Source organism: Exiguobacterium sp. SL-10 (assembly GCF_004337025.1).
Classification (GTDB): Bacteria; Bacillota; Bacilli; order Exiguobacteriales; family Exiguobacteriaceae; genus Exiguobacterium.
The window spans coordinates 1-44,017 of the sequence record NZ_SJUP01000017.1 but is presented as its reverse complement, the minus strand read 5'-3'; the positions used below and the strand labels follow the sequence as shown (position 1 = coordinate 44,017).

Sequence of the window (44,017 nt, the reverse complement as noted above, 5' to 3'; positions counted from 1 at the left end):
CCATCAACGTCCCCCCGAAGGGTTCAGATGATTTCCTGCGCTCGACTTGCATGTATTAGGCACGCCGCCAGCGTTCGTCCTGAGCCAGGATCAAACTCTCCAAAGAATTTGATATAGCTCTTTAAAAATGACGAAGCTTGCGCTTCATTCAAAAATTGTAAAACATTTTTTGCCTCATCGTTCAGTTTTCAAAGTTCGTCTGTCGCTCATTGGCGACTCTTAAAATAATACAAGTCATCGACACAGTTGTCAACCACTTTTTTTATTCTTTTCCGCTGCCATCAGCGGCAACGTTTATTACTTTACCGCATCCTTAAATAGAACGCAAGACTTTTTGCAAAAGTTTTTCTAAAAAAGTTTTTAGTATCTTTAAACCGGCAACTAATCCCCATAGAAAAACCTCTCGCCCGTAAGAGCGAGAGGTTAAAACGATTCTTTACTGTTGGTGTCGCATCGTTGGGAACAATAGGACATCGCGAATCGATGGTGCATTCGTCAACAACATGACGAGGCGATCGATTCCGATTCCAAGACCGCCTGTTGGCGGCATTCCGTATTCGAGTGCTTCAAGGAAATCGTTGTCCAATTCATGGGCTTCATCATTACCGGCTTCTTTCTCAAGAAGTTGGGCCTCGAAGCGCTCACGCTGATCAATCGGGTCATTCAATTCCGTGAAGGCGTTGGCATGTTCACGACGAACGATGAACAATTCAAACCGATCCGTGAAGCGTGGATCTGTATCGTTCTTTTTCGCCAATGGTGATACTTCGACAGGGTGTCCTGTAACGAACGTTGGTTGCAACAATGTTTCTTCAATTTTCTGCTCAAAGAATTCATTGACGATATGACCGAACGTCATGTGGTCTTGAATTTCGACACCGTGCTCTTTCGCAAGCGCGCGTGCCTCTTCATCAGACATCTGTTTCCAGAAATCGACGCCTGTTTCTTCTTTCACCAAGTCGACCATATGCGCACGTTTCCAACCGACGGCCAAATGAATCGTATCTTCTCCATATTGAACGTCCGTCGTGCCGAGTACTTCTTGTGCTACGTGTGCCACAAGCTCTTCCGTCAAATCCATGATGTCATTATAATCTGCGTACGCTTCATATAGTTCAATCATCGTAAACTCTGGGTTATGACGCGTTGAGATCCCTTCATTACGGAAGACGCGGCCAATCTCATACACGCGCTCGAGACCACCAACAATCAAACGCTTCAAGTGAAGCTCGATGGCGATTCGCATATACAATTCCATATCAAGTGCGTTATGGTGCGTCAAGAATGGACGGGCAGCAGCTCCACCGGCGATGGTGTGCAGCATCGGCGTCTCGACTTCCAAGTAACCGCGATGGTTCAAGAAGTTCCGAATTTCCGAGATGATTCGGCTACGCAAAATAAACGTTTGGCGTGAATCGTTGTTCGTAATCAAATCCAAGTAACGTTGGCGATAGCGTTGCTCGACATCTTTCAAGCCGTGATATTTATCAGGAAGCGGACGAAGTGCTTTCGTCAACAGTTCGAACTCTTCGACGTGGATCGATAATTCGCCGACGTTCGTCTTGAACAACTTCCCTTTCACCCCGACAATATCGCCAAGGTCAGATGATTTAAATAAATCGAACGGTTCGTCACCTACGTCATTTTTGCGCACGTAGATTTGGATTTGTCCTGTAACGTCTTGAATGTGGGCAAAGAAGACTTTCCCTTTTCCACGTTTCGTCATGATTCGTCCGGCAAGCGTCACTTCGACGTCTTGTTCAGCCAAGGCTTCTTTTTCAATTGCCTCATATTGTTCATGTAATTCACCGGCGTGGGCCGAACGTTCAAATCGACGTCCGAACGGGTCAAGCCCTTGTTCACGCATCTCGGTCATTTTTTCAAATCGAACCTGCATTTGGTCATTCATTTCCAACTCGTGACTCACTACTCCATTCACTCCTCTATACGTATTGGGGGATCTTCCTAATAAAAAACTGTCAGCCTCACGGCCAACAGCACAGCCTAAACCGTTTGCTTGTGTGGTTCACTTTTTCGCCAAACAAGCTTACCACAAATCAATTTTTTTCACTAGTTCACACTTCTTGCATTTGTCGCTCGAGTTGCTCCACAAAATGATATAACACAATGCCGAAAGCATCTCGCGATTCTGTTTCATTGATTTGCTTCCGAACCGGGCCGCTGCCTTTCAACCCTTTCAAGTACCACGCCGCATGTTGACGCATCTCGCGAACGGCTGTCACTTCTCCTTTGATGGCAATCAAACGATCAAGATGCAACATACAAATGTCGATCTTTTCACGCGCCGCTGGTTCTGGCGGAAGTTCTCCTGTCTCTAAGTATTGGACGGTTTGATACAACATCCACGGATTTCCTAGCGCCGCCCGTCCAATCATGACGGCATCGACACCAAAATGGTCAATCGCATGCTTCGCTTCTTGAGGTGTCGAGATATCGCCGTTCCCGATAATCGGAACCGTCGCAATTTTCTTGGCTTCGCCGATCCAGTCCCAATTTGCGGTCCCTTCATATTGTTGGGACCTTGTGCGACCGTGAATGGCAATCGCTGCGGCACCACCCGATTGGGCGGCACGAACGTTATCAAGAATATAAATGTGATCCTCATCCCAACCAAGACGCATTTTGACCGTGATCGGTTTATCGACCGCTTGTGACACGGCGTTCACCATCTCATAAACTTTGTCCGGGTCAAGCAACCATTTAGCGCCCGCCTCACACTTCGTGACTTTCGGGACCGGGCACCCCATATTGATATCGATGATGTCCGCGTTCGTATTTTGATCCACATACTGTGCCGCTCGAACGAGTGTATCTTTCGAACCTCCAAAAATTTGAAGGCTGAGCGGTTTTTCCCGCTCATCGACGTACAGCATGCGAAGCGTTCTCGCATTCTCTAATAAAATCCCTTTATCGCTGACCATTTCGGCACAGACGAGTCCCGCACCGAATTCTTTCGCGATCAAACGAAATGCAGGGTTTGTCACTCCGGCCATCGGGGCAAGGACGGCGCGGTTCTTTATATCGATGTTACCAATTTTGAACCCTGACACTTCTCCACTTCCTTTGCTAACATTAAACCGAGTTGACCAATGATTGTAACGGTCCGAGCCGGACGACATCTTGTCGTTCTGACGCAGGGAGGGCTTCAAGTAACGCCCGCACCGTCATTCCCTTTACCTCGATCGCCGGAGCGATCTCCGCGAACGGGGCAAGGACAAAAGCACGTTCCTGCATCCGCGGATGCGGAACAGTTAACTGCTTCGATTGTATATCTTCGCTGTTATAGACCAAGATGTCAAGGTCGATTGTACGTGGTCCATTTTTGAACAGCCGTTCTCTCCCTAAGGCCTGTTCAATCTGTTGGAGCTGAAGCAAGGACGCCTCTGCAGGCATGGTCGAATCGACTTCAACGACCATATTATAGAAGGAGGGCTGATCCGTGTATCCAACCGGTGCCGTCTCGTATACGGACGACTCCTTCGTCACACGAAGGCCGCTTGTCGCCAACGCTTGAATCGCTTCTGCCAGATAGTTGGCACGCTCACCAATATTCGAGCCCAGCGCCACGTACATCATACGTTTCGCCTCCGCGTCATCTCGATTGCGACCGAGTCGTAGTGGCCTGGGATGGGCGGGTCCGGCTTGATGACTTTAACGGTGACGCTTTGAATCTTGTCGCTGTGGGCTAAGACAGCCGTCGTGATACGCTCGCCCAGCGCTTCGAGCAGATTGACCGATTCCCCAGTGACGATGTCTTCCGTCAACTGATAGAGACCGGCATAGCTGACTCCCTCTGATAAATCATCCGTTTGCCCGGACGGCGCCAAGTCCAACTCACACATCAAATCGATGTTGAACCGTTGACCGAGTCGATTCTCCTCCTCAAACACACCGTGATAGCCATAGAAACGCATCCCATTCACAAACATCTTATCCAATTTGTCCGCCTCCCAGCATTGCGTCCATCATAAGTGACGCTCGTTTATTCTCTCTTACGTCATGAACCCGGATCCACGCACAGCCTTTCATGATGCCTAAACACGTCGTCGCCAATGTCCCTTCCAATCGTTCTTCGGTCGGTAAATCAAGTGCTTGGCCGATAAATGATTTCCGCGACGTCCCGAGTAACACCGGATAACCGAGGTTCGTGATCACGTCGAGTCGATTCATCAACTCCATATTTTGCGCATAGTCTTTCGCAAAACCGATTCCCGGGTCTAGCCAAATCATCTCATCCGGCACACCTGCCGCTTGAGCGATTTCAATCGATTCATGCAAGTCCCCGACGACCTCCTCGATGAAATGACCATAATTACGATTGTCACGATTGTGCATCAAGATAATGGGAACGTTATGCGCCCGTGCCACTTGTGCCATCGACTGATCTCCCCACTTCGAACCCCAGACATCATTGATGATATCGGCCCCGGCTTCTAATGCCGCCTTTGCCACCAACGGTTTGTACGTATCGATCGAGATGAGCACGTCAAGTTCTTGCTTCAGTTGACGAATGACAGGAACGACTCGCTCGATTTCTTCTTCCGCGGAGACGAACCGAGCTCCCGGCCGTGTCGATTCCCCGCCGATATCAATCGCGTCCGCTCCGTCTCGAACGAGTTGCTTGGCGTGAGCAATCGCCTGATCAAGCGCCTCATATTGTCCCCCGTCCGAAAACGAGTCTGGCGTTACATTCAAAATGCCCATGATTTTTGTCATCGCGTTTCTTCCCTTTCAATCGCATGCAACAGTTTAGACCAACATGCTTTAAATTTCACTCCGTCCTTGCCCGGGTACGTCCTCCCGGCATAGTCTGTGACCGGAGCGATCTGTTGAACCGAATTGGTCAACCAAATTTCGTCCGCTCGAGCAAGTTCCGCAAACGTCACATCACGTTCCTTCACATCAAACGTATCCATCACCCAACGTCGCGTGACCCCAGCCAGAGGTCCCGTCGCGAGCGGCGTCGTCCAAAGTTGGTCAGCTTCGACCCAGAAGATATTCGAGACAAGCCCTTCCACCACATGTCCTGATTCATCGGCGAACAGACCTTCCGCCTCCCGATCGACGAGCATCCGTTTGCCTAATATATTGTTCATATAATGATGGGACTTTAAGCGGAATGCTGCTTCGGGCCGACTTCTTGGAAACGGGATGGCTTCCAACCGTTTTTCTGTGGGCTGGAACGATTCCGATAACGGTTTGACGATCAGCGTCACGTTCGGACGAGTGTAGCGTCCGTCATAGAGCCCGAGTGGCGCCACCCCTGCTGACACGTTCAAGCGCACATACAGGTTCGAGGTTCCGTTTTGCCGAACGACGTCTTGGATCGCCTGCTCCATCTCTTGTTTCGTATACGGTAAATCAATCCACAGTTCCGCCAAACTCCTCTCAAGCCGTTCCCAGTGGAGATCAAACAAGAACGGAATCCCGTCGAACGTTCGAAACGTCTCGAATAGGCCCATCCCATATAAAAATCCGTGATCCTCCACCGGGATCATCACTTCAGAACTGCCTCGCAGTTCGCCGTTATGCCAAAGCCACATGACGATACACCTCGATGAAGTTGCGAATCATGTCTTTGCCGTGTTCTGTCAAAATCGCTTCTGGATGAAACTGCACTCCTTCAATCGGCAACGTTTCATGCCGTAGTGCCATCACCTCTCCTAGGCTCGTTTCGGCCGTGACATGCAAGCATGACGGTAGCGAATCTCGTTCGACCGCGAGCGAATGATACCGTGTCACAATCGTCTGTTGTGGGACCCCGGCAAACAGCGTCTGGCCGTCATGTCGAATCGCTGACGTCTTTCCATGCATGAGTCGTTCAGCATGGACGACTTTCCCGCCGAATGCTTGGGCAATCGCTTGATGGCCGAGACAGACTCCGAGAATCGGGATGCGACCGGCAAACGCTTGAATCGCGTCGATACTGATTCCGGCCTCGTTCGGTGTGCACGGTCCTGGTGAAATGACGAGATAACTCGGGGCGAGCGCCTCAATTTCTTCAAGCGTGATGTCATCGTTGCGACGGACGACGAGCTGTTCACCGAGTTCCCCAAAATATTGCACTAAATTGTATGTGAACGAATCATAGTTATCGATGAGTAAAATCATACCGTCGCCTCCGTCATTTCTTTCGCTGCCCATAGCGCTTTCGCCTTCGAAAGCGATTCGGCATATTCCGCCTCAGGATCCGAATCGATTACAATCCCGGCACCCGCCTGAACATGAGCCATCCCGTCCTTGACGACCATCGTCCGAATCGTGATGTTGAACACAAGATCGTCATCCCAACTGAGCCAGCCGTATGAACCGGTGTAAATCCCACGTCGGACCGGTTCGAGTTCCTCGATGATTTCCATCGTCCGAATCTTCGGTGCCCCGGTGATGGTGCCTCCCGGGAACATCGCACCGAGTGCTTCAGCACCCGATACGCCATCCCGCATCAGACCGCGTACGTTTGAGACGATGTGTTGGACATGCGAGTACTTCTCGATGACCATCAACTCATCGACATGCACCGTTCCGTACACCGCGACTTTGCCCAAATCGTTTCGTTCAAGGTCGACGAGCATGACGTGTTCAGCTCTTTCTTTTTCATTGTCGAGCAACGTCCGCGCCAGTTCTAAATCCTCTGCCTCGTCTCGGCCTCTCGGTCTTGTCCCAGCGATTGGACGGGTCGAGATGGCAGCGCCATGTTTTTCGAGCAACAGTTCCGGTGAAGCCGACACCATCGTGAGCGAATCGTCAGCGAAATAACCCATATACGGTGAAGGGTTCACTTTCCGAAGCGTGTCGTAGATGTGACGCGGGTGTGCGAGGAGCGGTTCCGATTGCCGGACGCTCAAATTCACCTGAAACACATCGCCCTCGACGATATAGTCTTGAATCTTTTGCACCGCCGTCACAAACTTCTCTTGTGACAGCGAACGCGAACGTTCGACCGTTCCACTCGCGACCGGCGGGAATGTATAATGCGTCTCCGTCCGCCAGAGGGCAGCAAAGCGATCGAGTTTCACCTCTAGCTGATCCTCTGCAGTAACGAGCATATATAAGAGCGACTCTTTTTCATCGAAGACCGCCACTTCATCGAATAATAAGAACGAGACGTCAGGGGTCGCCAAATCGTCTTCCGCTTGCCGTGGTAAACGTTCAAGCGTACGGGCTACGTCATAGCTCACGTAACCGATCATCCCACCGAAAAACGGGGGCGCACCTTCTGGTCGCTCGGTAGCGTAACGGGCTCGAACCATTTCGACGATATCGAGCGGCTCACCATGTATCGTTTCCGTCATCTCTGACGTGACGAACGTCCCGACACCATCTTTCACGTGAAGCGTAGCGAACGGCTCGAATCCGGCCATCGTATAGCGGCCGACTCGTCCACTCTCTAACCACGCATAGTTCTTCTTCCCTTCAGTCAATGTCATATACGTGTCGTACATTTTCTCTTTTGTCATGCTCATGGTTTTGAACGCTGTTCGTCTCAAGCCACATTCCCCCGTTCCACTGATTCATGCCTTTAATTGTACACAAGAAAAGGCAGTTACCGAAAGAAGTTGTCTCCCGGTAACTGCCGTTTGTTTACGAACGTACGCTATCTGATTCTTCATCGAATTGGTAGAGCGGTGTGCTGAGGTAGCGCTCTCCGTTTGACGGGATGATCGCCAGCACGTTTTTCCCTTTGCCGAGACGTTTCGCCGTATCGACAGCCGCAGCAATCGCTGCACCTGACGAGATGCCTCCGAGCACGCCGTTCGTTTTAGCGGCATGACGTGCATATTCAAACGCCTGATCGGTCGTGATTTGAAGGACACCTTCATAAATCTCTGTATCGAGAATCGACGGGATGAATCCGGCCCCGATGCCTTGGATTTTATGCGGGCCTGGTTTGCCACCCGACAACACCGGTGAATCGACCGGTTCGACCGCTAGGATTTGAACGTTCGGGTAGTGGGCTTTCAACACTTTACCCGCTCCCGTGATTGTTCCACCTGTCCCGACGCCAGCGATGAACGCATCGACTTGAAGACCTGACGCATCGAACGCGTCGACGATTTCAGGCCCGGTCGTCATCTCGTGCACGTTCGGGTTGGCTTCATTGTTAAACTGCTGCGGGAGGAAATAACCATTTTGTTCAGCCTCTTCCGTCGCACGGCGAATCGCTCCGCCCATCCCTTCAGGACCCGGCGTCAAAATGAGCTCGGCACCGTAGCCACGAAGCAGATTGCGACGTTCCATGCTCATCGTTTCCGGCATGACCAAAATCGCTTTATAGCCTTTGGCCGCACTGACCATGGCAAGACCGATTCCCGTGTTTCCACTGGTCGGTTCGATAATCGTATCTCCTGGTTTCAAGACCCCTTCACGTTCCGCCGCTTCAATCATGGCGAGTGCAATCCGGTCTTTTACGCTAGAACCCGGGTTCATATACTCTAATTTCAAGTAAACCGTGGCATCTTCAGCGCCAGTTAATCCATTTAACTTCACAATCGGTGTCTTTCCAATCAAATCTGTTACTGAATCTACGATACGCATTTCATTTCCTCCTCCATAATTCCGACTATTCCGATATTGTAATCATACCCTATCGGATTCAAAATATGCAATTTGGAGCCAAGCGGTCAGCGTGCTTGTTGTTTCATCGCCTCTAACTGTTCCGCCGAGAAGTGGTATTTCTCGCCGCAGAAATGGCAGACCGCCTCAGCGCCGCCGTCTTCTTCAATCATTTGACGAATCTCTTCGGTACCGAGACCGATGATTGCACTTTCCATGCGGTCACGGCCACATGTGCAGTTGAATTGAACCGGCTTTTGGTCCAACACTTCGAGGCTGTCGCCAAGGAGCATATGGAGCATCTCTTCCGGCGTCTTCTCTTCACCGATCAATACAGATACTGGAGGGAACGTCTTCAAAGCGTTCTCAAGTGCTTGAATCGTTTCTTCTGACGCATCCGGCATCAATTGAACGATGATACCGCCGGCCGCAAGAATCGATTCATCTTCTGGAAGCACGAGAACACCGGCACCGACGACTGATGGCACTTGTTCTGACGTCGCGAAGTAGTATGTGAAGTCTTCGCTAATTTCGCCCGTTTGAATCTCAGACGAGCCTCCGACGTAGTCTTTCAAACCGAGGTCTTTAATGACCGAGATTGTCCCACGTCCGACCGCTTCGCCAACCTTCAATTTCGTCAAGCCGTGATCGTTCACGAACGTCCCGCCTTCGACGCGAGGGTGTGACACGTAACCACGTACGTCTCCAGCCGTATCAGCGTCGACGATGATTTTCCCGATCGGCCCATCGCCTTCGACTTTAAGCGTCACGCGAGCGGCACCTTTTTGCATCGCACCAATCATCGCACCGACCGTCATTGTCCGACCGAGCGCTGCTGAAGCGACCGGTGTCGTCTGATGACGGAGTTGCGTTTCAAAAATTGTTTTCGTTGTCCGAACGGCAAACGCACGGACTTCACCGTTAAATCCGAGGGCCCGGACGAGGTAATCAGCTTTCATTTGGTCAAGTAATGCTTGTTGTTCTGGTTGAATCATATCGAGTAACTCCTTTAAGTTTATTTCTGGTTTCGTTCATAGATGAGACGAAGTCCATCAAGTGTCAAAAATGAATCGACGGTGTCAATCGTCTCGGCATGCTCGCTAATCAAACGCGCGAGACCACCTGTGGCGATCACAGTCGCTTCTCCGACTTCACGTTTCATGCGGCCGACAATCCCGTCGACTTGCGCGACATAGCCGTAATACGTACCCGACTGCATCGCTTGAATTGTATTTTTTCCAACGACCGTAGGTGGTGTCGCGAGCTCAATCCGCGGCAACTTCGCCGCCCGTTGATAGAGCGCCTCAACCGAGATCATGATACCCGGCGAGATGATTCCTCCGTGATAGCGGCGGTTCTCATCGATATAGCAGTATGTCGTCGCCGTACCGAAATCGACGATGATGAGCGGTCCATCATACTTAGCGATTCCTGCGACCGCATTGACGATGCGGTCCGCACCGACTTCCCGTGGATTGTCCACATGAATGTCGAGACCCGTTTTCACACCAGGACCGACGACAATCGGTCGGACGTTGAAATAGCGCTGCGACATCTGTTCGAGCGGAAAGATGACCGGTGGGACGACCGAAGACAGAATCACGCCGTCAATCTGATCGAACGAGACGTTCGAGTGATCAAACAGCGATTTTACGAGCATGCCGTATTCATCAGTCGTTTTCGTGCGGTCTGTCGAGATGCGCCAATGATGGACGAGTGTCTCGTCATCATACATCCCAAGGACAATATTTGTATTCCCAACATCAATCACTAAAATCATGATAGCGTTCCTCACTTTGTTGTCAATTACAGTTCGCTCGAATTATAACACGAAAAAAGACGAATGCCTTGTTTAGGGCATTCGTCTCTTTCACTTAGCGTGATTCGTTGTTCGGGCGTTCCGTCGGTGTCGCTTCAGGCTTATCGCCTTCAGGGACAACATCCGGTTTCGCTTCTTGGACGACTCCAGGTTGATCGATGACTTGTCCGTGCTTGACGGCCGCCTCATCTTTCTTCGCTTCGTCGTTCGCATCGTCGTTCGATGGTTCAGACGGCTCTTCCGGTTCGTGCGGAAGATATTCGCGCGTCTTGATCAAGTGACGAATTTGTTTCGAATCAAGCGTCTCGACTTCGAGCAACGTCTTCGCGACGAGCTCGAGATCGTCTTTACGATCCGTCAAGATTTGTTTCGCTTTCGCGTAACAACGGTTGATGATATCGCGAATCTCGAGGTCGATATCTTGCGCAATCGCATCCGAGTAGTTCTGTTCCGTTTGGAAGTCACGGCCGAGGAAGACTTGTCCACCATGGTTCGATCCAAGTTGGAGCGGTCCGAGCTTGTCGCTCATGCCGTAATCCATGACCATCTTCCGAGCGATACCAGTCGCGCGTTGGAAGTCATTGCTCGCTCCTGTTGACACTTCACCGAAGATGACGTCTTCCGCCACGCGGCCCCCGAGGAGACCAACGATTTTATCTTCAAGCTCAGGTTTCGTCATAAAGTAGCGATCTTCTTTCGGAAGCATGACGACATATCCACCCGCGTTGCCGCGAGGAACAATCGTCACTTTATGCACTTCGTCTGCGTTCTCGAGTTCAATCCCGATAATCGTATGACCCGCCTCATGATAGGCGACGATTTGGCGTTCTTTCTCCGAGATGACACGGCTCTTCTTAGAAGGACCGGCGATGACACGGTCGATCGCTTCCTCGACATCCACGACCGAGACCGCTGAACGGTTAGACCGGGCTGCGACGAGCGCTGCTTCATTCAACAAGTTTTCAAGGTCAGCACCTGAGAATCCAGGCGTACGCTGCGCGATTGACTTCAAGTCGACTGTCGAATCGAGCGGTTTGTTGCGGGCATGGACTTTAAGGACTGCTTCACGGCCCTTCACATCTGGACGGTCAACCGTGATTTGACGGTCAAATCGACCTGGACGAAGAAGGGCTGGGTCAAGAATGTCCGGACGGTTCGTCGCGGCAATCATGATAATCCCTTCATTGTCGCTAAATCCATCCATCTCAACGAGAAGTTGGTTAAGCGTTTGTTCACGTTCGTCATGTCCGCCACCGAGACCGGCACCACGTTGACGTCCGACTGCATCGATTTCATCGATAAAGATGATACACGGTGCGTTCTTTTTCGCATTCTCGAATAAGTCACGAACACGTGACGCCCCGACACCGACGAACATTTCGACGAAGTCAGAACCTGAGATTGAGAAGAACGGTACACCGGCTTCTCCCGCAGCTGCACGAGCGAGTAACGTTTTACCTGTTCCTGGAGGACCAACGAGCAAGACGCCTTTCGGAATCCGTGCTCCAAGTTTCGAGAACTTGCGAGGGTCTTTCAAGAATTCGACGACTTCGATGAGTTCTTGTTTCTCCTCATCGGCCCCGGCAACATCTTCGAACGTGACGCGACGTTTTTCTTGATCGTAAAGTTTCGCCTTCGATTTCCCGAAGTTCATCACACGACCACCGCCACCGCCACCTTGGGCTTGGTTAAGCAAGAAGAAGAACAAGATGAAGATGATGATGAACGGTAAGATCGCGAATACGATGCTAAACCAGCTACCACTCGATTCTGCTTCTTCTACTTGAATGTCGGTATCCGCCCGAAGCAACGAGAGTACTTCGGCGTATTCGGCCTCGTTGGCCGGGATGTTCGTTTCAAAACGCTGATCTTCGTCTCCTGTAAGGTCACCTGTAATTGAAATAGCTCCCGGGATTTCCTGTACGGTTGCCGTTTCAATTCGATCATCCTCCACATATTCCAAGAACTTCGAATAAGAGAGCGTTTCGCTCTGGCTATTCGGGTTTTGTAAATATTGAAGGAACAAGATCAAGGCCAGGAAAATCACACCGAACACTAAGGTGTTTTTCACTGCACGATTCATTCTCTGCCTCCTATTCCGAGAAACGATGTTCTCGCCCATTCAGTATATGTGTATACTTTGGGTATTTCTTTTATCTTAACACGTCACATTTTCAAAAGAAAAACGTTAGCCCCCGTAAACACTCGGCTTGAGCACACCGACGTACGGAAGGTTACGATATTTCTCTTCGTAATCAAGACCGTAGCCGACGACAAATTCGTGTGGAATCACGAAACCACTATAATCAGCCGACAATCCGTTCTTGCGGCCCGTCGGTTTGTCAAGAAGCGTCACGATTTTAACCGATTTAGCTTTGCGGTACTTGAGAAGATCAACGAGATAGCCGAGTGTAAGTCCACTATCAATGATATCTTCTACAATCAAGATGTCGCGTCCTTCTACAGATGTATTTAAATCTTTCTCAATTTTGACTTCACCAGTCGATGATGTTCCGCCGTGGTACGTCGACACGTCCATGAAATCCATTTCTAAATGAATGTCCATCTCTTTGACGAGGTCCGACATGAATGGCATCGCACCTTTTAACACACAGACGAGGAGTGGGAACTCTTCTTTATATTCTTCGCTAAGGGTTGCAGCGAGTTCTTTCACTTTACCTTGAATCTCTTCATTTGAAATCAGTACTTTTTCCATATCGTTCATTAATGACATCTTAAAATCCTCCTCTTTCTTATCCGACACAATCATCATTTTACCATTAATCGTGGGCACATCGCACCCGACTTATCCGGAAAATCGGAAACTCTTACTCCTACTATAGCGATAACCTGTCCGGTTGCGTCAACTATCAACGGGACAAAAGGTCGTTTTTCTCGCGGAATCTTCGCGTCAATGAAGATACGAGAAACTTTTTTCGTCCCGATGGACAGTTTCATCACATCTCCAGCCTCGACAGAACGAATCACTAATGGTAACTCGACCGCCTCGAGCGGGATGCCCTGCGCCTCTTCAACGACCTCGAGTGAAAACCGACTTGTACCGAACGCCACATGCGCGGGGAACGCCGTCACCACTCGTTCATCCGGGGATGGCATCGGCCGACCGGTCGCCTGTAACGATAAGACTCCGTCGTGTTTCCGCAGTCGCCACGGACCTTCTAAATCGACATGCACTGAACCTCGCGAGCTCGCAAAAAGTCGTTCCATCGCTTCTCCTACTTCTACCCCATATCGAGTACAGAGTAATCGCCCTACGACGTATCGCTCGAGCCGATCCAAACTGATTATGTCCTCTAGTTTCACATGAAACGCTTTCATCTCAAAATGAACCGAGGTCTCCATCCACACCTCCATGCGCTGGTAACGTTCACTCCACAGGTCGCGCTGACGTCGGGCCGTTTCGCTCACGACGTGAACAAGATCCGGTTGTGCCATGAGGAGTTGCGGGACGAACTGATGGCGCAACTTGTTTCGTAAGTAATCCACTTCGGCATTGCTCGCATCTTCTCGCCATTCGAGTCGATGTCGGGTGGCATAAGCAATCAGTTCTCGCTTCGGTTCCGATAAGAGTGGGCGGACGAGTTCTCCTCCGGCAAACGGGCGGCGCTCCGGAATTCCTGTCACTTCGACGACGTTACGTTGAAGTTGGATGAGAACCGTCTCGAGTTGATCGTCTGCATGATGGGCCGTCATCAGTTGTGTATAACCGAATTCCTGCATAACTTGTTCAAAGAACGCATATCGTGCCGTCCGGTAACTCGCCTGTGACCCACCATCCGGAAAAGTGAGTCGCTTACCATGAAACGGGACGCCGTAAGAAGCAGCCAGACGCTGCACGAAACCATACTCTTCATCCGACTCGAGACGCAATCCGTGATGGACGTGGGCCACCCCGATCTCAAGACCGCTTTGAACAGCACGGTCTAACAAGACGACCGAATCGACTCCACCTGACACCGCAATCAATACTTTCGCCATCCGTCGCCCTCCTTGATATAACAAAAGAAGCCATCTCAAGTGAGATGGCTTCTTTTCGCTTAGGTAAGTGACCCGTACGGGATTCGAACCCGTGTTACCGCCGTGAAAGGGCGGTGTCTTAACCGCTTGACCAACGGGCCTAAATAAAATGGTAGCGGCGGAGGGAGTCGAACCCACGACCTCACGGGTATGAACCGTACGCTCTAGCCAGCTGAGCTACACCGCCATGTTATTGTTGTGTCCTAAGCACATTTTCTATAATAACCAGTACTCACGTCAGTGTCAATTCTTTTTTAAAAGTTTTTTTAGAAAAAAATCGTGTACAGTGGCTTCTTATCCACTATACACGATTTTCAGTTCGTTGTGCATCAAGCTTCTGACGTCGTCAGCCGATATTTTTTCTTCCAAGCGATGTGGAAATATCCCCATAACAAGAAGAAACAAGCGGCCGATACGAACGACAGATACAAAATGGCTTGTTGCAAGTAACTCCAGCCATCCGCTGACAAAATCTCTTTATAACCTGCAACTGTATACGTCATCGGTAACCAGGCGTTGAACGGCTGCAACGCACTTGGAATGAGTTCGAGCGGGAATGTCCCGGCCGAAGTCGTCAGTTGCAGAATCAATAAGACAATGGCGACGAAACGACCTGGATTTCCGAGCGTCGTGACAAGCAGTTGCACGATCAACAAGAAAGTGATGCTCACGAGCCAACTGAATCCAAAGAACTGAAGGGGTGCCTCGACTTCAAGTCCGAGCAGCATGACCATCGCCACATCCAAGACGAGCGCTTGAATCAAGCCGACCACGAGCAACACACCTGATTTCGAGACGAGCCACGACAGGCTGCGCTTCGGTTTACCAGCTGGATCGTATAACGGGTAAACGATCGATAACAAGAGCGCCCCGACGAATAGACCGAGCGACATGAAGTATGGTGCAAAGCCGGTTCCATAGTTTGGAACAGGGTGGATGGAATCATTCACAATCGTGACCGGCCCCGCCATCATGTCGACGTTGTCTTCTCGAATGTCAATCGACGCGGCTGCGGCGCCTTCTGCAAGCGCGTCCCGTAACTCACTGTTGCCAGATTCTAAATCTGACAGTCCATTCGCGAGTTGAGTGCTTCCGGATTGTAGGTCTTTGCCCCCATCCGCCAAGCGTGAGGCTCCGTCCGCAAGCGTACTCGTTCCGTCGCCCGCGCTTTTCGCGCCGTCTGCGAGTTTTGAACTTCCTTCAGATAAAGCCCCCGTCGCTTCCGTCAGACGGTTACTACCCGTCGCAAGTTCTGACGTCCCGACTTTCAACTCACCAACGCCCGCACTTATCTGACTGCTTGCAGTAGCCAACTCTTTCGAGCTCGTAGCGGCCGTTTGAGCCCCTTGATCTACTTGGGTCGATCCTTCAGCCAACGCTTGTGCTCCGTTTGCCAATTCGATTTGTCCTTCCTGCAACGTCGCGAGTCCCGAGGCGAGCTCGCTCGCACCTGCCTCGGCTTGTGTCAACCCGTCACCGAGTGCGACTTGTCCTTCTTTCACGCGTGTTGCTCCCGCTGCCAGTTCATCGAATCCGGCTGCGGTTGCCGTTTGACCTTCCGTCAATTGCGCCACGATTGCTTGTAGCATTTCCGGTGGCGCCGATTGCCCAGACTCGGCGAGTGCCGATAGCTGCGTGATCAACTCGTCTTGGCTGGTCAACATCTTTGTTTTCATTTGACCGATTCCATTCACGAGTTGCGTCTCACCTGCAACCAGGCCGGCGTTGCCTTCTTTCGCCGACGTCATCGCCGCCGCTAATTCGTTCGAACCCGCGCTTAATTGAGCACTGCCATCCTTTGAACGAACAATTCCGGCTGCGAGCTCTTGTGCCCCTTGATTGAGGGATGCAGTACCACTCTGCAATTCTTCCAACTTCGACGCGAACGTGCTCGTCCCTTCGACAAGCTGACTCGTCCCATCTTGGAGCGCAGAGGCCCCGTCATTCACTTGACGTGCCCCATCCGCCAAGGCGGCACTGCCGTCATATACTTGCTGGCTCCCATTCGCCAACTCAGCCGTCCCAGACTCAAGTTGTGCGACACCTTCGTTTAACTGACTAGCCCCGTCAGCCAATTCACGTTGCTTCGAAGCGAGTAACGCCGTCCCATCGGCCAGTTCGGTCGCCCCGTTCTCAGCCGTCTTCGAGCCGTCCGCGAGCTTCGCGGCCCCGGCTGCGGCGTCATCGAGCCCCGAGGCGGCGTCTTGAATCCCGTCACGCATTGCACTGACGTACTGTTTGGCGACTTCGGTTGATAGTTCGCTTTTCACTTGTTCCATCGCCGAACCACCGATTTGAGCTGCTAAAAAGTTATATGATTCGTTAGCGATATACTTCAGTTCGAGCTTCTCCGGCTTGTCATCGAGTGCAGTCGTCGCTTTTTCCGAGAAATCCGCCGGAATCTCAATCGCCATGTAATAGTCATGGTCGTCTAATCCGGACGTCGCCTCTTGTTTTGTCGTCTCGACAAATTCGAACGCATCAGATGTCTTTAATTTCTCCACGAGCTCGTCACCGACAGCAAGCTGCTCCCCGTCGAACGTCGCCCCACGGTCCTCGTTCACGATTGCCACCGGCAAGTCTTCCATTTGTCCATACGGATCCCAAAACGCCCATAAAAACATCCCCGCATACATAAGCGGCACGAGCGCGACCGCAAGAATCGGAATCCACACGCGTGGATCTTTCCCGATACTTCGCCATTCTGCTGTCCACAGTTTCCATCCATTCATTTTAACTCTCACCTTTCACTTATAAAACATAACTATTTTTTCATGTTCCTTATTTTGCTCGCTTCCTTTCAAAAATGCAACCCTTTTTAGTTATTTTTTATAACAAAAAAATAAACGACAAAAAAAACCACAGACTTTGAAAGTCTGTGGTTCGTCGTCTTCCTGATGAAGAACGTCTATCGTACGAGTAGAAGCTGATGGTTTACGAAGGGTTACCCGCGCTTGGCTCCACGTCCACCGCGTTTTGAGTCAGTTTGACGTTTTAACGTCGTCAAGCGCTCGTCGCTGTCTTTCAAGAACTTGCTCATCAACGTGTCGAACGTTTCTGGTTCACGGCGTACTTCACGACGTCCGCCGCCGCCACCACGTGGGCCGCCACCGCGTGGGCCACCACCGCGTGGGCCACCTTGTCCTGGACCACCTGGGCGTGGGCCGCCTTGACCCGGTCCGCCCGGGCGTGGGCCACGAGAGAAACGCTCGCCGGCTGGGCGCTCTGGACGTTCACTGACAGGACGATCGACGGCCTTTTTGATAGACAACCCGATTTTGCCATCATTTTCGACGTTTAAGATTTTGACCGTCACTTCTTGACCGACCGTTAGAACCTCATTGATGTCTTTGACGTAAGAATCTGCCACTTCACTGATGTGCACCAAACCCGTTTTGCCATTTGGAAGCTCTACGAACGCTCCGAAATGCGTAATCCCTGTAACCTTACCTTGTACCTTGCTTCCTACTTCAATTGACATAAAATAATGTACTCCTTTTTTTGATTGATTCCCTACAATTATACGAGTCGATTCGCCAACGGTCAACGAACCCACTTATTCCTCTGGTGAGAAGTAAAAAATAATCTCGCCATCTTTCGAGAACAACAGCTCGTTGCGCGCTAGATTGGCGATGTATTCTTCGTCTTGTAAACGCTCGACCTGCTCTTTTAATTCCGATTGCTCGTCCTTCGTTTCTCGAAGTTCGACTTGCGCTTCATTTTGTTTCCGTTCCTGTTCGGACACATATCCGACTTTTGAGAAGTAACTCTGACCGATGAAGACAATCATCAACAAAAAGAGAAGCGAGGCTGCAGCCAGGCGGCGTCGAAGATGGATACGTTGCCGGCTCTTTTCTTTTTCCAGCTGTTCTCTTCGTTCATCAAGAGCCCGAATCCGCTGTTTGCGTTCCATCGGGTTACGTCCATTCATCGAATCACCTTCCTCCTGTCCTGTTACGTCCAGTATACCTTTTTTTTACGCTTCCGTACCACTGTTCACCTTTTCTTCTTTGAGCAAGCGGTACATTTCTTTCGCGTCCTCTTTGCGGGCATGCTCGGCAATCGAGTCGATGACGACCGTGACGAGCTTGTTCCCAAATCGAATTTGCAACTCGTCACCGACTTTGACGTCCGTGCTCGCTTTCGCCACTTGTCCGTTCAATTGAATCCGGCCTTGGTCGGCGACTTCTTTCGCCAACGTACGCCGTTTAATCAAACGGGATACTTTCAAAAACTTGTCTAGTCTCATAATCCCTTCTCCTTCGCTTCATCCCAGAGTCGATCCATCTCGTCGAGCGTCATCTCTCCGATGGAGCCGTTCGCTTCAATATATTCGAATCGTCTCTTAAATTTTTGGTTGGTCCGTTCGAGCGCCTGCTCGGCGTTCAAATTGAAATAACGCGCTACGTTGACGACCGAGAACAGGACATCGCCAAGCTCTCGTTCATCTTCAGGCTGACTTCTCCACTCGTGAAGCTCTTCTTCTAACTTCTCGAACGCACCTTGCACATCGTCCCATTCGAAACCGACTTGAGCAGCTTTCTTCTGCAATTGCTCGGCCCGCATCAACCCAGGTTGCGTCATGAGGACACCATCTAGCTGCGATTTTCTCTTTTCCCCTTTTTCCACTTGTTTAATCGCATTCCAATTCGTCACGACTTCATCGGCATCATCGACCGTCACGTCACCGAACACATGAGGATGACGGCGTACCATCTTCTCACTGACGGTGCCAATGACATCCCGAATATCGAAATAGCCTTCGTCCGCCCCGATTTGGGCATGTAACATGACTTGAAGCAAGACGTCACCGAGCTCTTCGACGATGGCATCATCGTCTTCCTCGTCGATCGCTTCAATCAATTCGTACGCTTCTTCAAGCAAATATTTGCGAAGCGATTCGTGCGTCTGCTTTCGATCCCATGGGCACCCGTCCGGTCCACGGAGTGTCTCGATGATGTGCTTCAGCGTCGAGAACTCGCGGGCGAGATGTGCTTCGTCCATCAACGGCGGCACATAGAGCGTCGTCAAGTTATCGACCTCTGCCACGCGGTCCATCTCGTAGAGTGGGATTTCACTGACCCGCTCGCGTTTCGTCCCAGCAGCCGTCACGAGTTTGACGATATGCTCATCCGGATATCGTTCCATCAATTGGACTTTCACGTCTCCGGCCACGAACCCGTCATACACTTGTCCGATCAACACGTGTTGGGTCACTTGAATCCGTTCCACATCGAGCGCCGTCGCATCGAGTAATTGGAAGCCGTTGATTGGGTCGATGCGAAGGGCTTGGAACATGGCGTCCAAAAAGCTCTGTCCCCCGAGGAACGTGACGTTCGCATCTTGCTCGACGAGCAGTTCGACCGTACGCTCCGCCACGAACGGATGACCCGGCACGGCATAGGTGATGGCCATCTCTTCACTCTTCTCAAGCAATGTCGCAACGATTTGGGTATACACTTCCTCAAACGTATCGCACGATTCATAAATCGAGTCAAACGATTCAAAGTGAACGCCTTCCATCTCCAGCTCTTTGACGACCGGGTGCTCTTTCGTACGCAACCAAACGAGCGGTTGCTGTTTCAAGTGACGATAGACACCGAGTGGTAATTGCTCGAGTTCGCCAGACCCGAGGCCGACGACCGTAATTCCGTAACTCATATTTAATTCTCCTTTTTTTCTAACAGATTGATGAGTCGACCTCCGAACGGAATCATCTCCCACTCTTCTGTCGTCAATACTTGTTCTTTCCATAATCGCCAGACATAACTGCCGGCCCCAAGCAAGAGCATGAATCCAAGCCAGACGAGGGCGTCAAGACGGTCTGTCAACCAATCAAGCGCAATAACATTCAAGCCGAGCAAGACGACGCCCATCGGCGCCACCGTTTTGACGAGACGCCCATAGTGTTTAAATCGGAGCATGCCTAGCGGGATGATTTGATCGAGCCGATTGAAGTTGAAGGCGGCCATCGCTAAAAAGGCAATCGACGTTCCAATGGCGGCCCCTTCAATACCGTAGTGAGGAACGAGCCACAGGTTGCTGATCAGCTTGACACCGATTGCGAGAAGCATGCCGATTGCGGCCGTCCGTTCCCGGTCAATCGCCTGTAGACACGTCATACTCGCTACGGCAAGCGATGCGGCAAACGTGCTCGTCGAGAGTAAGACGAGCGCCATTGTTCCGGCCGCATTTTCAAATAAGGCGATATTTAACGGGAACATGACGCCCATCAGGCCAACCGTCGCCGCTACGGCAACTGTCGTCGTCACGCGAATCATCGAGCTGAGTCCGAAAGACGTCGCCTCGACCCGACCGGCACGATAATGGCGCACCAAGTTCGGTACGTTCGCCATCCCGAGCGCCGTCGTGAAAAGAATCGCGAATTGAACGAGCGGATAGCCTCGGTCAAATACCCCTTTCCCGACTTTCGCCGCGTAATCCCCACCCATCAGATTGACAATCGTGAATGAGTCGACGAGTTGCATCCATAAAATCCCGAGCGAGGCGAATCCGACGGCAAAGCCGGTCGTCAGTAAGATTCGAAGGACAGACCGCAACGTCGCGGATTGTACCGGGACGACTCTTAGCTGCTTCGCCCATAACGACAAGATGACAATGGCGATGACACCCCCGACGAGCGTCGCTGCGTACGCATAACGGCTCAACGTATAGGCGTCTTGTCCAAAGCGGACGCCAATCAACAAGGCGATGAGCAAAACTGTGACGCGGACAAGATTTTCGAGCACTTGCGAAATGGCGCTTGGTCTCAAGTCATCGACTGATTGAAACGAACCGCGGAGCACCGCCAACGCGGGCATGAGCAAATAACTCAGACTGATCACGCGTAACGTCGGTGCGAGTTCTACATCACCGAGGAGACGGGCAATAACCGGCGCGAGCGCCCACATCGCGATGACAAGTGTGAGAGCGAGACCGAGCAAGACATAAAAACTTCCCCATAACACTTCGAGCTTTCGCCGCGGCCCTTGGGCCCCGACACCGATTTTCGCAATCACGACCGGCATCGCATACATGCCGAGCGAGGCGACGATTGCGGCAAATGGATATACCGTCTGATAGGCATATAACCCGAAGTCTCCCGCGATATTTTGGTACGGGACCCGATACGCAAAACTGATGAACTTTGAAAGATAGCCCGCGAGCGCAAATAAGACGACCCCGGTCGCAAACTTACTTGGCGACCGCATGCGCCAACCTCTTCACGAGCTCCTCAAGTACAGTATCGGCATCATTCAACAGCTCGACGACTGGCATCCGACCGCTGAGCGACAACTTGAGCGCGCCGTTGTCTTGACCGACACCGAGCTTCCGGCCGAGCGGCATCGTCCATTCCATGAATGATGGGACGTCAAGCGCCGTCGTCGATTCGAGCGACAATACCATCTCGATGCGACCCGGTGTCTGTTTGATACGGGCCACTTTCGCCATTTCCCCGTAAATCCGTAGACGCGTCAGTTGGATGAGGAGGGAGACCGGTTCTGGGAATTCGCCGAACCGTTCAATCAACTCGTCTTGAAGGGCGAACAAAGCCTCTGGTGTATCAACATATTTGAAACGTTTGTACATCTCAATTTTCAATTCGCTATCTGACAAATACTCGTCTGGGATATACGCGTCCGCTTGGAACGTGATCTCCGGTTTGAAGACGACTTGTTTCGCCTGACCGCGCATCCGGTCTTTCCGTTCTTCGATGGCTTCAGACAACATTTGCGAGTATAAATCGAACCCGACCGAATCAATAAAGCCGGATTGCTGGGCTCCGAGCAAATTGCCGGCGCCGCGAATCGATAAGTCGCGCATCGCGATTTTGAACCCGCTCCCGAGCTCCGTGAACTCCTTGATGGCCTGTAACCGGCTCTCCGCGACCTCGGTCAAGCGCTTGTCTTTCCGATACGTGAAGTAGGCGTAGGCAATCCGGTTGGAACGGCCGACTCGACCACGCAACTGATACAGTTGTGACAGCCCCATCTTATCCGCATCGTGGACGATGAGCGTGTTTACGTTCGGGATATCGATGCCGGTCTCGATAATCGTCGTCGAGACGAGCACGTCCGCTTCTCCTTCAAGGAAGCTGATGAGCTGGCTCTCGAGTTCCGTCTCGGTCATCCGACCGTGCGCCGTCGCGATGCGCGCTTCCGGTAACAAAGCGCGAATCTCTTCAGCCTTCCGTTCAATCCCTTCAACGCGGTTGTAGAGGAAGAACGCCTGCCCGCCTCGTGCGAGTTCGCGCTCCAGTGCCTCACGCAGCACGATGCCGTCATACTCCATGACATACGTCTGGACCGGGTAGCGGTTCTCTGGCGGTGTCTCGAGAACCGACAAATCTCGAATCCCAATCATTGACATATGGAGCGTCCGCGGGATCGGTGTCGCTGTGAGCGTCAAGACATCGATGTTCGTCTTCAACTGCTTGAGTCGCTCTTTATGTTTGACCCCGAAACGTTGTTCCTCATCGATGATGACGAGACCGAGGTCGGCGAACGTGACGTCTTTCGACAAAACACGGTGCGTCCCGACGACGACGTCAATCGTCCCTTCCTTTAAACCTTTCTTCGTTGCAGCCATCTCGCTTTTCGAGCGGAATCGGCTCATGACGGAGACGTTGATTGGAAACTCACTGAACCGCTCGAGCATCGTCTCGTAATGTTGTTGTGCGAGCACGGTCGTCGGCACGAGAAAAGCGACTTGTTTGCCGGCAAGAACCGCTTTAAATGCGGCTCGAATCGCCACTTCTGTCTTTCCATAACCGACATCGCCACAGAGGAGACGGTCCATCGGTCGCGATCGCTCCATGTCGGCCTTGATTTCAGCGATAGAACGGACCTGGTCCTCTGTCTCCGCATACGGGAACGAACCTTCAAATTGGCTCATCTCCTCATCATCGGTCGGGAATGCATAGCCGACGGACGCTTCCCGCGCCGCATACAGCTTGATCAGCTCATCGGCGATATCTTCGACCGATTTGGCGACTTTCGATTTGACCTTCTTCCACTCGGTTCCACCAAGTTTATAAATCTTCGGCTCTTTCCCTTCGGCCCCGACATATTTTTGGACGAGATCGATTTGATCGACGGGGACATAGAGCGCATCATCGCCGGCGTAGACAAGATGTAAGTAGTCTTGGTGAATGCCGCCGACTTCGATGGTTTTGATGCCGAGGTACTTCCCAATCCCGTGATGGATGTGGACGACGTGGTCGTTCGGTTTTAATTCTTGATAACTTTTAATCCGTTCAGCGTTCGTCAAGTTCTTCGTCTGTCGTTTCCGTTTCGTGACACGCTTGAACAGTTCCTCTTCGGAAACGACGACGAGACGGCTCGTCGAGAGTTCGAATCCGCCTTCGATTTGCCCGATCATGACGTGGACGTGACGCGGCAACAGCTCGCCATCCACATTCGTGAACGTGGACGAGATGCCATAGTCTTCAAGCAACGCCACGACTTTATCGGCTCGCATTTGATCTCCTGCTAAAAAGACGAGGCGATGGTCACCTTGTTGCCACCGTTCAACTTCTTGCTTCAGCAAATGCATCTGTCCGTGGAACGCCGGGAGCGGACGGCAACTGAGATGGACCGTGTTCGTCTCCGGAATTCCCGACCGTCTCGATGGGAGGAGCGAGAACGCCACTTGCTTCAAATCACGAAACACTTTATGCATCGGGACGGCGAGCGTATAGTTGCTGACGGACTCACCGCGTTCAATGAGCGACGAGAACCATTCGGCTTCCTCACGGTCTTGCACATCGGCAGCATCTTCAATCCGTGCCACTTCATCTAAAATTAAGACAGCATCCGGTCCGACGTAATCAAGGAGCGTCGAACTATATAGGAGCGGGGTATACTTCCCGACCTTCTCAGGTGCTTCGCCACGGCCAAACTGTTCGATGTCCCGAGCGATCCCGTCCTCGAGCGCTTGACGAATCGTCTCCGTCTCGATCAACGAGAGCGTCCGATCGTATTGACGTTCGAGTGCCTGTCCAGCTTTTTTCAGTTGTTCTGTCGACGCGATAAACTCGGTGGCCGGTGGAATGACCGCTTCAGCGACGACCCCGAGTGAACGTTGTGTCTCAGCATCGAACGTAAAGATCGAATCCACTTCGGTATCGAATAAATCGATGCGATATGGACGCGCTTCAGTAAGCGGATAGACGTCTAAAATACTTCCCCGTACAGAGAACTCACCCGGCGCGGTCACGGTGGCCGTGCGTTCATATCCGAGCGTGATGAGCGTCTCGGCAAACGGCTTCAAATCGAGTTCTTGCCCTGGTTTGATGATGCGATGGCTCGTCTGCCAGTCCGTCGGGCTCGGGATAAAGCGACGTAACCCACCAAGTGGCACGACAAGGACGCCTCCCGTTTCGTTAAGGAGACGTGTTCGAACTTCAATCCGCGCGGCAAGCAGTTCCGGGCTCGATGTGAGTGACAGTTCGCCAGCGAGCGTCTCGTCAATCGGATAAAGCAACGTGTTGCTCGGGCCGACGAGCGACTCGAGCTGATCATACATTTTTTGCGCTTGATACATGTTATGCGTGACGACGACGAGGCGTCTTGGCGAATTTTTCGCCAAACCTGCCAACACGAGCGCCTTAGCACTCGTTGTCAGACCGGTGACGAGTTGACGATCGACTTTTGGCAACCGCTCCCGAATCACGTTCGTCTCAGGCAATGCCAACATGAATTTCTCTAAAGCATTCATTTGATTTCCTCCACCTCATACGACAAAAAAGGGTACGTTGACCCTTTAGTTATATCGATTCATGAGCGCGATCCATTCCGTGTCCACAAAATCAGTCGCGGCGGACACCGCTTGATCGAGCGTATCATTCAATTCTGGCATATCTTCTTTTCGGTAGTTCATCAGTACCCAATCGACGACTTTAATCGGATGCGGCGGACGACCGATCCCGAGTTTCAGACGTTTGAAGTCTTGGGTGCCCAGATGCTGAATCAGTGACTTGATGCCGTTATGCCCTCCGGCACTGCCTTTCGGACGGAATCGTAGTTTCCCCGGCACCATGTCTAAGTCATCATAAATGACGAGTAAGTCATCGATTTCAATCTTATAGTAATCTAAAATCGGACGAACCGACTCTCCTGACAGATTCATGTAGGTGAGCGGTTTGACGAGGACGACACGTTCTCCATTGATTCTTCCCGTTCCGATTACTGCTTTAAACTTGGCTTCATCGAGTTGAATCCCATGTTTATCAGCTAAGCGATCAATCGCTAAAAATCCAACGTTGTGACGGGTCATCTCATATTTTTTGCCTGGATTCCCGAGGCCGACGATACATTTCATCTTATTCCTCCTGAACAAAAAAGCCCAAAGGCGAACGCCTTCGGGCCTCGTTTTTTTAATCGAACAGCGTGCTCACCGATTTGTGCTCGTGGACACGCATGATCGCTTCCCCAAGCAAACGGGCAACCGACATCTGCTTGATTTTGCTCGAACATTCGCGACCTTCTAAATCGATCGTGTTCAAAACGACGAGTTCTTTGATTGACGAATTGTCAATCCGTTCCATCGCAGGTCCAGATAAAACCGGGTGTGTACACGAGGCGTACACTTCTTTTGCTCCCGCTTGAACGATGGCATCCGCTGCGAGCGTGATCGTTCCAGCTGTATCGATGATGTCATCGATCAAGATGGCCGTCTTGCCTTCGACGCTGCCAACGATGTTCATGACTTCCGCCACGTTCGCCTCTGGACGACGCTTATCGATGATGGCGATTGGTGCCTTCAAACGTTCCGCGAGCTTACGGGCACGCGTGACGCCACCGTGGTCTGGTGAAACGACAACAATGTCTTTCGCTTTGAATTCTTCTGTCTCGAAATACGTCGAGATGAGTGGAACACCTAACAATTGATCTACTGGGATATTGAAGAAACCTTGGATTTGAGCAGCGTGCAAGTCCATCGTGATCAAACGTGTCGCGCCTGCGACCGTCAACAGATCAGCGACGAGTTTCGCTGTGATTGGCTCACGTGAGCGCGCCTTCCGGTCTTGGCGAGCATAACCGTAGTAAGGCATGACCACGTTGATTGTCCGGACTGAAGCCCGCTTCAACGCATCGATCATGACGAGTAACTCCATAAGCGTCTCGTTCACCGGTGAGCTTGTCGATTGAATAATGTACACATCATCGCCTCGTACGCTCTCCTCGATGTTGATGTAAAGTTCTCCGTCGCTAAACCGCTTCACTTGGCAATCGCTGAGCGGGATGCCAATTTCTTTGGCAATCTCTTCGGCGAGTGGGCGGTTTGAGTTTAAGCTAAATAGGCGAATTTCACGTTCATATACAGTAGACATGTTTAGGATTCTCCTCCATCGTTTTCCATAATAATAGGCAGCAACTTATCGTTTCGTGTAACCTTCTTTGTTCGTTTGGCGCTCGCGAGCAATCGCAAGTGCCTCTTCTGGCACATCATCTGTAATGGTCGAACCAGCTGCAACAATCGAACCTTTCCCGACTTTCACTGGAGCAATCAAGTTGACGTTACATCCGACGAAAGCATCGGCTTCGACGACCGTTTCAAACTTGTTTTTGCCATCATAGTTGACCGTGATGGATCCACAGCCGAGGTTGACGCGTTCCCCGATCGAAGCATCTCCGATATAGCTGAGATGTGATGCTTTTGCACCGTCCCCGAACGTCGATTTTTTGATTTCCACGAAGTTACCGACGCGCGTGTTGGCGCCGAGCACTGCTTGTTGACGAAGATGGGCGAACGGTCCGACCTGTGCCCCACTTCCGACACGGCTATCACTGACGACCGACTGACGAACAATCGCTCCGTCTTCGATGACGCTATTACGAATATCTGAGTTTGGACCAATCACACATTCTGAACCGATGACCGTCTTCCCGAGAATGACCGTCCCTGGATAGATGATCGTATCCGAGCCGATGACCGCATCCGGTGAGATGTACGTCGAAGCAGGATCCATGAACGTCACACCGTCTCGCATAAGGCGTTCATTCGTCCGCTTGCGCATGACCGCTTCAGCTTGTGAGAGGGCGACCCGGTCGTTGACCCCGATCGTTTCATCGAATGTTGGCGCCGTATGTGCTGCCACGACTTCGCCTGCTTCTTTTGCGATTGAGATGACGTCCGGCAAATAGTACTCGCCTTGAGCGTTATTGTTTCCGACTTGTTTCAAGGCATCGAACAAGAGCTCGTTATCAAACACGTACGTTCCGGTGTTGATTTCTTGAATTTGTAGCTCAGTGTCAGACGCATCTTTATGCTCGACAACTTTTGTGACGTTCCCGTCTTCGCCACGAATGACGCGACCATATCCTGTCGCATCGTCAGCGATGGCTGTCAATACAGTCACTTTTGCTTGTTGAGCTTCATGATGAGCCAACAGCGCCTCGAGCGTTTCCGCTGTCAACAGTGGCGTATCCCCGCAAACGACAAGTGTCGCGCCGGGCTTACCGGCGAGTTCGCCTTCTGCCATCTGCACGGCATGGCCTGTACCGAGTTGTTCTTCTTGGACCGCATACTCCACGCGTGAGCCCAACGTCTCTTGTACCGCTTCAGCCCCATGGCCGACGATGACGATTTGACGACTGACCCCGATTTTGTCGAGTTGATCGACGACGTGTTCGACCATCGGTTTTCCGAGGACCGGATGAAGCACTTTATAGAGTTTCGACTTCATGCGCGTTCCTTTACCTGCTGCCAAAATGACTGCAAAACGATCCATTCTTGATTCGCTCCTATCTCATATCGACTGTAATGTACTCAACCGTTCGGTTTTTTCTGCATTCAAACCTTTATTTACACCGTATCTACTATATCGAAACCGTGACATGGTTTCAACAGTTGTAACCATTCGTAACCAATGAAACGTAAAAAGGCAGCGGAAGGGTCCCCATCCGCTGTCAAAAATTACTCATTCATGGCATTGTGCCGTACTCGCGTCTCGGCGATGGCGATGTCCTCTCGGTCATATGCCTCTAAAACAGCCGCCTCGACTTTTTGACGCATATCTCCATTGATCGGGTGAGCAATGTCGCGAAAAATCCCCTCTGGCGTTCGCTTGCTCGGCATCGCTACGAAAAGACCGGTACTTCCTTCAATGATTCGAAGGTCATGTACGACAAATTCATGGTCAAGTGTAATGGAGGCGAGTGCCTTCATTCTACCTTCCGTCGCGACTTTGCGAATTTTTACGTCTGTGATCTGCATGTTTCGCATCCCCTTTTCATCGTTGTCTAGACCATGGTGTACTTTCTAAAAGGCTGAGATGATTCCAAGCGAACTGGTGTGACTTCGTACGAATCTTATACCCTTTCATCATAAAACGAAATCAAATTTTTGCCAATCACTTTAAGAACTGTTCGACGTTTCCGCGCGAAATCGTGACGAGCCCTTCATCTGAATCGACGTTCGTCAATTTCATCAAACTGACGTATTCGCTCACCATCTTCTTCTCGGCGCCTTCCGCTTCCATGAGAACACCGACACCCGCAAGATTCGCCTCGAATTCGTTCAAGAGACTCATCATCCCGCGAATCGTACCACCGGCTTTCATAAAGTCATCAATCAATAGGACGTTCGCGCCACGAGGCAGACTGCGACGAGCGAGCGCCATCGTACGAATCGCCTTTGATGAGCCCGAGACGTAGTTGATGCTGACCGTTGAGCCTTCGGTGACACGACTATCAGAGCGAACGATGACGAATGGGACACCAAGTTGCTCAGCAACAGCATAAGCGAGCGGAATCCCTTTTGTCGCGATCGTCATGACGACATCGACTTTTCGATCGGCGAACACGGATGCAAAGACTTGCCCCATCGGCTTCACTTGACTTGGGTTCCCAAGGACATCTGTCAAATAGAGGTACCCTCCCGGAAGCAGGCGTTCCGGTTTCGACAACTGTTCACACAAGCCATCGATCATCGAGAGCGACTTTTCCTTGCTCCATCCTGGAATGAACATGACACCTCCGGCTGCTCCTGGCACTGTGACAAGTTTTCCGGTACCATCATGCGAAAGCATTTCACTGACGATGACCAAATCTTCACTGATCGATGACTTAGCTGCTTTATAACGACTCGAAAACATCGATAATGAGACAAGCTGGTGTGGATGGTCCAGCAAATAACGGGTCATATCGACAAGACGACCACTTCTACGAATTTTCATACGGATTCCCCTTCACTTCTTCAATAATAGACGAATGTTCTAAACAGAATATATCACTCTCATTCGTCTTTGTTCAATGTTTTTTGCCGAGAATCCGAACGACGAACACTTCAGGACAAAATCCTTTCAGACCATTATAGACACGATGTGCTTTTTGCTCGTGTTCAATCAATGCGAACACCGTCGGCCCACTGCCACTCATGAGCACCCCATCCGCCCCGCAGTGGAGCATCGTCTCTTTGATTTGGCGAACTTCCGGATGAAGTTCGAGCGTGACCGCCTCGAGGGCGTTCCCGAGATGTGAACAGATGCCCTCGAAATCACGATCCCGAATCGCCATGACCATCGCCTCGGTGTTCGGATGGACAATCTTCTCCATCTGCACGGCACGATAGACGTCAGCAGTCGACACGCCGATTTTCGGCTTCGCCAATACGACGTAGCACGGCGGCGGTGATGGAATCGTCTCTAACTGTTCGCCGCGACCGCGCGCGATCGCAGTTCCTCCCATGACACAAAACGATACGTCCGATCCAACGGCGGCCCCGAGTTCGGCCAACTCTTCTAACGAAAGGCCGAGGTCGAACAGTTCGTTCATCCCCCGAAGTGTAGCCGCCGCGTCGCTCGAGCCGCCGGCTAATCCTGCCGCGACCGGGATTTGCTTGTCTAATACAATTTCGACGCCTTGTTTGATGTTGAATCGCTTCCGTAACAGCTCAGCCGCACGGTAAGCTAAATTTCGATGGTCGTTCGGCACATAGGCATGCTCGGACTGGATCCGAATCTCATCCGTATCGAGCACGGTCAATTCCAACCGGTCCGATAAGTCTACTGTCGTCATTACCATTTCCACTTCATGATAGCCGTCTGTCCGCTTCCCAAGGACATCGAGCGTCAAGTTGATTTTTGCCGGCGCTTTCACACTGATCGTGCGCATATCGTTCACCCTTCCCATGTATCTCCTGTTCGCCATTGTACCGTAAACGAGCGCACAAAAAAAGAAGCAGCTGCCAATGCATCCGCCCCTCATTTATCGATCAATTACTGAATTCAATTTTAACTGTATCCGTTAGGACATCAGCGTAGCTATATGAGACACGTTCCACGTTATGGTGGTCTTCATCCAATTTGACGACGAACACCGCGGGATACGTCTCAACGAGCGTTCCAAACCGAGTAACGACTTTCTTACGACCGCCGTTTGCTTTCAACGTCAATCGTTCTCCAACATGCGATTCGAGTTTCTGTCTGATTTCTTGCAACGTCTTTGGCATACGCTTCACCTCACTGTTACAAGTATAACACATTCAAAAAAGAAAATAAAGATTAATATTATATCGATTCGTTATCCGGTCGTCAACTGTTTTTAAGTGGTAAAATTGTGTCAGCTAACCGTGCAAACTCCTCAAGCGAAAGCGTTTCGCCTCGCCGTTTCGGATCGATTCCGGCTTCACCTAAAAACTGTTCAATTTCCATTTTTTTGTCTTTCCCAAGATGATTCGTCAAGTTATTTAGAATGGTTTTTCGACGTTGTGCGAAACTGGCCCGGGCAAGTTCGAAGAAGAAGGCTTCATCTTTCACATCAACGGCCGGCTTTGGACGCATTTTCAATGTGATGACCGCTGAATCGACGTTCGGTGCCGGCATGAACACACTTTTCGGGACGATAAAGCTCACATTCGCCTCTGCGTAATACTGAATCGCAATCGAGAGCGAACCGTACGCTTTCGTCCCCGGCTTCGCTCCGATTCGCTCGGCCACTTCTTTTTGAATCATCATGACGAGGGAGCGGAATTTAACCTGACTCTCGAGTAACCGCATGATGATTGGCGTCGTCACATAGTATGGCAAGTTCGCCACAACTGAAATGTCTTCGATTCCTTGGTTAAAAAACTCACGTTCCACGATACTTTGAATATCGAGTTCAAGTGCATCGCCGTGAATGACGTGCACATGTGGATAGGGCGACATCGTATCTTCCAGAATCGGAAGCAGGCGTTGGTCGATCTCAAGGGCGACGACTTTCTTAGCCCGCTTGGCAGACTGTTCCGTCAACGACCCGATGCCCGGACCGATTTCGAGCACCCCGCTCGCCTCACCTAACTCAGCCGCATCCACGATTTTGTTCAAAATATTTAAGTCGATTAAAAAATTTTGTCCGAGCGACTTTTTGAAAGAGAAGCCGTGACGTTCTAAAATTGATTTCGTGCGTTGGATGGTTGCAATGTCTTTCAATGATTTTCCTCCTCTAACTGAGCCAATGCCCGTTCCCATTCTTCAATCGTGACCCGTAACGCCTCCACGCGCTTTACAAACTGTTTGGCATTCGGTTCACCGATGCGGAGTAACACGCCAAGCCGTTTACGACGCCGAGCTGCATCCGCCCCGCCAATCAAATCGGCTTCGAGTACCATCTGACGGGTGACGAGCGGCATGTCGGTCTCGACTCGCTGTTCATACACCGCTTCGAGCACACGACGAATCGTTGCCGGCGACGCATGTTCAACACCGATTTTGCCGCGTTTATCTTTCGCTTCGGCCCGCGGCAAATAAGCATGCTTACATCCTTTAACCTGCTCCTCGACAATGGCCCGGATTCGGTCACCTGGATAGTCTGGGTCCGTCAAAATGATGACGCCGCGCGTTTCTTGGGCGCGTTTGATTCGTTCAATCGTCTGTTTCGAGACGGCAGACCCATTCGTTTCAATCGTATCGACGTCATATACTTCTTGAAGCCGCGTCGTGTCATCTCGTCCTTCGACGACAATCACTTCTTGTATCTTTTCACCCATCATCATTTCCTTCTTTCTCTTCTTGCTTCGGGATGACCCAAATCGTGAGCGGTTTACGTCCAAACGTCACCGCTTCTTCTTTCGTGTCCATCATCACATCAATCTTATGCCCTTTGATCGCACTGCCCGTATCTAAGGCAATCGCCATGCCAAATCCTTCGACATACACACGTGTGCCAAGGGGAATAACAGCTGGATCGACAGCAATGATTCGCATCCCTTCATACAAGATCGTTTCCGTTACATCATAACCGCTGCGGGTCAGTACCCTGCCGTCAAATGTGACCGTGTCTTCCGCATTGTTCGTATACGCCGTCGCTTCGACAAGAAGTTGTTTCGCGGAGGTGAAATCCAGAGCATCCTCGGCTCGAGGCGTCTCTTCGATTTTAATCTCCGCCTCTTCTCGAAACGGGCTCGACGGTTCGAGTGTGGCTGTCGTCTCTTGATTCGTTACCGGTTCCGTCTCCGGGTCGGCCACGACTTTCGTCCCACGTTTAATGATTTGTGGACGTACAGTCTGTAATACGTCAACGCTCGTTTCGGTCCGATTTGTAATTGTACCATTTTCCACTGTTAGTGCATACCGCGTCCGTTCGAGTCCCGGGATGCCGACTTGTACGACTTCGGTCTCTCCAATTTCGAGCGTGTCGTCCTCTTCCATGACGATTTCAAACGGGATCAGACGACTTTCATATTGTACGACGTCTCGACTCACGTTGACGGTGATGGTCATGCCCTCACGTACCGGTGTCGTTAGCGCCGGGACGACCGTATCTTGGTCAGAAATCGTGACATTCGCTTCTTGTAGCGCCTGTTCGACAGTTTGAGCCATCGTATACAAGGTGTTTGCCTCGTCCCCGACAATGACATCGAGGGCGACGACAGGCTGGTAACGAATTGTCATCCCTGATGTGACCGGTGCACGTATGCCCGGATACACATCGTCCCCTTCACGCACACTTACTCCATAGCGAAGTAATACGTCTTCGACGGTGCGTTCGCGCGTTTCGATCGTCTCAACTTGCCCGTAACCGATTTGAAGCGATACGGTGCGGGCCCGCTCAATCTGAATCACTCGATCCATCGGGATGTCGGCACTTAAGGCGGGCGTCACCACATCCGCCTCGTCAATGACAATACCGGTCTCTTCAAGCACCTCTAATACCGACTCGCCGCGACTCTCGTACACGGTCGTCACACCGTCGTCCACGATGGTGATCGGTTCAGGCTGCATCGCCATATACGCGAACACCGCCGTCGCTACGACACCAATACTCAATATGATGCGCCTGAACATCATGGGAGACGAAATAGACGCTTCGCATTGGCTGTCGTTGCTTCAGCGAGCGCATCATAGGACATGTCGCGCAATGATGCAATCTCTTCGGCGACATATGTGACGTAAGCTGGTTCGTTCCGCTTACCTCGGAACGGTGTCGGCGTTAAATACGGACAGTCCGTCTCGACAAGGAGACGATCGAGCGGCACTTGTTGCGCCACCGCCTTCGGGACTTTCGCATTTTTAAACGTCACCGGTCCTCCGAGCGAGATGTAGAAGTTTAGACGCAGACAGCGTTCCAACAGTTCGACAGACATGCTGTAACTATGGAACACACCACCGACCGCTTCGGCGTGTTCTTCCTCTAAAATATCGAGCACGTCGGCTGTCGCTTCCCGATTATGAATCACAATCGGCATGTTCGTCCGCTTCGCGATGGCGATTTGCTGACGGAATACGCGTTGTTGGACCTCTTTCTCCGATTTGTCCCAATGGTAATCAAGTCCGATTTCTCCAAGCGCCATCACTTTCGGATGGGCCATTAACGTCTCGATTCTCTGCAAATCAGCATCCGTACAATCGACGGCATCGACCGGGTGCCATCCAACGATGGCGTAAATATCCTCATACGTTTCCGCGAGTTCGATTGCCCGCGTGATGGTCGGATTATCGAATCCGACGACGAGCATCGGGGAAACGCCCGCAGCACGAGCCCGCTTGATTGTCGCTTCGACGTCCTCATTGAATTGCTCGGCATTGATATGGGTATGCGTATCAATCAACATGATGCTTCCTCCTTCTATAGACAAAGAGGGAGACCGAAGTCTCCCCCAAACGATTATTTGACGATGGCCCCGTTCGGCATATTCTCAGATACGGTCGCAAGTTCAAGCTTTCCGTCTTTATCTGCCGCTAAAATCATCCCTTGTGACAACTCGCCACGCAGTTTGACCGGCTTCAAGTTGGCGACGACGATGACTTTCTTCCCGACCAAATCTTCCGGCGCATACCATTCAGCGATGCCTGAGACGATTTGGCGCGTCTCCCCGCCAAGGTCGACTTGAAGTTTCAACAATTTCTTCGCCTTCTTGATTTTGTCGGCTTCGATGATTTGACCGACACGGAACTCGACTTGGTCAAAGACGTCGATTGTGATTTCTGGACGTACGTCCTCATCTTCGATATCGCCTTCCACTTCCTCTTCTTCAATGCGTGCTTTCGATGCTTGACGCATCATCTCTTGAATCGCATCGATTTCTTCCTTCACGTCACGACGTGGGAAAATCGGCGTTCCGTCAGTGACAGTCGCTCCGTCGAAAGCCGCGAACGTATCGAGCGTTTCCCATGACATGTCTTTTCCTTCAAGCCCGAGCTGGCGGAACATCTCTTTTGGCGCCCGTGTCATGAACGGCTGAATCATGATCGCCACGTGACGAAGTACGCCGGCAAGGTGGGTCATCACCGATGCCAGTTCATTCCGTTTCGCTTCGTCCTTCGCAAGGACCCACGGTTGCGTCTCGTCGATGTATTTATTGGCACGGCTGACGAGTTGCCAAATACTTGTGAGCGCGACTGAAAACTCCATGTGCTCCATGGCAGCTTCCGTCTTCTCTGTCGTCTCCTTGACGACTTGAAGCAGCGAGGCATCGAACTCCGTCACATTGCCCGTATAGGCAGGGATCTCGCCATCGAAATACTTCTTAATCATCGCCACGGTCCGGTTGAGCAGGTTTCCGAGGTCGTTCGCGAGGTCAAAGTTCAAGCGATCCACAAACGCTTCCGGTGTGAACGTTCCATCTGCTCCAAACGGAACTTCACGAAGAAGATAGTAACGGAGCGAATCGAGTCCGTAGCGGTCGATGAGTGGAATCGGGTCGACGACGTTGCCTTTTGATTTCGACATTTTGCCATCTTTCATGAGCAACCATCCATGCGCGAAAACTTGTTTCGGCAACGGGAGGTCAAGCGCCATGAGGAGTGCCGGCCAAATAATCGTATGGAAACGGACGATTTCTTTCCCAACCAAATGGACGTCGGCTGGCCAATAACGGTTGAACAACTCGTCGTTGTCCGACCCGTATCCGAGGGCAGAGATATAGTTCGTGAGGGCATCGACCCACACGTACACGACGTGCTTCGGATTCGACGGCACTTGGACACCCCAATCAAACGTCGTCCGTGAAACGGCCAAGTCTTGAAGGCCTGGCTTCAAGAAGTTATTGATCATCTCGGTTTTACGCGATTCCGGTAAGATGAAATCGGGATGTGATTCGAAGTACTCAATCAAACGATCCGCGTATTTGCTGAGGCGGAAGAAGTAACATTCTTCACGTACGAGCTCGACCGGGTGACCGCTGTCCGGGCTCTTGCCGTCGATGAGCTGAGACTCTGTATAATACGTCTCATCAGGAATCGAGTACCAGCCTTCGTATTCACCAAGATAAATATCATCATTCTTCAGAAGCGTCTCAAATACGTGCTCGACGACGGCCTTATGGCGCGCATCCGTTGTACGGATATAGTCGTCATATGAGATTTCAAGACGGTCCCACAACACTTTGATGTCTTTGACGACTTCATCCACGAACGCTTGCGGTGTCACACCTGCTTCTTTCGCTTTTTCTTGAATCTTTTGACCGTGCTCATCTGTCCCGGTCAAATAGCGAACGTCAAATCCTTTCAGACGTTTATAGCGCGCAATCGCATCGCCGGCCACCGTCGTATAAGCGTGACCAATGTGTAGTTTAGCACTCGGATAATAAATCGGAGTCGTAATATAAAAAGTAGGCTTCGCCATTGTATGTTCTCCATCCTTTCGACATTTGCAATTTCCATTATACACGGTTCGACAAAAGAATTTCCAAACCAATTGTTTGGAATTATTTTGTTATTCCCTCATTAAAAATGTTCCAGATAAACCCTTTCTTTGTTTCAGGTCCTAACTTTCGGGGAATTTTAGGTATATATCACTCTTACATCGTCATTTTTCGAAAATGTAGATTTCCAATAGTAAGCAGTTGACTACAATTGGAAAGTTTAGTATGCTTTTTGCTGTAGTAACATTGTCGAATTTTGACGACTCATGTCACCAAGAGATTTCGACACCATTGGAGGAGGAAACACAAAATGAAATCTACAGGTATCGTACGGAAAGTTGATGAGCTCGGTCGTGTCGTTATTCCAATCGAATTACGCCGCACACTCGGGATCGCTGAGAAAGACGCTCTTGAAATCTACGTCGACAACGAACAAATCGTATTGAAAAAATATAAACCGAATATGACTTGTCAAGTGACGGGCGAAGTATCGGACGACAACTTCAAGTTGGCAGACGGTAAATTGATCCTTTCACCAGAAGGCGCGCAACGCGTTCTCGTCGAGTTGAAAAACATGCTCGAAAACTACTACAGCGAAGAGTAAGCAAGGGATTCCTTGCTTACTCTTTTTTGTCCACTTGATGATAGGCATCGTAAACCTCGCTGCGCGACAGACCTCGTTCTTTAGCGGCTTGTTTAATGGCCGCGTTCGGTTTCAATCCGTCCTCGATATAACGATCGACGTGCTCGAGCGGCGATAACGCCTCCCACCAGTCGTGTGTCGGTGCCGCTTCCGTCGAGCCAGCCACCATGACGACGAACTCACCACGTACTTCGCCTTCACACCAGACTAGCGCTTCTTCTACCGTCCCACGTAAAAACTCTTCAAACGTTTTCGTCAACTCGCGTCCGAGAACGATTTGCCGATTGCCGAACACGTCCTGGATCCCGGTTAACATCTCTTTCAACCGATGCGGCGCCTCATAAAAAATGATGGTGCCCGGCTCGTATTGCAACGACGTCAATATGTCGAGACGTTCTTTCTTTTTACGCGGTAAAAAGCCGTAGTACAAGAACCGCTCGGTCGCAAGACCTGAAGCGACAAGCGCCGTGAGCGCTGCGTTCGCACCCGGTAGGACGACGACGGGGAGCTTCGCCGAGATGGCCAACCGCACGAGATCACTCCCGGGGTCCGAAATACCCGGCATGCCAGCGTCTGAGACGATGGCAATCGACTTACCTGCCTCGATGTCTTCAATCAGGCGTGGTCCGCTCACGTGCTTGTTGTGCTCGTGATAGCTGACCAGCTTCGTTTCGATTCCAAAATGACGGCACAGTTTCATCGTTTGCCGCGTGTCTTCGGCTGCAATCAAATCCACTTCCCCTAGAATTCGAACCGCTCGGTACGTCATATCTTCTAAATTTCCGATTGGCGTCGGCACAACGTAGAGCGTGGGTCCGTCAGTCTGATAACTTTTTTGTGAGTTCATTACTCGTCCCCTCCATCAATTGCTGTTTTTGAGCCCGAGTGAGTTGTTTGATGGACCATTCATACTGCATGGCCGCACGCTTCGTCTCGAACGACTTGACGTACCGTAACGTCACTGGGAGACGGGCTCGCGTGTATTTCGCACCTTTTCCTGCGTTATGCGTCTCCATCCGTTTTTCCACATTTGTCGTATACCCGGTGTAATACGTGCCATCCTGACACTCAAGGATGTACGCGTAGTGTTTACGCATCGAGGATTGCCTGCATGTCACTCGTGTACGTATCATCTTCCTCATAAACGACAAACGGAGGTAAGATTGTGAGCCCTGCTTTTCCATCTTTTGACCCCTCTATTAACAATGTGTTCGCGTCTCGACCTTGTTTTGGGTAAACGAGTTGCATTCGCTTCGGTTCGATCCGATACGCCCGCATGAGCGTTATAATATCGAGCAGTCGCTCTGGCCGATGGACGAAGGCTACCTTCCCACCCGGCTTAACGAGCTGGCTGGCTGAACGGATACAGTCTTCTAACGTGCAGAGCACTTCATGACGCGCAATCGTATGGTGCTCATTTTGATTACGGAGTGATGTCTCGTTCGCCAAAAAGTAAGGCGGGTTACACGTGACGACGTCATACCGGGCATGCCCTAATACGCTTGCCGCATGTTTCACATCCCCTTCAACGATATGAAGCCTGTCGTCTAGATCATTGACGCCAATGCTCCGGTTCGCCATATCGACGAGACGAGGCTGGATTTCAACGCCCGTGACCGTCCCTTTCGTCCGATACGATAAAAAGAGTGGAATCGCTCCCGTGCCGGCGCACAAATCAACGAGCTTCCCTTTTTGAATCGGAACCCACACAAATTCGGCGAGCAGCACCGCATCCAATGAAAATGAAAACACATCATCACTTTGAATGATTTTTCCGGGACGTCCCAACAGATCATCAAGACGTTCCCCTTGTTTTACAGTCACGCCATTTCCCTCCTACATAACGTACAAAGGCGACGGACGGGTGTATGCCCGTCTATCGCCCCTTTATTAATGTTTATTTAGCATTGACATGCAGAACAGACAATCTCCATCTTTTCTGACTTGTCCATAGTGCAGGTTGCAGATATGAAACCCTTCTTGATATAATGCCGCCAAATTGTTTTGTCCTTTTCCGGACAAGGCAATTTGAGGATCGCCGTCGGGTGTATCGACTTCTGCGAGTTGCTCCACTTTTTCGCGCAAATGATGGTTTTCGAGATACATGTGTTGGTTTTCTTCGAGCAAGTAGGCGAGTTGCTCTTTGAGCACCCCTAAATGCTCCGTCAACAATTGCATCTGTTGCTCGATCGCGTCGACCCGCATCATGACTTCCTTTTTATCCATTCTTTCCACTGCTCAGCACCCCATCACTGTTTCAACGGTTTTCGTTTGACTGCACCGACTTCAACGAGTTCGTCGATTGTATACGTCACAACACGGGTTCGATCATTCAATTCGACTTGAATCAACTGATCCAAGATGTTGAGACCGATGACACGTCCGTCACCTTCTGGAATTTTGATTCGTTTTCCGACGTCTGGCAAATCCCGCTTCAATTCTTCATACGTATCATTCTCGTATTTCAGACAGCACATGAGACGACCACATACACCGGAGATCTTATTCGGGTTCAAGGATAGATTCTGATCCTTAGCCATCTTAATGGATACCGGTTCAAATTCCCCTAAGAACGAGGAGCAACACAACACACGACCACAAGGTCCGATTCCGCTCAAGAGTTTGGCTTCATCTCGAACTCCGATTTGACGAAGTTCGATGCGAGTCCGAAACACACTCGCCAAATCTTTGACAAGCTCACGGAAGTCAACACGGCCTTCTGCCGTGAAATAAAAGATGACTTTATTACGATCAAATGTATACTCAACATCTACTAACTTCATCTCAAGTCGATGTTCACGAATTTTTTCTTCACAGACGGCGTGAGCGTCAAAAGCAGCCAATCGATTGTCTCGCACGATTTCGGCATCTTTTGAATCAGCGACACGAAGGATTGTCTTTAGCGGTAAAACCACTTCGTCTTCACCAAGTTGTTTACCAACTTGGACGATTTCACCGTATTCGATGCCTCGTACCGTCTCTACGATGACATGGTCCCCACGTTCAAGCGTTGCTTCGCCTGGTGAAAAGTAATAGATTTTTCCCGCTTCTTTAAAACGGACTCCAACTACTTCAAGCACGCTCTCCTATCCTTTCTGCAAATCGAACGTTAACCGTTCGAACGTTAATTGAGGATTGACGTTTGCCTCTAGTCGTCGAATCGCCTCATGGACATACTCAATGGCATGGACGATTTTATGCACCGGACGATCTTTAACAAACGCGATATAAAGCGCTTGTTCTTTCGTAAATAACTCCGGGACATAATCTGTTCGTACTTTGAAATGGAGCGCTTGCTCCAACCAGTTTTCGAACAGCTCGAGACCAACTCGCAACTCGTTCCGCCCTTTGAAATGGCCAAGCCATTTTTCCTGGGCGAATAAAAGTAATTCCTGCGGGCGTTTTGTCAATACTTCAACTAATTGTACCACTAGCCCGTACGCCTGTACAAACCAGTCGTTGTGAAGCGCCTCACGCGCATCTTCCCATTTCGGATACGTCTGTAAGGCAAGACGTGCCAAATCGCTTGTACACTGCGCTTCCGTTACTAACGTTTCTACGAGTCGCTCCCGATCAATCGGACGGAACACTAAATGCTGAGCTCGCGAACGGATTGTCGGCAAAAGGAGTTGTGGCTGGGTTGTTACTAAAATTGCTAGTTTCCCCACACCAGGCTCTTCAAAGAACTTCAATAGGCTGTTGGCGGCCTGTGGGGTCATTTTATGGGCTTGGTGAATGACATACACTTGACGGTCACCTTCTGCACCACGTAAAGACAAGTCACTCAATAGCTGTTGCACCTGTTCTTTCTTGATACTGGCCCCATCCGGTTCGACTTCCATGTAGTCGACAAGGTTTCCCGAATCCATCCGTCTACAGTTTCGGCAGCTACCACAAGGCTCTACCCCATCTGGCGACTCACAAAAAAGAGACTTCGCAAATAGTTGCGCCGTTTCAATCAAATAAGGTTCATAGTCACCAGAGAAAATATAAGCGTGACCGACCTTTTGAGCAACAATCGAGTTTTCAATTACTTTCGCAATAACTGTTTGAGTTTTCGTCAATTCTTGAAAGCTCATATTCGTGACCGTTCCCATTAAAACTGATGGAATCCTTCAATCGGCAAGACAAACACAGTCGCTCCGCCAACTTGGACTTCTACAGGATACGGAATATATGAATCGGCGTGACCACCCATCGGTGAAATCGGCGTAATCATTTGATCCCGGCTCGAGCAATTCGATTTAATTAGCGCAAGGAGGTCATCTAATCGTTCTTTCGGTACACCAATCATAAACGTGGTGTTTCCTTCTTTCAAAAAGCCACCCGTCGTAGCTAATTTCGTAGCGCGGAAATCTTCTTCAATCAAAGCATCTGACAAGCGTGCACTATCCTTATCATGTACAATCGCGATTACCATCTTCATTATTGCATCACTCCTCTTTCATTTAATCGTTCTAACGTAATATCTAACACTTCATCCTGAATCATTTCAATCGTGGCACTAGCATCGATGCGAACCATTCGTTCCGGATGTTGTTCTAATAATTTTTGAAATCCTTCATATACGCGTTGGTGGAAGGACTCGTCACGGCTCTCAATCCGATCCAATTGACCTCTCTCTTTCATGCGATGACTCGCTTGATCAGGGGTCAAATCAAAGAGGAACGTCAAGTCAGGTTTGATCCCGGCTGTTGCCCACTCGTTTAATGACAAAATTTGCGACAAGTCATATTGGAGTCCGTATCCTTGATAAGCAACCGAGGCGTCGACAAATCGATCACATACGACAATCGCTCCGCGGTGGAGAGCCGGTCGAATCACTTGGTCGACATTTTGGGCTCGGGATGCGGCATAGAGCATCATTTCGACGCGTGGTGTCATCTCATCATGTTCTGGCGAGAGTAAGACTTCTCGGATGCTATTTCCGACTTTCGTTCCTCCTGGCTCACGGGTGACGACCACTTCGTATCCTTGCTCAGTCAACGACTGAACTAACAATTGGAGCTGTGTTGTTTTCCCAGAACCATCTGGTCCTTCCACAGTAATAAACATACCTTTCACGCTTAAAACTCCTCTACGATAACTTCAATTTGTTTCATCATAACATGTCTACTTGCCTGCAGGTTCCGTCCTAATGAAATCCATTCATTCAAAACTCTTATTTTCTCATGAGTGATGACTTCCCCTCTTAGAATCCAAGGAATTCCCGGGGGGTATGGAATAACGGTCTCCGCAGCAACATGTCCAATCGCTTGCTCAAACGAGAGACGGACAATGTCGGCGTCATCCGATATAGCATGCAACAGTGATACGCGTTCGGTCATCGGATAAGGAAAAATTGTCTCATCTTCGACGATGAGCGGAACGTGCTGCGATGCATTTTTAATCAGTTTGACCCAATGGTGAATCTCTTGGCTGTTTAATTCCCTTAACGGCAAACAGAATAACACGTGATCTTCTGCAGCCAGTTCTACGTCAATCCCAATCGATGCTAAGTGTTGGCTAAACACGAGACCATTTTTCGGATATGTTAAAACAGTCATCTTCGTGAAGTCATCGCCCACTTTGATAGAAAACCCAGCTCGTCTCATTTCCATGATGAACGCGAAATGGCTAGTTTGAATATGCGCCCAATCTTGATCACTTAAATTTTCGAGATACTCCCTCGCATAATCAAGAGAGGCCATAATCAAGTAAGATGGACTAGACGTTTGAAACGACGAAAGTGCATGAAACAAACGCTTTTCATCAATTTCTTCTTTGTAGTGAATCCATGCGCCCATCGTGAGAGCCGGCAGCGTTTTATGAGCTGATTGTACGACGGCACTAGCCCCTTCAAAAATGGCCGATCGCTTTGGAAATGTAGGGTGAATCAAATGAGCGCCATGTGCTTCATCTACTAATAGAGGAATGCTCAACGAACGCAAATACGCACTAATTTGCGGAATATTTGCCATGTCTCCGTAATAGGTAGGGGATGTTAGAAGGAGAGCTTTTCCTCCTGGGTACTGCGTGATGGCGTCTTGAATTGTTTCCAATGCGACAACAGTAGGCAAGCTACTTCCTCTATCTAATTCGGGTGTGAGTAAAATCGGCTCTAGACCGAGCCACTCAATGGCGTTCCAAACCGATTTGTGAGAATTTCGTTGTACATATACTCGCTCTCCACGCTTTACGGTTGCTGCTAACAAACTCCAGTTTCCTGAAGTAGATCCATTTACTAACCATTTACTTTTGCTCTGATAAAGGGAGCCTAACGCCTTTTCACCTTCTAGGATAATCCCTTCCGCATGATGTAAATCATCCAAGTGCCCAAGTTCTGTTAAGTCATATGGCATAATTTTGTGAAAAACAGTAGGAAGCCTCTCATCTCTCACCGTTCCATTGTGATGACCAGGTACATGGAAAGAGACACGTCCTTCTCGCACATGTTGCTCCAGCGTTTCCATAAATGTAAAAGGATTATGTTTAGGTTTCCGAGTCATATAGGCACCCTTCCAATCTGAAATAAATGCGACTTAACTATACAAAAAGAGACGACCAAGCGGATGCTTGATCGTCTTTCGCGTTGGCCTGGCAACGTCCTATCCTCACAGGGGGAGACCCCCAACTACTTTCGGCGCTGAAGCGCTTAACTTCCGTGTTCGGCATGGGAACGGGTGTGGCCGCTTCGCTATCGCCACCAGACAAAAGAATATTAACCTCGCCCTGAGGGCGTGTCAATTCATTTCAGGGTTGTTCCCTGAAAACTGAAGACTCATCAATTCATACAAACCATTAGACTAGATCAAAGCCTCGACCGATTAGTATCATTCAGCTCCACACGTCGCCGTGCTTCCACCCATGACCTATCTACCTCATCGTCTCTGAGG

General features: G+C 50.5%; 43 protein-coding genes, 2 tRNA genes and 3 rRNA genes. 1 reads left to right on the top strand and 47 read right to left on the bottom strand.

Annotation, left to right across the window (positions count from 1 at the left end; all coding sequences use genetic code 11):
- From EVJ33_RS14280 to metG, 36 genes are all read right to left on the bottom strand, one after another.
- Nucleotides 1-106, bottom strand: a 16S ribosomal RNA gene (locus EVJ33_RS14280); the annotation flags it as partial.
- A 330-nt stretch (nt 107-436) separates the two neighbouring features.
- Complete coding sequence (gene lysS, locus EVJ33_RS14275; RefSeq protein WP_131438124.1) at nt 437-1,927, bottom strand: lysine--tRNA ligase; 1,491 nt, start codon at nt 1,925-1,927, stop codon at nt 437-439.
- A gap of 148 nt (nt 1,928-2,075) precedes the next feature.
- Entirely contained in the window at nt 2,076-3,014 is a 939-nt protein-coding gene (dusB, locus tag EVJ33_RS14270; RefSeq protein ID WP_236634647.1) for a tRNA dihydrouridine synthase DusB, read from the bottom strand.
- 79 nt (nt 3,015-3,093) lie between these two features.
- On the bottom strand, nt 3,094-3,597 hold the full coding sequence (folK, locus tag EVJ33_RS14265; RefSeq protein WP_131438120.1) for a 2-amino-4-hydroxy-6-hydroxymethyldihydropteridine diphosphokinase: 504 nt from the start codon (nt 3,595-3,597) through the stop codon (nt 3,094-3,096).
- On the bottom strand, nt 3,594-3,959 hold the full coding sequence (folB, locus tag EVJ33_RS14260; RefSeq protein WP_236634646.1) for a dihydroneopterin aldolase: 366 nt from the start codon (nt 3,957-3,959) through the stop codon (nt 3,594-3,596). Before folB ends, folK begins: the two co-directional genes overlap by 4 nt.
- Complete coding sequence (gene folP / locus EVJ33_RS14255) at nt 3,952-4,737, bottom strand: dihydropteroate synthase (RefSeq protein ID WP_131438119.1); 786 nt, start codon at nt 4,735-4,737, stop codon at nt 3,952-3,954. The genes folB and folP overlap by 8 nt, the downstream gene beginning before the upstream one ends.
- Complete coding sequence (locus EVJ33_RS14250; RefSeq protein ID WP_131438118.1) at nt 4,734-5,564, bottom strand: aminotransferase class IV; 831 nt, start codon at nt 5,562-5,564, stop codon at nt 4,734-4,736. Before EVJ33_RS14250 ends, folP begins: the two co-directional genes overlap by 4 nt.
- Nucleotides 5,548-6,132 (bottom strand): aminodeoxychorismate/anthranilate synthase component II, encoded by a 585-nt coding sequence (gene pabA / locus EVJ33_RS14245; protein ID WP_131438117.1) that lies wholly within the window; start codon nt 6,130-6,132, stop codon nt 5,548-5,550. The genes EVJ33_RS14250 and pabA overlap by 17 nt, the downstream gene beginning before the upstream one ends.
- Nucleotides 6,129-7,508, bottom strand: a complete 1,380-nt coding sequence (locus EVJ33_RS14240; protein ID WP_236634645.1) for an anthranilate synthase component I family protein — start codon at nt 7,506-7,508, stop codon at nt 6,129-6,131. The genes pabA and EVJ33_RS14240 overlap by 4 nt, the downstream gene beginning before the upstream one ends.
- A gap of 94 nt (nt 7,509-7,602) precedes the next feature.
- Nucleotides 7,603-8,556: a cysteine synthase A gene (gene cysK, locus EVJ33_RS14235; protein ID WP_131438116.1), complete on the bottom strand. Its 954-nt coding sequence runs from the start codon at nt 8,554-8,556 to the stop codon at nt 7,603-7,605.
- 86 nt (nt 8,557-8,642) lie between these two features.
- On the bottom strand, nt 8,643-9,569 hold the full coding sequence (gene hslO / locus EVJ33_RS14230) for an Hsp33 family molecular chaperone HslO (protein ID WP_131438115.1): 927 nt from the start codon (nt 9,567-9,569) through the stop codon (nt 8,643-8,645).
- A gap of 20 nt (nt 9,570-9,589) precedes the next feature.
- Complete coding sequence (locus tag EVJ33_RS14225; RefSeq protein ID WP_131438114.1) at nt 9,590-10,354, bottom strand: type III pantothenate kinase; 765 nt, start codon at nt 10,352-10,354, stop codon at nt 9,590-9,592.
- 94 nt (nt 10,355-10,448) lie between these two features.
- The gene (gene ftsH / locus EVJ33_RS14220; protein WP_131438112.1) at nt 10,449-12,476 is read right to left on the bottom strand and encodes an ATP-dependent zinc metalloprotease FtsH; all 2,028 of its coding nucleotides are present in this window, start codon (nt 12,474-12,476) and stop codon (nt 10,449-10,451) included.
- 105 nt (nt 12,477-12,581) lie between these two features.
- Nucleotides 12,582-13,127 carry a hypoxanthine phosphoribosyltransferase gene (gene hpt / locus EVJ33_RS14215; protein WP_131438110.1) on the bottom strand — a complete coding sequence of 182 codons (546 nt, stop codon included), beginning with the start codon at nt 13,125-13,127 and terminating at the stop codon, nt 12,582-12,584.
- A gap of 35 nt (nt 13,128-13,162) precedes the next feature.
- A complete protein-coding gene (tilS, locus tag EVJ33_RS14210) occupies nt 13,163-14,392 on the bottom strand; it encodes a tRNA lysidine(34) synthetase TilS (RefSeq protein WP_201739722.1) in 1,230 nt (409 codons plus the stop codon).
- A gap of 68 nt (nt 14,393-14,460) precedes the next feature.
- A tRNA-Glu gene (locus EVJ33_RS14205) sits at nt 14,461-14,532 on the bottom strand.
- Between the two features lie 9 nt (nt 14,533-14,541).
- Nucleotides 14,542-14,618: transfer RNA gene (locus EVJ33_RS14200), tRNA-Met, on the bottom strand.
- Between the two features lie 142 nt (nt 14,619-14,760).
- Nucleotides 14,761-17,163, bottom strand: coding sequence for a YhgE/Pip domain-containing protein (locus EVJ33_RS14195; RefSeq protein ID WP_131438106.1), 2,403 nt, complete (start codon nt 17,161-17,163; stop codon nt 14,761-14,763).
- A 212-nt stretch (nt 17,164-17,375) separates the two neighbouring features.
- A complete protein-coding gene (locus EVJ33_RS14190; protein WP_131438105.1) occupies nt 17,376-17,912 on the bottom strand; it encodes a S1 domain-containing RNA-binding protein in 537 nt (178 codons plus the stop codon).
- 75 nt (nt 17,913-17,987) lie between these two features.
- The gene (locus EVJ33_RS14185) at nt 17,988-18,362 is read right to left on the bottom strand and encodes an FtsB family cell division protein (protein WP_131438103.1); all 375 of its coding nucleotides are present in this window, start codon (nt 18,360-18,362) and stop codon (nt 17,988-17,990) included.
- A gap of 45 nt (nt 18,363-18,407) precedes the next feature.
- Entirely contained in the window at nt 18,408-18,680 is a 273-nt protein-coding gene (locus tag EVJ33_RS14180; protein ID WP_021065741.1) for an RNA-binding S4 domain-containing protein, read from the bottom strand.
- Nucleotides 18,677-20,092 carry a bifunctional methyltransferase/pyrophosphohydrolase YabN gene (gene yabN, locus EVJ33_RS14175; protein WP_131438102.1) on the bottom strand — a complete coding sequence of 472 codons (1,416 nt, stop codon included), beginning with the start codon at nt 20,090-20,092 and terminating at the stop codon, nt 18,677-18,679. Before yabN ends, EVJ33_RS14180 begins: the two co-directional genes overlap by 4 nt.
- A 2-nt stretch (nt 20,093-20,094) precedes the next feature.
- Nucleotides 20,095-21,642, bottom strand: a complete 1,548-nt coding sequence (locus EVJ33_RS14170) for a polysaccharide biosynthesis protein (protein WP_131438100.1) — start codon at nt 21,640-21,642, stop codon at nt 20,095-20,097.
- The gene (mfd, locus tag EVJ33_RS14165; RefSeq protein ID WP_131438098.1) at nt 21,626-25,150 is read right to left on the bottom strand and encodes a transcription-repair coupling factor; all 3,525 of its coding nucleotides are present in this window, start codon (nt 25,148-25,150) and stop codon (nt 21,626-21,628) included. Before mfd ends, EVJ33_RS14170 begins: the two co-directional genes overlap by 17 nt.
- 45 nt (nt 25,151-25,195) lie before the next feature.
- Nucleotides 25,196-25,753, bottom strand: coding sequence for an aminoacyl-tRNA hydrolase (gene pth / locus EVJ33_RS14160; RefSeq protein ID WP_131438096.1), 558 nt, complete (start codon nt 25,751-25,753; stop codon nt 25,196-25,198).
- 55 nt (nt 25,754-25,808) lie between these two features.
- Entirely contained in the window at nt 25,809-26,765 is a 957-nt protein-coding gene (locus tag EVJ33_RS14155; RefSeq protein ID WP_029594403.1) for a ribose-phosphate diphosphokinase, read from the bottom strand.
- Nucleotides 26,766-26,810: 45 nt separating this feature from the next.
- Complete coding sequence (glmU, locus tag EVJ33_RS14150) at nt 26,811-28,166, bottom strand: bifunctional UDP-N-acetylglucosamine diphosphorylase/glucosamine-1-phosphate N-acetyltransferase GlmU (RefSeq protein ID WP_131438095.1); 1,356 nt, start codon at nt 28,164-28,166, stop codon at nt 26,811-26,813.
- A gap of 185 nt (nt 28,167-28,351) precedes the next feature.
- Entirely contained in the window at nt 28,352-28,651 is a 300-nt protein-coding gene (gene spoVG, locus EVJ33_RS14145) for a septation regulator SpoVG (RefSeq protein ID WP_131438094.1), read from the bottom strand.
- A gap of 136 nt (nt 28,652-28,787) precedes the next feature.
- On the bottom strand, nt 28,788-29,612 hold the full coding sequence (gene purR / locus EVJ33_RS14140) for a pur operon repressor (RefSeq protein WP_131438092.1): 825 nt from the start codon (nt 29,610-29,612) through the stop codon (nt 28,788-28,790).
- 73 nt (nt 29,613-29,685) lie between these two features.
- Nucleotides 29,686-30,549, bottom strand: coding sequence for a 4-(cytidine 5'-diphospho)-2-C-methyl-D-erythritol kinase (gene ispE, locus EVJ33_RS14135; protein WP_201739721.1), 864 nt, complete (start codon nt 30,547-30,549; stop codon nt 29,686-29,688).
- Nucleotides 30,550-30,649: 100 nt separating this feature from the next.
- A complete protein-coding gene (locus tag EVJ33_RS14130; RefSeq protein ID WP_021065751.1) occupies nt 30,650-30,886 on the bottom strand; it encodes a Veg family protein in 237 nt (78 codons plus the stop codon).
- Nucleotides 30,887-30,968: 82 nt separating this feature from the next.
- Nucleotides 30,969-31,847, bottom strand: a complete 879-nt coding sequence (rsmA, locus tag EVJ33_RS14125; RefSeq protein WP_131438089.1) for a 16S rRNA (adenine(1518)-N(6)/adenine(1519)-N(6))-dimethyltransferase RsmA — start codon at nt 31,845-31,847, stop codon at nt 30,969-30,971.
- On the bottom strand, nt 31,844-32,404 hold the full coding sequence (gene rnmV / locus EVJ33_RS14120) for a ribonuclease M5 (protein WP_131438088.1): 561 nt from the start codon (nt 32,402-32,404) through the stop codon (nt 31,844-31,846). Before rnmV ends, rsmA begins: the two co-directional genes overlap by 4 nt.
- Nucleotides 32,397-33,683 (bottom strand): 3D domain-containing protein, encoded by a 1,287-nt coding sequence (locus tag EVJ33_RS14115; RefSeq protein WP_236634644.1) that lies wholly within the window; start codon nt 33,681-33,683, stop codon nt 32,397-32,399. The genes rnmV and EVJ33_RS14115 overlap by 8 nt, the downstream gene beginning before the upstream one ends.
- A gap of 17 nt (nt 33,684-33,700) precedes the next feature.
- Entirely contained in the window at nt 33,701-34,468 is a 768-nt protein-coding gene (locus EVJ33_RS14110; RefSeq protein ID WP_131438084.1) for a TatD family hydrolase, read from the bottom strand.
- 53 nt (nt 34,469-34,521) lie between these two features.
- Entirely contained in the window at nt 34,522-36,480 is a 1,959-nt protein-coding gene (metG, locus tag EVJ33_RS14105) for a methionine--tRNA ligase (RefSeq protein WP_131438082.1), read from the bottom strand.
- Between the two features lie 329 nt (nt 36,481-36,809).
- Between metG and EVJ33_RS14100 the strand changes: the two genes are divergently transcribed.
- Entirely contained in the window at nt 36,810-37,103 is a 294-nt protein-coding gene (locus EVJ33_RS14100; RefSeq protein ID WP_024372343.1) for a transition state genes transcriptional regulator AbrB, read from the top strand.
- Between the two features lie 16 nt (nt 37,104-37,119).
- Here EVJ33_RS14100 and rsmI read toward each other — a convergent pair whose 3' ends face one another.
- The 11 genes from rsmI to EVJ33_RS14045 form a co-directional block, all read right to left on the bottom strand.
- On the bottom strand, nt 37,120-37,989 hold the full coding sequence (rsmI, locus tag EVJ33_RS14095) for a 16S rRNA (cytidine(1402)-2'-O)-methyltransferase (protein ID WP_131438080.1): 870 nt from the start codon (nt 37,987-37,989) through the stop codon (nt 37,120-37,122).
- Nucleotides 37,961-38,239: a GIY-YIG nuclease family protein gene (locus EVJ33_RS14090; RefSeq protein WP_131438078.1), complete on the bottom strand. Its 279-nt coding sequence runs from the start codon at nt 38,237-38,239 to the stop codon at nt 37,961-37,963. The genes rsmI and EVJ33_RS14090 overlap by 29 nt, the downstream gene beginning before the upstream one ends.
- Nucleotides 38,232-38,966, bottom strand: a complete 735-nt coding sequence (locus tag EVJ33_RS14085; RefSeq protein WP_131438076.1) for a tRNA1(Val) (adenine(37)-N6)-methyltransferase — start codon at nt 38,964-38,966, stop codon at nt 38,232-38,234. The genes EVJ33_RS14090 and EVJ33_RS14085 overlap by 8 nt, the downstream gene beginning before the upstream one ends.
- A 66-nt stretch (nt 38,967-39,032) precedes the next feature.
- Complete coding sequence (yabA, locus tag EVJ33_RS14080; RefSeq protein WP_131438074.1) at nt 39,033-39,368, bottom strand: DNA replication initiation control protein YabA; 336 nt, start codon at nt 39,366-39,368, stop codon at nt 39,033-39,035.
- Nucleotides 39,369-39,391: 23 nt separating this feature from the next.
- Nucleotides 39,392-40,222 (bottom strand): PSP1 domain-containing protein, encoded by an 831-nt coding sequence (locus tag EVJ33_RS14075; RefSeq protein ID WP_131438072.1) that lies wholly within the window; start codon nt 40,220-40,222, stop codon nt 39,392-39,394.
- Nucleotides 40,223-40,228: 6 nt separating this feature from the next.
- Nucleotides 40,229-41,206 (bottom strand): DNA polymerase III subunit delta', encoded by a 978-nt coding sequence (locus tag EVJ33_RS14070; protein ID WP_236634643.1) that lies wholly within the window; start codon nt 41,204-41,206, stop codon nt 40,229-40,231.
- A 32-nt stretch (nt 41,207-41,238) separates the two neighbouring features.
- On the bottom strand, nt 41,239-41,568 hold the full coding sequence (locus EVJ33_RS14065) for a cyclic-di-AMP receptor (RefSeq protein WP_029594397.1): 330 nt from the start codon (nt 41,566-41,568) through the stop codon (nt 41,239-41,241).
- Nucleotides 41,568-42,206: a dTMP kinase gene (gene tmk / locus EVJ33_RS14060; RefSeq protein ID WP_131438068.1), complete on the bottom strand. Its 639-nt coding sequence runs from the start codon at nt 42,204-42,206 to the stop codon at nt 41,568-41,570. Before tmk ends, EVJ33_RS14065 begins: the two co-directional genes overlap by 1 nt.
- Nucleotides 42,207-42,208: 2 nt before the next feature.
- Nucleotides 42,209-43,630 carry an aminotransferase class I/II-fold pyridoxal phosphate-dependent enzyme gene (locus EVJ33_RS14055; RefSeq protein ID WP_236634642.1) on the bottom strand — a complete coding sequence of 474 codons (1,422 nt, stop codon included), beginning with the start codon at nt 43,628-43,630 and terminating at the stop codon, nt 42,209-42,211.
- 86 nt (nt 43,631-43,716) lie between these two features.
- A 5S ribosomal RNA gene (rrf, locus tag EVJ33_RS14050) occupies nt 43,717-43,832 on the bottom strand.
- Between the two features lie 96 nt (nt 43,833-43,928).
- A 23S ribosomal RNA gene (locus EVJ33_RS14045) occupies nt 43,929-44,017 on the bottom strand; the annotation flags it as partial.

Coding starts and splice junctions, on each gene's coding strand:
- yabA (WP_131438074.1), bottom strand. CDS start 39,368: ATGGATAAAAAGGAAGTCATGATGCGGGTCGACGCGATCGAGCAACAG.
- pth (WP_131438096.1), bottom strand. CDS start 25,753: ATGAAATGTATCGTCGGCCTCGGGAATCCAGGCAAAAAATATGAGATG.
- rsmI (WP_131438080.1), bottom strand. CDS start 37,989: ATGAACTCACAAAAAAGTTATCAGACTGACGGACCCACGCTCTACGTT.
- EVJ33_RS14170 (WP_131438100.1), bottom strand. CDS start 21,642: ATGCGGTCGCCAAGTAAGTTTGCGACCGGGGTCGTCTTATTTGCGCTC.
- EVJ33_RS14130 (WP_021065751.1), bottom strand. CDS start 30,886: ATGCCAAAGACGTTGCAAGAAATCAGACAGAAACTCGAATCGCATGTT.
- spoVG (WP_131438094.1), bottom strand. CDS start 28,651: ATGCAGATCACAGACGTAAAAATTCGCAAAGTCGCGACGGAAGGTAGA.
- EVJ33_RS14100 (WP_024372343.1), top strand. CDS start 36,810: ATGAAATCTACAGGTATCGTACGGAAAGTTGATGAGCTCGGTCGTGTC.
- glmU (WP_131438095.1), bottom strand. CDS start 28,166: ATGGATCGTTTTGCAGTCATTTTGGCAGCAGGTAAAGGAACGCGCATG.
- EVJ33_RS14180 (WP_021065741.1), bottom strand. CDS start 18,680: ATGAGACTAGACAAGTTTTTGAAAGTATCCCGTTTGATTAAACGGCGT.
- tilS (WP_201739722.1), bottom strand. CDS start 14,392: ATGGCGAAAGTATTGATTGCGGTGTCAGGTGGAGTCGATTCGGTCGTC.
- metG (WP_131438082.1), bottom strand. CDS start 36,480: ATGGCGAAGCCTACTTTTTATATTACGACTCCGATTTATTATCCGAGT.
- hslO (WP_131438115.1), bottom strand. CDS start 9,569: ATGATTCAACCAGAACAACAAGCATTACTTGACCAAATGAAAGCTGAT.
- hpt (WP_131438110.1), bottom strand. CDS start 13,127: ATGTCATTAATGAACGATATGGAAAAAGTACTGATTTCAAATGAAGAG.
- folP (WP_131438119.1), bottom strand. CDS start 4,737: ATGACAAAAATCATGGGCATTTTGAATGTAACGCCAGACTCGTTTTCG.
- purR (WP_131438092.1), bottom strand. CDS start 29,612: ATGAAAATTCGTAGAAGTGGTCGTCTTGTCGATATGACCCGTTATTTG.
- pabA (WP_131438117.1), bottom strand. CDS start 6,132: ATGATTTTACTCATCGATAACTATGATTCGTTCACATACAATTTAGTG.
- EVJ33_RS14155 (WP_029594403.1), bottom strand. CDS start 26,765: ATGTCTACTGTATATGAACGTGAAATTCGCCTATTTAGCTTAAACTCA.
- folK (WP_131438120.1), bottom strand. CDS start 3,597: ATGATGTACGTGGCGCTGGGCTCGAATATTGGTGAGCGTGCCAACTAT.
- EVJ33_RS14185 (WP_131438103.1), bottom strand. CDS start 18,362: ATGAATGGACGTAACCCGATGGAACGCAAACAGCGGATTCGGGCTCTT.
- mfd (WP_131438098.1), bottom strand. CDS start 25,150: ATGAATGCTTTAGAGAAATTCATGTTGGCATTGCCTGAGACGAACGTG.
- cysK (WP_131438116.1), bottom strand. CDS start 8,556: ATGCGTATCGTAGATTCAGTAACAGATTTGATTGGAAAGACACCGATT.
- EVJ33_RS14190 (WP_131438105.1), bottom strand. CDS start 17,912: ATGTCAATTGAAGTAGGAAGCAAGGTACAAGGTAAGGTTACAGGGATT.
- ftsH (WP_131438112.1), bottom strand. CDS start 12,476: ATGAATCGTGCAGTGAAAAACACCTTAGTGTTCGGTGTGATTTTCCTG.
- dusB (WP_236634647.1), bottom strand. CDS start 3,014: ATGGCCGGAGTGACAAACCCTGCATTTCGTTTGATCGCGAAAGAATTC.
- EVJ33_RS14250 (WP_131438118.1), bottom strand. CDS start 5,564: ATGTGGCTTTGGCATAACGGCGAACTGCGAGGCAGTTCTGAAGTGATG.
- EVJ33_RS14090 (WP_131438078.1), bottom strand. CDS start 38,239: ATGCGTAAACACTACGCGTACATCCTTGAGTGTCAGGATGGCACGTAT.
- yabN (WP_131438102.1), bottom strand. CDS start 20,092: ATGAGTTACGGAATTACGGTCGTCGGCCTCGGGTCTGGCGAACTCGAG.
- rnmV (WP_131438088.1), bottom strand. CDS start 32,404: ATGGGTGAAAAGATACAAGAAGTGATTGTCGTCGAAGGACGAGATGAC.
- EVJ33_RS14225 (WP_131438114.1), bottom strand. CDS start 10,354: ATGATTTTAGTGATTGATGTTGGGAATACAAATATTGTCCTTGGGATG.
- EVJ33_RS14055 (WP_236634642.1), bottom strand. CDS start 43,630: ATGACTCGGAAACCTAAACATAATCCTTTTACATTTATGGAAACGCTG.
- EVJ33_RS14195 (WP_131438106.1), bottom strand. CDS start 17,163: ATGAATGGATGGAAACTGTGGACAGCAGAATGGCGAAGTATCGGGAAA.
- ispE (WP_201739721.1), bottom strand. CDS start 30,549: ATGCGCACGATCAGTGTGAAAGCGCCGGCAAAAATCAACTTGACGCTC.
- EVJ33_RS14110 (WP_131438084.1), bottom strand. CDS start 34,468: ATGTTGATTGATACGCATACCCATATCAATGCCGAGCAATTCAATGAG.
- EVJ33_RS14065 (WP_029594397.1), bottom strand. CDS start 41,568: ATGAAGATGGTAATCGCGATTGTACATGATAAGGATAGTGCACGCTTG.